This window comes from Albidovulum inexpectatum, from assembly GCF_002927635.1.
Classification (GTDB): domain Bacteria; phylum Pseudomonadota; class Alphaproteobacteria; order Rhodobacterales; family Rhodobacteraceae; genus Albidovulum; species Albidovulum inexpectatum.
Window position 1 is genome coordinate 113659 of the sequence record NZ_PRDS01000003.1, and the last position, 54403, is coordinate 168061.

Genomic DNA, 54403 nt, shown 5'->3' on the forward strand with positions numbered 1-54403 from the left:
TAAGCGCGGTGGATTGCAAGGACGCAACAAGGCCCAGGGGCAACAATGCGAACGCCAGCATCAAGGCCAGGCGCCCGCCCAGATGAGACAGGAAAGGGCTCATGCGGGTCAGGTCACGGTAAAGGTCGAATTGGAAAGGGCCGCGCGGGTGCCGGTTTCGGCCTCGATCACCGGGCTTTCCCCGTCATCCAGCCCCATCAGCTCGGCCAGGCGCTTGCGCGCGCGGTTCACGCGGCTCTTGATCGTACCGACCGCCACGCCAAGCATGTTCGCGACGTCTTCATAGGAAAAGCCTTCGGCGCCGACGAGAACAAGAACCTCGCGATGTTCGTCGGAAAGCTGCGCAAAGGCACGTTCGAAATCGGACATGGCCAGGTGGCCGTCATGTGACGGGCCCACGGCCATGCCACGGGTGTGAATGCTGTCCGGGTCCGAGACCTCGCGCCGGCGCTTGCGCCCGCGCGAGTAATAGGCGTTGCGCAGGATGGTGAACAGCCAGGCGCGCAGGTTGGTGCCCTGTTCGAACTTGTCGAAGTTGGACCAGGCCTTGACGATGGCCTCCTGGACCAGGTCGTCGGCATCGGCGGGGTTGCGCGACAGGCTGAGCGCAAAGGCCCGCAATGCCGGCACATGGTCCACTATGGCGTCACGCGGATCGACGTCGCTCATTTCGTCGCGCCCTTCCGTTTCAGTTGCTCGATCAACTGGGTAAACCGTTCGGGTACCTGCTCTTCCAGCATGCGGCTATAGACGCGACGAAGGTTTTCCTCGATCTCGTCATCCGTCCTGTCCTTGCGGGGCTGGTCCCGATGCTGGTTCTGGGCGCCCGACTTCGACCGGTCCGCCGCGAGCCGGGCGCCATTTGCCGAATGCGTATTCTTCTGCTGTTCCATGCCTTCTGCCTTGTCCTTGATGGGCTTTGGGACCGCGTCCGGTCCCGCCCCGATGCCATGAGCCGTCTGTTCCGTTCCCCGTCGTCGTCCCCGGCTGGCCGTGGGCGCACGCCGGGACATGTTATCCGCTTTGCGAAAAAATTTCTCTCGCACGCGGAACTCAACGCGCGGATCTGCGTTTGGTTCCCGCAGATGCAAAAATTTTTGAACGGAGCCGACACAGATGAACACGACCGATCAGGCCGATCTTGCACAAAGGGTGGCCGAGGCGCTGCCGTATCTGCGCCGTCACGCGCGCGCGCTGACCGGTAGTCAGGAAACCGGCGACCGCTATGCAGCCGCCGCGCTCGAGGCGATCCTGGCCGAAGAGTCGCTTCAGGAGGAACTGCAGCGTGAGTCCGACCCCCGCATTGGGCTGTTCAGGGTCTTCCATTCCGTCTGGGCGTCGGCCGGCGCACCGGTTGGGGTGCCCGACTCGCCGCTTTCGGAACGCGCCCAGCGACGGTTGTCGGCCCTGACGCCGCGTTCGCGCGAGGCCCTGTTGCTGCATTCGATCGAGGGTTTCACGCCCGAGGAAATCGGCCGCGTGATGGAGGTCGAGCCCGATCATGCCCGCGAACTGGTGCAGATCGCCCGCTCCGAGATGAAAAAGGCCGTATCCGGCAAGGTCATGGTGATCGAGGATGAACCCGTCATCGCCATGGACATCTGCGCCATTGTCGAGGAGATGGGCCACGCCGTGACGGGCGTGGCGCGAACGCATGCGCAGGCGCTGGATCTTGCCGGGCGGGAAAAGCCCGACCTGATCCTGGCCGACATCCAGCTGGCGGACAATTCCTCGGGGATCGATGCCGTCAATGACATCCTGGCGCAGTTCGACGACCTGCCGGTGATCTTCATCACGGCCTTCCCCGAAAGGCTATTGACCGGGGCGCGGCCCGAACCGGCCTTCCTGATTTCGAAACCCTACCAGGAAGACCAGGTTCGCTCGGCTGTCAGCCAGGCGATGTTCTTTTCCTCGACCGAGACGCTGTTTTCATAAGGCCCGGGACCGCGGGGTCTTGCCCCGCGGAACCATGGCGCCGCGTGAACCTTTCGTGTTCCCGTGCGTTGAGGTCTTGACGGGGCAGGACACAGGAATGTGGCCCGGGTGTCAGGCCCCGCAGTCAACGCATGGGAAGGCAGGATGAAGCGGCAACGTCGGCATAGACGGCAAAATGGTTGCGAAGCATCATTCGGACAGCGCAGCCTGCAAGACCTGTTCCAGCGTGTTGGCGGTGAACGGACGTTCAAGGACGACAAAGCCGCGCTCGCGCCCCCGCTGTTCGGCAGCTTCGCCCACAAGGATGACCCGCGTTCCCCAGTTTCGAAACGCTTCGCCCAGCGGGCCGCATTCAAGCTGATCGGGGTCGGCCTCGACGATTGCCAGATCGATACGCCTGGGGTTTCCGATGGTCTCGATGGCCTCTTGAAGGCATCGCGCGTGAATGACGTCACATTGCATCCCGCCGACGGCGCGCAGCGTTTCGCAGATGTCGGTCGCGACGATGATGTTCTTCATGATGACCAGCGCGACGTGCCGGCCATGATCCTGCGCACCGATCATGTATCGTCCCCCTTTCGGGAGTGTCTAACACGGGCCGCGCGAAAGGGAATTAAACTGTGACAAGTCCGATGAGGAAAGTTTCACGATGGCCGACATAAGATGCACAGACTGTCCGTTGCGCAAATGCGACCTCTTCGTGCCCTTCTCGGATACCGAGATCATCGCGCAGCAAAGGTTCAAGTCGGGCGAACTGACCGCCGATCGCGGGACCGTCCTGCTGATGGAGGGGTCGTCCTCTCCCCAGCTCTTTACCGTGCTGGAAGGGATGGGCCTTCGTTACAAGACTCTTGAAGATGGCAGCCGGCAGGTTCTGAACTTTGTCTTTCCTGGCGACTTCATTGGTCTTCAGGCCGGCGTGATGGGAGAGATGCGCCATTCGGTGGAAGCCGTCACGCGCATGCGGCTGTGCGTGTTTCGTCGTCAGGACATATGGCAATTGTTTCGCGAAACACCTGAACGCGCCTATGACCTGACCTGGGTCGCGGCGGTCGAGGAACATTTCCTGGGTGAGGCCGTCGCCACCTTGGGACAGCGCAGCGCGATGGAGCGGATTGCCTGGGCTTTCCTGCGCATCTTCCGCCGGCTGGAGGCGCTTGGCCTGTCCACCGGCACATCCGTGCCTCTGCCCTTTCGGCAGCAGGATCTGGCGGATGCGCTGGGCCTGTCGGTGGTTCATGCCAACAAGACGCTCAAGCGGCTCGAGGAGCGGCAGCTTGCATCATGGCGCGGAGGGCGGCTGAGCATCGGCGATTTCAAGGAACTTGCGCGGATCGGTCTGACCGATGACGAGCCCCCGGCGAAGCGGCCGCTGATGTAGAATGGCGCGCCCAAGCGAGCGCCGAGAACTGGATCGCGCCGGCATATCGTCATGTCTGCCTGTCGTGCCCTGCCGCCCGAACGCTCGTCTGTTTTCGTCGCATGGATCTTGCCCTCGGTGCTTGAAGCGGTGCCGGGCGGGTTCCCATATCGATAAACGACAGGACGGGCGGCCGGTTCCGCCGGAACCGGCCGCGCCCCGGGACGTTGGAAACCAGACATGATGCCGGGATCTTCCCGGCCTGACGGAGAGGGAGACAGGTTTCATGACCAGAACCAGGCTGAAGGATGGTGACTGGATCGTCGTTGCCGATGGCGAAAAGGCGCTGTTCCTGCGCAATCTGACCGATCACGAGAACCCGCATTTCCAGGTCGTGCGCGTGAAGGAGCAGGACAACCCGCCGAACCGCGACCAGGCGACGGATCGTCCCGGCCGGATGCCCGATGCGGGTCCGGGCCAGCGTTCGGCCCTGGACGAAGCCGACTTCCATCGCCTGGCCAAGGAACGCTTTGCCGAGGATCTGGCCGAGATCCTGTACAAGCGGGCGGTGGCGGGCGCCTATGACCGGCTGATCGTGGTCGCCAGCCCGATGGTTCTGGGCGTCCTGCGCGAGAACTGGCACGACGAGGTCAGAAAGCGCCTGGTCGCCGAGATCCCCAAGACCCTGACCAATCACCCGATCGACGAGATCGAGCGCATGGTCAAGGAAAGCCTCGACGAAGCCTGAACCATGGGGCCGATCGAAACAGACGCGTTTGTCTGGCGGCTTGGCGCGGCGATCCTGTGCGGGCTGATCCTTGGGATCGACCGCGAGCTGCGCAACAAGCCTTTGGGGCTGCGTTCCTACGTCATCGTCTGTGCCGCATCGGCGGCCTGGGCGATGACCGCGATCGACTTCGCCTTTCAGATGGCCCGCGCCCAGCCGGACCTTGCCGCCGACCCGACCCGGGTGATTCAGGGGCTGGTCGGCGCGATCGGCTTTCTTGGCGCGGGCGCGATCCTTTCGCGCAAGCAGGACGGCCATTTGAAGGGAGTCGCGTCGGGCGCCACGATATGGGCGTCGGGTGCGGTCGGCATGGCGTGCGGCACGGGCCAGATCGTCCATGCGCTGATCGTGTCGGTGGCATTGGCGCTGGTTCTGAACCTGTATGAATTCGCCGTCCGGCGTCTTGGTCCAGCAAATGCGTCGATGCCGAGGGACGACCGATGAGCGACGCGAAGACGCAAGCCCCCATGCAGGAGCCCGGTCATGACCGCGCTCTGATCCGCGCCCGCAGGCTGGCCCGGCTGCTGGACGCGCGACTGGGCATCCCCGGGACAAGGCTGCGGTTCGGGCTGGATTCGATCCTGGGGCTTGTCCCCGGCTTGGGCGACGTCGCAACCCTGGCTGCGGGGGCTTATATCCTGCATGCAGGCTGGAGGCTGGGCGTGCCATGGCCCGGTCTTGCCCGGATGGCGGGCAACCTCGCGCTGGACGCGGTGGTGGGCTCGGTTCCCCTGCTTGGGGACGTTTTCGATTTCGCGTTCAAGGCAAATCTGCGCAACGTCGCCGTGATCGAACGCCATCTGGCCCAGTGTTCCGGCCTCGACGCGCGCGGGCCGCGACCGGGCGCGATGGGCTATTCCTCGTCCGACTGACTGTTCAGAAGGTTGCCCTCTTCACCCGCCTGACGGCGCTCTTCCTGAGCAACCGCTCGGGTGGGGTCGGCGGCGGCCTCGGGATGTGCGGCCCTGGGCAGCCTGGTCGTGACGGTCATGCCCTTCTCGGCGCCCGATGACCTTGCGTCGTCTTCGCGCGCGGGCGCGGAGGAAGAGGTAAGCGTGCCCGATTGCGACTCGAGCTTGAGCCGATAGATCGGCTCGGGCAGGCCAAAGCCGTTTTCCTCCAACGCGACCTTGGCGGCCTCGATCGCGGCGCCGCGGGCCTTGTTGAAGTCGGTGCGGGTCTGATCCACCCAGCCGGTGAAGGTCAGGACAACATTGGAATCGCCCACGTCCTGTATCCAGGCCGCTACGGGCGGATCGTTCAGCACGAAGTCAAGCCTTTCGATGGCCGCAATGCCCGTGGCAAGCGCCGTGCTGTGATCGGCTTCTGCATCGACGCCCAGCTGGAACTCGAACCGGCGGTTCGGCGCGCGCGTGTAATTGACGATCCTGCCCTTGAAGACCGTCGTATTGGGTATGCGGATATGGTTTCCGTCGGGTGAGATCAGAATTGTCGCGCGCGATGTCAGCCGGGCGACACGGCCCAGATCACCTTCGATCTCGACCAGGTCATCCGGCCGAAAGGGCTGGCGCAGGCTCAGCAGCAGCGACGCGATGAAATTCTCGACCGTGTCGCGAACGGCAAAGCCGACCGCCAGGCCGACGAGACCCGCCGCCCCCAGGACCGCACCCAGCAGCGCGGTGGCGTTCAGGATCTCCAGCGCCACCACCACGCCCAGGATCACGAAGACAAGGCGACCGACCATGCGATAGACGTCGGCCACGAAGGAGTTGGGGGCAAGCCGTTGCCACGGAATGACACGGACGACCAGCCATCCTCCCGTCAGCGCAATGGCAAGCCCTGCGGCGGTGGCAACCAGCAGCACGGGCAGGCTGGCCAGGATGTCGCGCCCCCGCGCGGCAAGACGATCCCATGCAGGCGCCAGACGTTGCTCGATATCGCCGCCGATCTCGGTTGCGTTCTCGACGGCGACGACACCTTCGATACGCCCGGCCAGCTCTTCCAGCTGCGCCTTTGACGTGGCGTCCAGGACCGTTCCTTCCAGTCGTACGACACCATCGGACACGGTAACGGTGACCTCATCGTACTGGCCGAGAGCCTCCAGGATGTGACGCAGGCGCGTGGAAATCTGTTCGTCCAGCTTGCCATCGCCACCATCCAGCGCGATCGGCGCAGGCTCGGCCGGCGGCTGGTCCTGCGCCATGGCGCCGGATGTGCCAAGCCCGACCAGCGCCAAACCGGCGACAAGGATCAGGACGCGAAGTCGGGTCATGGGGTTTCCTCCGCTTTCAGTTGGTGCGCCAGGCGCGCGGCCGCCTTCGCGATTTCACCGCCCGCCTGATCTTGCAGACGCCGCAGGATGTCCGACAGGGCCGCGCGCGCGATCGCGTCCTGCCGCGCATAGGGCAGGCAGGCGCCCAGCGATCTTTCGACCAGATCCTCAGGGCGGGGAGCGGGCAGGACCAGCAGCGCGGGCGGAGTGTCGATCTGTCCGATTCCCTCGCGCGCGGCGCGCAGCAGGGCTGCCATCATCCAGTCCATGCAATAGACCGCCGTGTAGGGGTCGTTGATACCCGGCGACAACGCCCGAACCGCGACCTCGACCAGCTGATCGATCAGAAATCCGACATCCTGTTCCTCGGTCCGGTCGTCTCCAATGGCCAATGTCGCCTGCAGTCGCTGGATCAGGTCGTCCGACCTTTCTGCGCCGACGATCTCGAACGCGGGGTCGTCGGCCGATACGAATCGGCCCGGCGGCGGCAACAGGGTGATCCGCGCGCCCGCATCGACCGCGATCTGCGCCATGCCGTCGGGATCGTAGGCCTGGATATGGCCGCTTGTGCCTGCGGGGGCGTGCCAGATGGGCGCATCACGTACCGGAGACAACCCCTGGGCGCATTCGGGGATCTGGGGAACGATCTCGGTCACGCGCCGGCACAATCGGCGTCCCAATGCCGAGATGATATGCGAGACGTTGATCGTTTCGGGCACGTGGTGGACGAAGAAGATCATCGTGCCCACCGACAGAAACGCCATCACGATGGCAATCAGCAAGGAAATGCGCGGCACATAGGCCCCCGTGCCGTCCGGGCCGCGCGCCTCGACCCCGCGCAGGACAAGCATCGCAAAGACGAAGGTGGCGATGAGAATCCCCAGGCTCCACTGGCTGCCCCGATCGCGCATGAAGTTCCCGATCAGGCGCGGGCCGTATTGGCCCGATGCAAAGGTCACCGCGACCATCGTGATCGAAAACATCATGCCCGCAACGCCGATGCTGCTGGATGCGATCAGGCTGAGCGTGTTGCGCGCATCCTCGGGCGCCGAGACCAGCCTGTCGCCCAGAAAATCCTCGACCCAGGGCAGGGCATCGATCCATGCTAGCCCTTCGGCGGCGATCCCCGCAACAAGCGCAAGGCCCGCCGGCACGGCCCAGTAGCTGGCGCGGATCTCATAGATGATCTTGCGCAGCCGAGCGCTGGAAAGCTTCATGTCCCTTGCCCCTTTGCACCGCAATCTTGCGTGATTCCGCGCAGCATCCCGTCAGGTAACGTACGCCGAACGGTTTGGTTCCCCAAAAAAATATTGCGATCCGAGCGGAACTGCCGCGCAGGGCGGCACGTTTTCCTTGTGCAAATTGTCGGGTCGGATCGCCGCGCGAATATCGGTCAGCCGATATGAGCATTCGCAGTCACGCGACCGGGCCGGCCTGGATCCAACGCGCGAACGGGCGCAACATCAAGGAGACGTTCCATGTTTGAATATGCCGGTATCGGAGGCTTCATCCTGCTGGTTCTGGATGTCTGGGCGATCGTTTCGATCCTGTCGTCCTCTTCCAGCACGGGCAACAAGGTCCTGTGGACATTGCTGGTGATCCTGCTGCCCCTTGTCGGCTTCATCATCTGGCTGATTGCCGGGCCACGTTCTGCGCGCGCGGGCGCGTGAGTTGGCGGCATCGACCGGGATGAGCAGGCCACGGGAAATCTGGGCGTTCACCCGCGCGGTGATCGATACGATGTCCGCCAAGCGGATCCCGTTGATCGCGTCGGGTGTCGCCTTCCACGCGATGTTCGCGTTGTTTCCTGCCCTTACGGCCCTGATCACATTGTGGGGGATTTTCGCCGATCCCGCGATCGTGCGGGCTCAGATCGAAGCCTTTGACGCAGTCATGCCCCCTGACATCCGGAATCTGGTAACAGATCAGCTGACTTCGATCGCGGCGTCGCGGCCCCAGACCTTGGGATGGGCCGGGCTTGCGTCGGTTCTGCTGTCGATCTGGTCGGCCAGGGCCGGGACTGCCGCGCTGATCCAAGGGCTGAATGCCATTCACGAAGTGCCGGACCGGTCGATGCTGAACCATTATCGGGCGACGATCGGCCTGACGGCGGCGCTGGTCGCCATTGCGATCGTGGTTCTGGCCGCCGTCGTCGCGCTTCCGGTCGTGCTGGCTTTCCTTCCGCTTGGGCCGCTTGCCGAAATCGTGCTGCAAACCCTGCGTTGGGTCGTGCTGGCCGCGATCATGATCGGTGGGGCAGGGATCGTCTATCGCATCGGCCCGAACCGTGATGACCAGGACATGTCCTGGCTGAGCCCCGGCGCGATCATCGCGGTTCTGGCCTGGCTGGTCGTGTCGGCGGCGTTCTCGATCTATCTGGGTCGGTTTGGATCCTACAACCAGACTTATGGAACGCTGGGCGCGGTCATCGCGTTGATGATGTGGCTGTACCTGTCGGCGCTGCTGCTGCTTCTGGGCGCGGCGATCAACATGCAGATCCGTGCCAACCGGCGAACCGGGGCCGGTACGCCAACCACAACCGGAAAGGAGATACAGACATGAGTGACAAGCTGGACATCACACCGTCGAACGAAAAGGTCGATACGGGGGTCGAAAAGGCGTCCGCCATCGCCAGCGAACTGGCCAAGGTGCTGGCCGATACCTATAGGCTGGTCTTCAAGACCCATGCCTATCACTGGAATGTCGAGGGTCCGCTGTTCTACTCGATCCATAACCTGACCGAGGCGCAGTACGAGGACATGTTTACCGCCGCCGATGAGCTGGCCGAACGTATCCGGGCCCTGGGCAAACTTGCCCCGGCGCGGTTGGCGGATGTCACCAAGGCCTCCGTCATCAAGGATGCCGACGATCTGCCGTCGGCGATCGCGATGTGCGAGGAACTGGCCAGGGATCATGAGCGCGTGGCCAAGCGATTCCATGACGTGATCAAGGTTGCCGAGGACAACAACGATCCGGTCACGGCCGATCTGGCCACGGCGCGCTCGGCCTTTCACGAACAGGCGGCGTGGATGCTGCGCGCGATCGCCAAAAGCTGAACAATATCAAATGTATGCAAAAAGGCCGGGCGGCGATGCCCGGCCTTTTTCTTGCGCGGATCGGTGCGCGATGACCCGATGAATCGGCCGGCGACAGGAACCCTTGCTCGGCTGGGGCGTTGTCCTTGTGAACGGCGCGACGAACGGCGCCTTTGCCCGAAATGGCCCAGCCAAGGAGGAACCCCATCATGACCGATCGCAGGAACAAGACGATTCACGACAAAGAGGACGATCTGACGACCGAAGGCGTGGCTGAAAAGGTCGCCAGTGAAGCGGCCAAGGCGCGCGAGGCCGTCAAGGACAAGGCCCAGCAAGCCGCCGAGATGGCGCGAACGAAGGCCCGCGAGGTCGCCGACACAGCCCGCGACACCGCCGCGGACCGGGTGGAAACGGCCGCCGAGGCCGCCGAAGCCGCGAGCGAACGCCTGCCCGCGGGTTCGCTAGAGGAGCGGGCGATGGAGAGGGTGGCCTCGAGCATTCGGGACGCCGCGCAAGCGATCTCGCAGACCCGCCTTGACGCCGTGCTGGGCGATGTCGAACGCATCGCGCGCCGCAACCCGGTTGCCTTTGCCGCAACCGCCGCGGTCCTGGGCTTTGCCGTGGCGCGCATGGTCAAGGCCAGCGAGCGCCGCGCACATGATCCCGACCATTCTGGCGGGCCGGACTGGAAGCGCCCGTTGCCGACGGCGACCAGCCCCGCGGCCTATCGCGGCAGCCAGTTGCCGCGGAGGGTGGGGCAATGAACCACGATCCGCGCGAGGCACCGAGTTTCGGCATGCTGGCCGCTCGGGTCATCGATCATGTGACCGGATTGGTCCGCAAGGAAATCCGGCTGGCGCGGGCCGAAGCGGCCGAGAAGCTGAGGGTCGCGCGGCGTGGGATCGTGAACCTTGTCGCCGCTGCGATCATGGCCCTGGTCGGGCTGATCGTTCTGTCCGATGCGGCCGTGGCGGCCCTGGTGATCGAAGGGGGCATTGCGCCCCATTGGGCTGCCCTGATCGTTGCGGGTGCGATCCTGATCATCGCGATTGTACTGGGTCTGAACGCGCGCGCCGCACTTTCGCCCGACACCCTGAAACCTCAACGCACGCTAAGGCAGCTTGGCCTTGGCGACAAGACCAAGGAGACAAGACATGGCTGAAGCCACCCTTACCCCTGACCAGATTGAACGTGAAATCGAAGCCGAGCGCGGAGCCTTGCGTCGCACGCTCCAGGATGCAGCCCAGCTTGTACCGGGATCGGCAATGGCCGGCGATGTCCAGAAAGCGCTTGGCCGTTTGGCCGAAGACGCGGCCGAGCGCCTTCCGCGCACGATCCGTGACAACCCTTTGCCCGCGGCACTGATCGCCGCCGGTGTGGGCTGGCTGACATGGTCGCTGCTGCGCGGTGATCGCGACGGCGCGACCGGTGAAGGCACGGGTGGAGCTTATGGCTTTGTCGGCGAAGGCCAGGCAGCGCGCCCGCGCGTCGCCAGCGCTTCGGGCGCGGTTGCCGCGCCCTTGGATGACAGTGACGACCGGTTCTCTGAAAGCGCCCGCGCCGACACCAGCATCGCAACGCGCGCCCAGCAGATTGCCGAAGACTGGGGTGAGCGGCTGTCCGGGAATGCCGAGGCCCTGTCCCAATGGCTGAGCGAGGGGACCGAGAAGATGTCGGAAGCCGCTCGGGCGCGTGTCATCGCTGCGCGGCAAAAGGCCTTGGACGCCCAGGTTCAAATGGAGCGCGCAGCCCGCAATGCGCGCCGGCAGATCTCGCGCACGGTCGAACAACAGCCGCTGCTGCCGGGCGTCGTTGGCTTCGTTGCCGGCCTTGTCCTTGGCGCCGTGATGCCCTCGACCCGGCGTGAGGATGAAATGTTGGGCCCATGGCGGGATCGTGCCTTTGACGAGGCGGAACGGATTTTCCGCGAGGAGTCGCAAAAACTGGCCCGCGTCGCCGAAGCGACGGTCGAGGAGGGGCGCAAGATCCTGGACGAGACTCTGGAAACCGCGCGCGAGTCTGTCCCCGAAGGCGACAAGGCCGTCGAAGGCGCGCTCGACAAGACGAAATCGGCCGCCGAACGCCTGGCCGAGACAGCACGACACGAGGCCGAGCGCCAGAACCTCGGCAAGATCGGCTGATCGCGCGTCCAGACGGACATGTGGGAAGGCCGCCGGTCTCGGGCCGGCGGCCTTCGTGTGCGTTGACGATTTGCGTTGTCGGGCCGTGCCGCGTTGCGCGGTCTGAGAGCGCCGTTCGACCGGATCGGGGACCGGCCATGAGAAACACCCGCCGGTTGTCCCGAAGGGGGAACGGCCTCATGGTAAACCGCTGCCGACGTGCTGGCCGGAAAGGCGATCAAGATCGACAGCCTGACGGAGTGCGCCTGACCCGTCTTCAACGTGACAGCAGTCCGCGGCGGTGGGCAGCAGGTGCAGACGCGCGGCATGTGGGCGACGGAACCTTGTGACGTTCGTCTCGGCCATGGGTACGTGCACCGGATTGGTCAGGACCAGGACGGGCAGCAATTCGGCCGCGTCGGCCTGCGCGGTCAGTTTGCCGTGCGCCGTCTTGTCCCAGAAGAACGGGCGCGTGATCCATTCGTACAGGGCCTTGTAGGACGACAAGGCCGCCAGCGGGAAATAAAGATGAAGCGTCGGCACCCATGGCATCAGGTGACGATGCGGGCTGCCGCGCGTGGCCCACAGGCCCGCAGAGATGTTCGCGGCCTCGGCCAGCAGGAACAAGCCGGTCAGCGCGACCACGATCCAGCCCGGCATGTAGGGCGAAAGGGGATGAGGCAAACCCAGTGCCAGCATCCAGAAGGACCAGAGCACCGGCGCAAGCGCCGCCTGGGACAACGACCCAAGGAACAGGATCTGGACCCCCATGAACTTCCAGGCCCCAAGTTCGCGCCAAAGCCGCAGGGGCGAGCGCATATGCGTGGCCCAGGTCACCGCGTATCCCTTTTGCCAGCGCGACCGCTGCCGTATCCAGGGCCAGGGGCGTGCATTCGGTTCTTCCTGCGTGACGGTATCGATCAGCTCGGTCCGGTATCCATGACGTGCGAGCCGGATGCCGAGATCCGCATCCTCGGTGACGTTGTGCGCATCCCATGCGCCGATCCGCTCCAGCACCGAGCGGCGAAAGAACAGGGTCGTTCCGCCAAGGGGCACGACGAGGCCAAGCCGTGCCAACCCCGGCAGGACGGCACGAAACCAGGCGGCATATTCGATGGCAAAACAGCGCGTCAGCCAGTTGTGGCCCGCGTTGTAGAAGTCCAGTATGCCCTGCAGGCATGCGACCTCGGGTGCGGCGGTGGCGAAATGCCGTACGACCTTGCGGATCTGGTCCGGGGCGGGCGCGTCCTCGGCGTCCCAGACGCCGATGATCGACCCGCGGCACAGGTTCAGGGCATAGTTCAACGCCCTCGGCTTGGTCCGCAATGCGCCGCGGGGCACCGTCACCACCCGCATCCAGCCGGGCAAGGGGCGTCGCCCAAGCACCGCGCGGGTTTCGCAATCGTCTTCCTCCACGACCAGGAGGATGTCCAGCAGCTCCTTCGGATAGTCTATCCGTCCCAACCGTCTGACCAGCCGGGGGGCGATGTCATCCTCGCGAAACAGCGGTACCATGACCGACACCACCGGCAGGCGCGTTGGCTGATCGGCGGAACTGTCACGCTGGGGGCGCCGCCCCGCGGCGGCGACAAGACAGGCCAGTTTCAGACCCGTCGTTGCGATAAGCGTGATCACGGCCCAGACTGCAAGCAGCCCGATCGTGGCGGCAGGCGCCACCGCCAACCCAGCCGCCAGCGCCAGAATTGCCGCAACACCGGCCGGGCGGGCACTTTGGCCTTCGTGACCGCGACAGCTCTCGGGCTCGGGCACACAGGTTTCGGCAATCCGCACCAGCGCATTGCCGCGCAGGTCAATCACGGCATTTTCAAGCTGGTCGCGCCGGCACAGGGCCATGACAACGCGTCCGAAACGTTTGCCAAGTTCCGGCTGAACGGAAGCAAATCCGTCCGGTCTGAAGGTCAGGACGACGGTCACGGCCCCGGCACGACGCCATGGCAGAATGCCAAGCCGCAGGCACCGGTCGGCGCCGATTTCATCGACCAGCCGCGGGTCGGGTGGTTGGCTGACCGGATCGATCGCGCGGCATCCCCATTGGCGACAGCGCGCCTCCAGAAGCGCGTGCTCATCGATCCAACCACGTGCCAGCAGGATGTCGTCCAGGGGGGCTTCGGATCGTTCCCTGATCGCGATGGCGCGCAGCAGATGCATCGGATCGACGGCCCGCATTTCGAGCAGGATCTGGCCAAGCGGCGGAACGGCATGCCGTTCCGTTCGCCCCCCGCCCAGCGGCGGCAACCTGGGCAGCGGGTCGTCATTCGATGCATGGTCAGACGAGATCCCGGCCCATGACGCCGCATGTGATGACAAAGGTTCAACCGCCGACATGTTTCCTCAAGCACTGATCCGCGGTCAGCCTTGCGCGAACAGGGTTAATGGGCGGTTAAGCGGTTCGGGCCAATGCAAGACGCCGCCCGAAATCGGGCGGCGCCGGATGTCAGGTGGTTGTCAGTCAGCGTTCAGGCGCGGCGTTCGCGTATCGCCTGTGCGAAGCGTTCGAAAAGGTAATAGCTGTCCTGCGGGCCGGGGCTGGCTTCGGGGTGATGCTGGACCGAAAAGATCGGCGCATCTTCCACCCGGATACCGCAATTCGACCCGTCGAACAGGCTGACATGGGTTTCGCGCACGCCCTTGGGCAGGGTCTGGCTGTCGACGGTAAAGCCGTGGTTCATCGAGGTGATCTCGACCTTGCCCGTCTCGAGATCCTTCACGGGGTGGTTCGCGCCATGGTGGCCGTGGTTCATCTTGATCGTGCGCGCGCCCAAGGCCAGCGCCAGCATCTGGTGGCCAAGGCAGATCCCGAAAACCGGCAAGCCGCGATCGATGATCTTGCGGATCATCGGCACGGCATATTCGCCCGTTGCGGCCGGGTCGCCCGGTCCGTTCGACAGGAAAACGCCTTCGGGTTCGCGCGCCAGAACGTCCTCGGCCGTCGCGGTGGCGGGCAGGACGGTCACGTCGCAGCCCGCGCTTGCCAGACAGCGCAGGATATTGCGTTTGGCGCCGTAATCGATTGCGACGACACGCAGGCCTTCGCCTTCACGCTTGCCATAGCCTTCGGGCCAGTGCCAACGGGTTTCATTCCAGGTGTAGCTCTGCCGGCAGGTCACCTCGCGGGCCAGGTCCAGCCCCACGAGTCCCGGCCATTCCCGCGCCTTCGCGACCATGGCGGCGATGTCGAAATTTCCTTCGGGGTCATGGGCGATCGTGACATGCGGCGCGCCCTGTTGACGGATGGCCCGGGTCAGGCGGCGGGTATCGACACCGCCCACGCCGATCCGCCCGCGCGACTTCAGCCACATGTCCAGACGATCCGCCGCGCGCCAGTTCGAAGGGTCGGTCGGATCCCAGCGTACGACCATGCCGGCGGCGACCGGGGCATCGGCCTCGTCATCCTCGGCATTCACGCCGACATTGCCGATATGGGGAAAGGTAAAGGTGACGACCTGACCGGCATAAGATGGATCGGTCATGATCTCCTGATAGCCGGTCATCGCGGTGTTGAAGCACAGTTCGGCCACTGTCTGGCCGGTCGCTCCGAACCCCTTGCCGTAAAAGATCGTGCCGTCGGCAAGGGCAAGGCAGGCGGTCGGTTTGTCGTTGCTGGCAGACGAAATGGGCATGGCGCGACTCCCCGGCAGTCAAATCCTGCGGAACCTACGGGGACACGCGCCTGCGGTCAAGGGGGTGGGCACGATCGTGATATCAATTAAATCAATGCGTTATCTGTTTTCCCATGTGGTTGTTTCCCGCCGCCGGTAACGGTATTGTAACGGCCTTGTCAAACTGGGGATGAAGGCGAATGACCATTCGCGAGAGAATATCCGAGGCACTGAAGGACGCGATGAAGTCCAAGGATGCCGACCGGCTGTCCACGCTTCGCCTGATCACGGCGGCAATCCGCGATCGCGAGATCGCGCGCCGGGGCGAGAGTGGCGAAGGCGAACTGGACGAAACCGAAGTCCTGTCGATTCTGGACCGCATGGTGAAACAGCGCCAGGAATCGGCCCGTGCCTATGAGGAAGGCGGGCGTCTGGAGCTGGCCGAAAAGGAACGCGCCGAGATCCGCGTGATCGAGGAGTTCCTGCCCAAGCGTCTGACAGAAGAGGAAGTCGAATCCGCCATCGACGCCGCGATTGCCGAAACCGGGGCAACGGGCATCCGCGACATGGGCCGCGTCATGGCGGCGTTGAAGGCAAAATACGCAGGCCGGATGGATTTCGGCGCAGCCGGACCAAAGGTGAAGGCGCGGCTTGCCTGACCGTTCAGCGGTGGGCGGCAAACGCCGCCCGCAGCTCCTCGGCCAATGCCTTGCGTTCGTCCTCGGACAGGAATGCACCGATCTCGACCTCGCGGCCCTGGCCTTTCAGCGTGACATAATGTTCGACCGGCCCGCCCGTAGGGTAGATCTGGACGCGAACCCAATAGGGGTTGGCCTGCCAGCGGTGTTCGCGACCGTCAGGATCGCGCCGGATCAGCTCGGCCCGATCGTCATCGATGCGCAGCACCTCGATCACCTCGCCGCTGCGATAACTGCGCGAGATGGCATGCCACAGCCCCCAGATCGCGGCCAGAAGAAACGGCAGCAAACCCCAGAACACCAGCGTTCCCAGCGCGGCGATCAGCGGCAAGGCCAGCAGGCCGGCCGTCAGCGCGATGAAGGCCGCAAATCCCTTGCGTGGCAGCGAGCGATAGGGCCAAAGATGCAACTCGGCGGGCTTGCCGCGCTCGGGTTGTCCGGTGACCCATTCATACGGCATCAGTCGAACACCCTTGCGAATGTCTGCTTCAGTGCCAGATCCAGATCGTCCATCGTGACCGGCAAGCCAAGATCCACCAGGCTTGTCACCCCGTGATCGCGGATTCCGCAGGGGACGATGCCGTCGAAATGGCTCAGATCGGGTTCGACGTTGATCGAAATTCCATGAAAGCTGATCCAGCGGCGCAGCTTGACTCCGATCGCGGCGATCTTGTCCTCGCGCATCGAGCCGTCGGGCAATGGCGGCTTGTCGGGACGTGCGACCCAGACGCCGACGCGCCCTTCGCGGATTTCGCCGCGCACGTTGAATTCGGCCAGCGCCGCGATCACCCAGTCCTCCAGCTTGCGAACAAAGGCGCGAACGTCGCGGCCCCGCCGGTTCAGATCCAGCATCACATAGGCGATGCGCTGGCCCGGCCCGTGATAGGTGAACTGCCCGCCGCGCCCCGTGCGGTAAACGGGGAAACGGTCCGGATCGCGCAGATCCTCGTCGCGCGCCGACGTCCCGGCGGTATAGATGGGCGGGTGTTCCAGCAGCCAGATCGCTTCGCCGGCCTTGCCCAAGGCCATGTCGGCCACGCGCGATTCCATCTCGGCCACGGCCTGTTCATAGGGCACAAGCGCGTCGGAACTGATCCATTCGACCATCGGATTTCCCCTGGCTGGGTCGGGCCATCAATTTCGGACTTTGTCCATGCCGCCGGAAGTGGCATGATTCCATCATTAACTGGTCGGGCGACGCCCGGAATATTTCAAGTCATGCATTGGAGGCAACAATGTCCGCATTTCACATCGCATTTGGATCGGTTTGCATCATGTCGCTATTGCTCAGCGTCTCGGCGGTTCTGGCGCAGCTGGGAGAAGGATCGGCCGTCGCGCCCAGGGCGGCGGAGGGCAGCGCCGCACCACGCTGACGCCTGCGTGCGGTCCCGTGGGCCGATTGTCAATTTTTTCCGCCTCTTGCGCTTTCCCCCCTTCACAACGGCGGATGCTTTGGATAAACAGCGCGCACCTCATCCGGGCGTGGCCCGGAACAGTGCGGTCGTGGCGGAATTGGTAGACGCGCAGCGTTGAGGTCGCTGTGGGGTAACTCCCGTGGAAGTTCGAGTCTTCTCGACCGCACCATCAACGCCCAGGCTGAACTGAGGCCGGGTCTGGTTGCCCCAATACCTTCGAATTCCTGACCGGTTGTTTCGGGCGTCGCCTCGCCTCAGGCTGTATGGCGCTTGTCGCGACGACACGCGCCAAACGCGACACGCGAAGCAGGGTTTTGGCCCTCTGTCCTGCATGCAGGGCTGGCCCCCGGAACCGCATGCGCGGACGAAACGGCCGCCCGGATGACTGGGCGGCCGCTTGCCACGGGTTCGGTCAGCCCTCGGGGAAGAAGCAGGCGGCCTGATGCGCGCCGCCATCCAGCTCCGGGCGTTCGGCCCGGCACTTGTCGCTAGCCTTCCAGCAACGCGGTGCAAAGGCGCAGCCCGGCGGGACATTCAGCGGCGAAGGCAACTCGCCCTGCAGCTTGATGCGCTGCTTCCTCGCACGGGGATCGGCCACCGGCGTCGCCGACAGCAGGGCACGCGTATAGGGATGGCGCGGATTGGCAAAGACCTGATCCTTGGGGCCAATCTCGACCGGGCGGCCCAGATACATCACGATGATGTCGTCGGCCATGTGCTTGACCACCGACAGGTCGTGGCTGATGAACAGATAGGCCAGCCCCATCCGTTCCTGCAGATCGACCAGCAGGTTCAGGATCTGGCTCTGGATCGACAGGTCCAGCGCGGATACCGGCTCGTCCAGCACCAGGACCCTCGGCTCGAGCATCAGCGCGCGGGCGACCGCGATCCTCTGGCGCTGACCGCCCGAGAACATGTGCGGATAGCGGTCGTAATGTTCGGGCCGCAATCCGACCAGCTGCAGCATCTCCCGCGCGCGGGATTCGCGCTCCGCCGCGCTCATCTGCGGGCGGTTGATCTTCAGCGGCTCTTCCAGCGCCGCGCCGATGCGCTGGCGCGGATTGAGCGACCCATAGGGGTTCTGGAAGACGATCTGTACATCGGCGCGATGCCGTGCCCAGTTTGCGGGCGTGATCTCTTCGCCATCAATGTAGAAGCGACCGGATGAGGGCTCCTCGATCATGGTGATCAGGCGCGCAAGGGTCGATTTTCCGCAGCCGGATTCGCCCACCACGGCCAGCGTGCGGCCCGCCTCCAGGCGAAAGCTTGTCTCGGATACCGCGCGGACCACGCCGCTCTTTGAAAACAGGCCGCCCTTGACCTCGTAATGACGGCTGAGCTTTTCGGCAACGACGACAGGTTGGCTCATGCCTCGGCCTCCGCGGACAGGTTCAGGGGATAGTGACAGCGCGCAAGTCCCGCCTGCGGACCCTGGGGCAGGGGCGCCACGGTCCGGCAGCGTTCGTCGGCGAACTGGCAACGCGGGCTGAACAGGCACCCTTGCGGTCGGTCGAACTGACCCGGCACCACGCCCGGGATCGTGGGCAGGTGCTTCGACGTCGCGCGCTCGGGCAGGGCGGCCAGAAGCGCAGCCGTGTAGGGATGATGGGGCCGCTCGAAGAGGTCGATCACCGGCTGTTCCTCGACCTTCTGCCCGGCATACTGCACCTGAACGCGCCGGGCCGTTTCCGCCACCACGCCCATGTCATGGGTGATCAGGATCAGCGCCATGCCCGTGTCGCGCTGCAGCCCGGTCAACAGGTCCAGGATCTGCGCCTGGATCGTCACGTCCAGCGCGGTCGTCGGTTCATCCGCGATCAGCAGTTTGGGGTTGCAGGCGATCGCCATGGCGATCATCACGCGCTGGTTCATCCCGCCTGACAGCTGGTGCGGATAGGCTTTCAGACGCTCTTCGGGGGCAGGGATGCCGACCATCTCGAACAGTTCCACCGCGCGGCGATGACGGGCGCGCGAATCCAGACCCAAATGGATTCTCAACGCCTCCTTGATCTGGAAGCCGACGGTAAAGCACGGGTTCAGCGAGGAAATCGGTTCCTGAAAGATCATCGCCATGTCCTTGCCGATGATCCGGCGTCGCTGGCGCGGCGACAGGGCCCGCAGGTCCTGGCCATCGAACAGCATCGCATCGGCCGTGACGGTCGCCGTCCAGGGCAAGAGTCCCATCATCGCCAGCATCGACACCGACTTGCCCGAGCCGGATTCGCCCACGATGGCAAGGATGTCGCCCTTGTCCACGGTGACATCGACGCTGTCCACGGCGCGGAACTGGCCCGAGGACGTCGCGAAATCGACCGACAGGTTGCGGATTTCCAGAAGTGCCATCGTCAGCTCCGCTTCAGTTTCGGGTCGAGCGCATCGCGCAGGCCATCGCCCATCAGGTTGATCGCTAGAACGGTGATCAGGATGGCCACGCCGGGCCAGGTCACCACCCACCAGGCGCGCAGGATGAATTCGCGCGCCTCGGCCAGCATCGTGCCCCATTCCGGTGTCGGCGGCTGGGCGCCCATGCCCAGGAAGCCCAGAGCCGCCGCGTCAAGGATCGCGGTCGAAAACGACAAGGCCGCCTGCACGATGATCGGCGACAGGCAGTTGGGCAGCACCGTGACGAACATCAGCCGCAGCTTGCCCGCGCCGGCCACGCGCGCGGCGGTCACGTATTCCTTGGATCGTTCGGACATCACGCTGGCACGCGTAAGGCGCACGTAATGCGGTTGCAGCACGATCGCGATCGCGATCATTGCATTGGTCAGAGACGGACCCAGGATCGCCACGAGAACAAGCGCCAGCAGCAGCGACGGAAAGGCCAGGATGATGTCCATGACCCGCATGATGATCGTGTCCAGCCATTTCGGTGCAAATCCTGAAATGAGCCCGATCACGATCCCGCCTGTCGCGGCCACGGCGACGACCACGATTCCCACATAGAAGGAATAGCGCGCCCCATGCAGCAGGCGCGAGAGCATGTCACGCCCGACCGCATCGGTTCCAAGCGCGAACTCGATGCGTCCGCCCTCCTGCCAGAAGGGCGGCAGCAGCAGCGCGTCGCGGTATTGTTGCGTGGGGTCGTGGGGCGCCAGCACGGGCGCGAAGATCGCCACCAGAACAAAGGCTGCAAAGATCCACAGCCCTATCACCGCGCCCCGGTTTTCGCGGAAATAGTACCAGAATTCCTTCAGCCAGCTGGGCCGGGCGGGAGCTGTCGTCACGGTGTCTGTCATCTCAGCGCTTCCGGATCTTGGGGTTGATCAGGCCGTAGAGCACATCCACGGTCAGGTTGACGATCATCACCATCACGGCGATCAGCAGCAGCCCACCCTGCACCACGGGATAGTCGCGGCGAAAGATCGAATCGACCATCCACTTGCCGATTCCGGGCCAGGAAAAGATCGTCTCGGTCAGGATCGCGCCAGCCAGAAGCGTGCCGACCATCAGGCCGATCACGGTGATCACGGGGATCAGGGCGTTGCGCAGGGCATGCAGGCCGTTGATGCGCAGGGGGGACAGGCCCTTGGCGCGGGCAGTGCGGATATAATCCTCGGACAGGACTTCGAGCATGGCCGACCGGGTCTGGCGGGCGATTACCGCCAGCGGGATCGTGCCCAGCACGATCGTCGGCAGGATCAGGTGCTGAATGGCCGAGCCCAGCGCGCCCTTCTGCCCCGACATCAGCGCATCCCACAGCATGAAGCCGGTGGGATTCTCGAAATAGTACATCAGGCTGATCCGCCCCGAGACGGGCGTCCAGCCCAGCCAGCCGGAAAAGACGATGATCAGCAGAAGCGCCCACCAGAAGATCGGCATCGAATAGCCCACCAGGGCCGACGACATCAGTGCCCGGTCGAACAGCTTGCCGCGATTGACGGCGGCAATCACGCCCGCAGGCAGGCCCAGAAGGACGGCAAAGACCATCGCGCAGATCGACAATTCCAGCGTCGCTGGAAAGAGCGCGAAGAATTCGTCCCAGACCGGCTTCTTCGTCACGAAGCTTTGCCCCAGATCACCCTGGATGACGCCGCCCAGGTAATCCAGATACTGCTTCCAGATCGGCTGATCGAAGCCGAATTGCCGGACCAGCTCCTGGTACCGCTCGGGGCTGACGCCGCGTTCGCCCGCCATCACCACGATGGGGTCGCCGGGCAGAAGCCGGATGAAGGAAAACGAGATGAGCGTCACGCCAAAGAAGGTCGGCAGAAACGTCATCAGGCGGGAAAGCAGGTAACGCAGCATGGGCCGGCGCTCCTCGTTTCTTGCAGATGCATCTAGGGCCGCGCGGGGCGGTCACTCCGGGTCGGGATCGATCGGGCCGCATCAGATGCCGCATGACCCATCCCTGAGGTCTGGCGCGATATAGACCCTGGCAGACCGGATTGACCAGACCCAATGCGCCAACGATCCACGGGACCGGATGACACGCATGGGTCCCGCGAATTGCGCAAGCGGGGCCCGAAGGCCCCGCCCGTTCGCAAGGACGCTGCCGGCTTATTCGGCCAGATCAACGCCATAGAAGATGTGGCCGCCCAGCGGGTGGACCTTGTAGCCCTGCACCTCGTTGCGCACGGGCATGAAGACCACCGAATGGGCGATCGTGGCCCAGGGCGCCTCGCGCTTGAAGACGACCTGCGCCTCCTTGTACAGCCTGGTGCGCTCTTCGATGTCCGAAACGACCTTGGCCTTCTGGATCAGGGCCTCGAACTCGTCGTTGCACCACTGGGCGCGGTTCGAGCCGCCGACACCGTCGCAGCCCAGCAGAACGGCCAGGAAGTTGTCCGGGTCACCATTGTCGCCCGTCCAGCCCAGCAACACGGCACCGTCGCGGTCTACCGCCTTCGAGCGTTCCAGATACTCGCCCCATTCATAGGACACGATCTCGACATCGACGCCGATCTTGGCCATGTCCTCCTGGATCAGTTCGGCCATGCGGCGCGCATTCGGGTTGTAGGGCCGCTGGACCGGCATCGCCCAGACCTTCATCGACAGATCCGTGACGCCCGCTTCCCCCAGCATCTTCTTCGCGGCTTCGGGATCATAGGGATCGTCCTGGATCTCGTCGTTGTAGGACCACATGGTCGGCGGGATCGGGTTCTTGGCGATCTGGCCCGAGCCCTGGAACACGACGTCGATGATGGCCTGCTTGTCGATGGCCATGTTCAGCGCCTTGCGCACCTTCGGGTTGTCGAACGGCGCTTGCTGGGTGTTGTAGGCAAGATAGCCCACGTTCAGGCCTTCCTGTTCCAGAACGGTGATGTCGGGATCGGCCTTCATCGCCGCGACATCGGCCGGGTTCGGATAGGGCATCACGTGGCACTCGCCGGCCTTCAGCTTCTGATAGCGGACCGAGGCGTCCGGCGTGATCGCAAAGACCAGATCGTCGATCGCGGCCTTGCCCTTCCAGTAGTCGGGATTGGCCTTGTAGCGGATGACCGCGTCCTTCTGATAGGCGACGAACTGGAACGGGCCGGTGCCGATGGGTTTCTGGTTGATCATCTCGGGCGTGCCGGCGGCCAGCATGGCATCGGCATATTCCTTCGAGACGATCGAGGCGAAGTCCATCGCAAGGTTCGCGATCATCGGCGCTTCGGGCCGGTTCAGCACGAACTTGACGGTGTAGTCGTCAACCTTGACGATTTCCTTCAGCAGGTCGGGCATCGACATGCCGTTGAAGTATTCCCACGTCCCGCCCGAGACGGTGTAATACGGATTGTCCTGCTTCCACTGGCGTTCGAAGCTGAAGATCACGTCGTCGGCGTTCAGGTCGCGCGACGGCGTGAAGACATCGTTCGAATGGAACTTGACGCCCTTGCGCAGGTGGAAGGTGTATTCCAGCCCGTCCTCGGACACTTCCCAGCTTTCGGCCAGGCCCGGCTCGACCTGCGTCGTGCCGGTCACGAATTCGACCAGACGGTTGTAGATCGGATGCGAGGAGGCATCGAAGGTGGTGCCCGACGTGTAGAGCGCGGGGTCAAAGCCCTCGGGCGAGCCCTCCGAGCAATAGACCAGCGTCTTGGCCTGCGCGGCGCCACCCAGCAATGCGGCAAGCACCGCGCCGGTGGCCAATGTATGGCGAATGTTCATGTACAACTCCCTTGTTGTCTGTTCGTGATTTGCCTGTGCAGTCCGGGCTCGCCATGGCGTGCGCCGGGCATTCCCGCCCCGAGACGGGACAGGGAATTGGATTGCGGGTCGCGCGCGTGCGGCAAGGCCGTCATTTGCGGGCGTCCCGCGCAATGGTGACAACCGTGCCCGCGCCAGTCGGGCCGTGGAAAAGCTCCAGCGTTCCCGTCCACAGCAGGCGCGCGGGCCGGTCGCTGTCGTTGTACCACCCGTGCGGGCGGTTTCCACGATAGTGCAGGCTGTCGCCCGCATGCATCCGGATCTCTTCGCCTTCCAGAACCTGCACCACGCTGCCTTCAAGGACATGAACGATTTCCTCGCCCGCGTGGCTCATGGTTTCCGACCGGAAACCGGGTGGCACGTGCAGGATGAAGGCCGACATCTGGCTGCCGGGAAATTCGGCGCTCAGCCGTTCGTAGATGATCGAGGACCCGTCGATCGAGAACCGCGGGCGGGTCGCGGCGCGCGTGACCGCATCGGCCGGGCGCGGGGCGGCTACGAAATAGTCCACGCCAACATCCAGTGCGCGGGCGATCTGGGCCAGCGTGCCAAGCGTCGGCGTGGCGTTCCCGCGTTCGACCTGGCTCAGATACCCGACCGAGACGCCAGACCGGTCGGCCAGGGTCTGCAACGTCAGCCCCAACCGGCGACGGCGCGCGCGGATCAGCGGCCCGATCCTGGGCGATGACTGTAGCGCGGCGTCAGACACGGATCTCCCTGCTTTTGTTCGAATCATTGTTGAAGCGTATGCTATGACAAAAAAATTTTTTGTCACAGATGAATTTGACCGAACGGTTCGGCGAAGACCGCCGCGCCCAGGTCAGTCCGCCGGGCAGGGGGCGATGCGCAGCGGCTGACCGGGTTGCGCGCCCAGCTCGCGGCAGCCCGCCATGTCGCACAGCTTCCAACCCGCGCCGGTCGCGCCCGAAGCCGCCAGCAAGAGTTCCTCTTGCGGCGGCAGATCAACCTGCCACACCCACCATCCATCCCGCAGTTTCGCGCCCTCTCCCGGGTCCATGCCGGCACCCGATCCCTTGACCGCCGCGCGTATCAGGCGCAGCGCGCGCCCTTCGACCTGCCATGTTTCCCACCATTCGGTATGTTCGACCGAATGGGTCCAGCGCAGATCGAATTCGGTCGCGCCCAGCATCAGAACCGATGCGCCGACCAGAAGGCAGGCGCCGCTCATGCCTGCGCGGCGCGGCGACTGCGCCAATGCAGAACGGCAAACGTGGCCGCAAGCGCAAGGCCGATTTCGTCGGTTACGGGCAGGGCCGCGATCAGGGTCACGGCCGCGCCTGCTGCCAGAACCCGCATGGGCCAGCCCAGGGGATGGCCCAGCCAACCGATCACGGCGACACCCCACAGACCGATGGCGATTGCCGTCTTGAACAGCACATAGGCAACTGCCGGCCAGAACCCGATCGCCTGAGCCAGCGGGCCGCCATCCTGCAGCATCAGCACCGGCGTATAGACCGCCATGTAAGGGATGACGAATCCTGCCGCTGCGACCTTCACGGCCTCGATCGAAATCTTCAGCCCGTTTTCGCGCGCGATCGGCGCGGCCGCAAAGCAGGCAAGCGCGACGGGTGGCGTCAGGTCGGCCAGGATGCCGAAGTAGAAGACGAACATGTGGCTGACGATCAGCGGCACCCCCAGCTCCAGCAAGGCCGGCCCCGCGATCGAGGACGTGATGATGTAGTTTGGGATCGTCGGTATCCCCATGCCCAGCACGATGCAGGTGATCATCGTCAGCACAAGAGACAGGATCAGGCTGTCGCGACCGACATGGACGATGAACTGGCCAAAGGTATTGGCGGCGCCCGTCAGGGTCATCGTGCCGATGATGATGCCGACCAGCGCACAGGCGACGCCCACGGGCAGCGCGGTCTTGGCGCCCTCGGCAAGGCTGTCGCGGCACATGACAAGCGTCTGGCGCCCGCCGCGGGAAAGTGCGTTCCATGCCACAAGCGCGATGATCGCCAGCGCCACGGGCAGGATTCCATATTCGAAGAAGGCCGCGGCCATCAGGCCCAGCGCGATCCAGAACACGATACGCATCACGCCGTCGGGCAGGCCCAGCGCGACCGATCCGCCAAGGATCAGCATCACCGTCAGTGCCAGCCCGATCGTGCCCGCAAACAGCGGCGTGTAGCCCGAGAACAGCAGCCAGACCAGAACCGCCAGCGGCAACAGCAGATACCAGCGCGCACGTATCGCGGCCAGGGGCGAGGGAAGTTCGTCGGCGGCCAGGCCGCGCAGGCCGTGGCGCCCGGCCTCGAGATGCACCATCCAGAAGGCCGAGGCGAAATACAGGATCGCCGGGATCAGCGCGGCCCGGACGACCTCGACATATTCGACGCCCAGCGTTTCGGCCATGATGAAGGCGACTGCCCCCATGACCGGCGGCATCAGCTGTCCGCCCATCGAGGATGTCGCCTCGACCCCGCCGGCAAAGGCCGGTCGATAGCCAAAGCGCTTCATCAGCGGGATCGTGAACTGGCCCGTGGTGACGACATTGGCGACGCCGGAACCGGATATCGTGCCCATCAATCCCGATGAAATGACGGCGACCTTGGCCGCGCCGCCCTGGCGGTGCCCGACAAGGCCCAGCGCGATGTCGGTGAACAGCGTCACCATTCCGGCGCGTTCAAGGAATGCCCCGAACAGGATGAACAGGAAGATATAGGTCGAGGAGACATAGGTCGGGATGCCATAGATGCCCTCGGTTCCAAAGGCCATGTGGTCGATGACCTGCGCGAAGTCATAGCCGCGATGATTGAGCGGCGAGGGCAGGTATTCCCCCCACAGGCAATATGCGAGAAACGCGCCCGCGATGATCGGCAGCGCGGGCCCCATCAGGACCCATGCCGCGGCAAAGACCGTAAGCAGGGCGATCACGCCGACCACGATGTCGCGCGGCAGGGGGTCGCCCGCGCGCAGGATCAGGGGCGTATATTCCCACCATTGGTAGGCGGCGACTGCCGCTCCGGCCAGCCCCATGGCCCATGCCAGCGCCCGCAGGCTGGTGCCGCGCCGTCTCAGTGCGGCCATCAGCGGAAAGACCAGAAGCATCAGGAAGCCGACATGAACCGCCCGCACGATCTGGCTGGGCAGGTCGATCAGATGAGCGGCTGTCGCGACCTGGAACACCGAGAAGACGACAGCGATCCAGAACAGGATCCGCCCTTCGGGCGAATCCGGAAAGCCGCCGGCAAGCGGGTCGTGAATGACGGCTTGCGCGTCATCGGTCGATGCGTCGGTCCTGTGTGTTGTCACCGCGCGTTCTCCCTTGTCCGTCCGCAGGAAAGAGTCAGCCCGGGCGGTGCCGCCCGGGCCGGTTTGGACCTACATCAGGCCAGCCTCGCGATAAAAGCGCTCGGCGCCCGGATGCAGCGGGATCGGCATTCCGTTCAGCGCGTTTTCCAGCTTGATCTGGGCCGCCGCCTTGTGTGCCGCTTCAAGCTCGCCCAGGTTTTCGAACAGAAGCTTCGTCATCTGATAGGCGGTTTCGTCGGACACGTCCTGGTGCGTGACAAGGAAGTTGACGATGGCCACGGTCGGCACGTCTTCGTCCTGCCCCTGGTAGGTACCTGCGGGGATGGTTGCGGCAATGTAGGGCGCGCCCAGCTTCTCGACGACCTCGGGCGGGATCGACACCATCTGGATGTCGATCGAGGTCGAGAGATCCTTGATCGAGGCCACGCCCAGACCCGCCGATTGCAGCGTCGCGTCCAGCTGGCGGTTCTTGATCAGCTCGACCGACTCGGCGAAGGGCAGGTATTCGACCTTGCCCAGATCCTCATAGCTCATGCCCGCGGCGGCAAAGATCTTTCTTGCGTTGAGTTCCGTCCCCGACTTGGCCGCACCGACGGAAAGGCTCTTGCCCTTCAGGTCTGCCAGCGTGCGGATGCCGGAATCGGCCGAAGCCACGATCTGCACATAGTTGGGATAGATCGCCGCGATTCCGCGCAGCTTGTCCAGCGGCGCCTTGAAGCCCGCCTCGGCGTCGCCCTCCCAGGCCAGCTTGACCGAGTCGCCAAGCGCGAAGGCAAGCTCTCCCTTGCCCTGCTGCAGCAGGTTCAGGTTCTCGACCGACGCCTTGGTGGACTGGACCTGGACGCGTGCGCCCTCGATCTTTTCGCCATAGACCTTCGACAGGGCGACGCCCAGCGGATAATAGACGCCCGACGTGCCGCCGGTAAGGATGTTGATGAACTCCTCGGCGCGCGCCGCGCCGGGAAGCGTCAGGACGGCGGCCGTGGCCAAGGCGACCAGCCGCGATTTCAGATGGATCATTGTTTCCTCCCTGGATCGATCCTTTCGACCGTGCAATCCAAGCACCGTGTCGGCCCTCAGGGCAAGCCCCGTCGTCCGCCTCTGGCATTCGCCGCATACTGCTGGCAGATTGCCGGAAAAAGGAGAGGCGAATGCTGCGCCGGCTTCTGGCCCCATTGATGTTGTTCCTGTTGTTCGCGGCCGTGACGGGCGGCGTGTGGTGGAACGCGCTTGCCCACGCGCTGGACAGGCTGGAGGAGCGTGGCCGGGCCGATCTTGCGCTGTCGGGCGATCGCCTGATCGGGCAATTGCAGCGCTATCGCGAGATGACGGTCCTGATCGCGGGGCATCCGCAAATCCGGCAGCTTGCCGAGCGTCCCGACAGCGACCCCGTTCAGGCGCATCTGGTCCTGCAGAAGGCGGCCGACATCACCGGATCGGACGAACTTGTCGTCGTCGGTGTCGCGGGGCAGGTTCTGGCGTCCTCGGACGATGCCGCGCGGGCGGGGCGAGACCTGTCGGACGCGCCATCGGTCCGCCGCGCATTGCAGGGGGCGCTGGGCTTTCACCACGAGGTGGAGCCCGGCACGGGGCGTCGCCTGTTCGTCTATGCCGCGCCGGTCTTTTCCGACGATGGGCCCGTTCTGGGCGCGGTCGTGGCCCGGATCGACACCGAAGCGGTCGAGGTCGTCTGGCGCGGCGAACCGATGATCGTCTTCTTCAGCGACCGGCAGGGAACGGTGTTCGTTTCGAACCGGGACGAGCTGATCCTGGTCGATCTGGTGCGCCGCGACGGCGGGCGGAACTATCTGGGGCAGGATGCGCGCCGCCTTGGAGGGCACGAGATCTGGGTCCTCAATGGCGGGCCATATCTTCCACGGCGCGCATTGCACCTGACGCGCCCCCTGCCGGTAATCGGCATGACCGGCGAGGCGCTGGTGGACATCGCGCCGGCCGAGCGCCAGGCGATCCTGCAATCCATGCTGGCGGCGGCGGCCTTTGTCGTGGTTGGCGCGGCATTGTATGCCCTGTGGGAGCGTCGGCGCGCATTGGCGACCAGGCTGGCGGCCGAGGCCGAGGCCAATGCGCGGCTGGAGACGCGCGTGGCCGAGCGCACGCGGGAATTGTCACAGGCCAACGAATTGTTGCGCCGCACGCAGGCCGAGCTTGTGCAGGCGGGCAAGCTGTCTGCTCTGGGCCAGATGTCGGCGGGGATCAGTCACGAGCTGAACCAGCCGTTGATGGCGATCCAGTCCTATGCCGAGAATGCCGCGCAATTCCTGCAGCGGGGCGAGCCCGGCCGCGCCGCCGACAACCTGTCGCGTATCGCCGATCTTGCACGGCGGATGGGGCGGATCATACGCAACCTGCGGACTTTCGCGCGGCAGGAAAGCGACGGGATGGGCGATGTCGATCTGGTCGCGGTGGTTCAGGCCGCACTGGAGCTGGTCGAGCCACGCCTGTCCAGGGCGGCCATCACGGTGGACTGGTCCGTTCCCGATGCTCCGGTAATGGTGCGCGGCGGAGAGGTCCGCCTGCAGCAGGTCGTGGTGAACCTGCTGTCCAACGCAGCCGATGCGATCGGTCAGGGCGGCCGTATCGGCATTGCGTTCGACCGGCATGGCACCCGCGTTTCCCTGCGCATACGCGACACGGGCCCCGGTATCCGCGAGCCGGAGCGCATCTTCGACCCGTTCTATTCCACCAAGGAGGTCGGCGCATCCGAAGGCATGGGGCTGGGGCTGTCGATCTCGTATTCCATCGTCAAGAGCTTTGGCGGTTCGATCAGCGCGCGCAACCCGGCCGAGGGGGGTGCGGAATTCACCGTCGAGCTGGATGCCGCGCAAGGAGCAAGAGCAGCATGAGCGACCGCGTTCTACTGGTCGATGACGATCGCGCCGTGCGAGAGGCCTTGGGCCAGACGCTGGAGCTGGCCGGCCTGCGCCCGGTGCTGGCGGGCAGCTTCATCGAGGCCAAGGACCATATCGGCCGCGACTTTGCCGGTATCGTCGTATCCGACATCAGAATGCCGGGTCGCGATGGCTTCCATCTGCTGGAGCACGCCAGAAAGACCGACCCCGAGCTGCCGGTGATCCTGCTGACCGGCCATGGCGACGTGCCGATGGCGGTCCGGGGCATGTCCGCGGGGGCATTCGACTTTCTGGAAAAGCCCTGCAACCCTTCGGATTTCGTTGCGGTGGTGCAGAAGGCGCTCAAGACCCGGGCGCTGGTTCTGGAAAACCGAGCCTTGCGGCGCGAGATCCGGCGCGGGGATGCGGCGGCGCGGATGCTGGTCGGGACGTCAGCCCTGTCCGAGCAGATGCGCGAGGCGGCGCGGGCCGCGGCGCGCAGTTCGGCCGAGGTTCTGATCTCCGGCCCGCCGGGTTCGGGAACCGCGAAGATGGCCGAGGTCATTCATCTGCTCTCGGCCGCGGCGACCCGTCCCCTTCTGAAACTCTCCGCCGCCACGGCGGATGCGCCCATGCTGGCCGATACATTTTCACGCGCCGAAGGGGGCACGATCTTTCTCGACGAGATCGCCGCCATGGCGGCCGGGGCGCAGTTCGCCCTGATTGACCTGATCGACTCCAATCCGGGCATCCGCGTGATCGCCGGGACCTATCGCGACCTTGAGGGCGAGGTGCAGCAGGGGCGGTTCAATCCGGACCTGTTCTACAAGCTGGACGTGATCCGGGTGCGCATTCCCGCCCTGAAGGAGCGCCCAGAGGACATCCCCGTCCTGTTCCGTCATTACGTGGCCATTGCCTGCGAACAATCCGACCTGCCGATGCCCGAGATCACGCCCGAGGTGATCGCCGAACTCATGGCGCAGGACTGGCCGGGCAATGCGCGATCGCTGATGAACGCGGCCATGCGCTTTGCCATGGGGCTGGACGCGATCGGCCCCGAACGGTCACGCTTGCAAGGCGCGGCACCGCTGGGGCTGGTCGAGCAGATGGCGCGGGTCGAGCGGTCGCTGCTGATCGAGGCGTTGCAGCGTCACGGCGGAAACGCGACCGAGGCCGCCGCCACGCTGAAGCTGCCGCGCAAGACATTCTATGACAAGCTAGCGCGGCACGGAATCCGGCCCGAAACCTATCGTCGTTGAGCCCGATTTGTGCGGAATTTCGCACAGTTAACGGTAACGGCTGTGTGATCCTTCGCACGCCGGATCGGGGTCTTGCCCGGACGTGGTAGAGAAAATGAAATGAAAACAACAATTTGAGGATCGTTTCTTGACCGCCTGCAAGGACGCTTGATCGCGCGCGACTGGCGTGGCTCATCAAGAAGCGTCCGCCGTCAGCGCGATGCTGGCGGCGCAGAATGCTGCTAGGGAGGAATCCGGAATGAAGAAACTGACCGCGACGATGACCGCCGTCGCGCTGGCCCTGTCCGCCGGCGCCGCGATCGCAAGCCCCGGCTGCGACGAAGGCGAGATCGTCATCAAGTTCAGCCATGTCACCAATGCCGACAAGCACCCCAAGGGCATTGCCGCCAACCTGTTCGCCGAGCGGGTGAACACCGAGATGGACGGCAAGGCCTGCATGGAGGTCTATCCGAACTCGACCCTGTACAATGACGACCAGGTGCTCGAGGCGATGCTGCAGGGCGATGTGCAGTTCGCCGCGCCTTCGCTGTCGAAGTTCGAGGCCTTTACCAAGCAGTTCCAGATCTTCGACCTGCCGTTCATGTTCAAGGACATCAACGCGGTCGACGCCTTCCAGAATTCGGAAGTCGGTCAGAAGATGAAGAACTCGATGGTTCGCCGCGGTCTGCAGGGGCTGGAATTCTGGCACAACGGCATGAAGCAGATGTCGGCCAATCGCCCGCTGCTGATGCCCGAGGACATGAAGGGGCTGAAGTTCCGCGTCCAGCCTTCGGACGTGATCATCGCCTATATCGAACAGCTGGGCGCCTCGGCGCAGCCGATGGCCTTCTCGGAGGTCTATGGCGCGCTGCAGACGGGCGTCGTGGACGGGCAGGAGAACACCTGGTCGAACATCTATGGCCAGAAGTTCTACGAAGTTCAGGACGGCATCACCGAGACCAACCATGGCGTGCTGGATTACCTGGTCGTGGCCTCGGTGGACTGGCTGGAAAGCCTCGATCCCGAAATCCGCGAACAGCTGCTGACGATCCTGCATGAAGTCACTGTCGAGCGGAACGCCGCCGTCAATGAGGTCGATCAGCAGGCCCGCCAGGCGATCCTGGATGCCGGTGGCGTGATCCGCGAACTGACGCCCGAACAGCGCCAGGCCTGGGTCGATGCGATGAAGCCCGTCTGGGCCAAGTTCGCCGATGGCATCGGCCAGGAAAACATCGACGCGGCGCAGAGCTTCAATTCGGGAAGCTGAGCGTTTCGGATGAAATGACTTGCCCGGGCCCGGCGGAGGATCGCCGGGCCCGGCGCACAGAAGGGGGGGGGCTGGCATGAGCGGTCATCATCGCCCGACGACGACGTTGGGCCGTATCGTCAACGAACTCGAGGAAACCTTCATCGCCCTGATCCTGGGTGCGATGACGGTGATCACCTTTGTCAATGTCGTGCTGCGATATCTCTTCAATTCCTCGCTGATCTGGGGACTCGAGGTCACGCTGGCGCTGTTTGCGTGGCTGGTGCTGTTCGGGATGTCCTACGCGGTCAAGGTCACGGCCCATCTTGGGGTGGATGCGGTGATCAACGTGCTGCCGTCACGTGGGCGCCGGATCCTGGCCCTGATCGCCGCGCTGTGCTGCCTTGCCTATGCCTTTCTGCTGATGAAGGGTGCGTGGGATTACTGGGCGCCCTTCGCGGGCTTCCAGCAGACCGGGGGGCGGTGGTTCCCGGACGGGTTCATCCCCACCCGCGACCGGGCCTGGTACGAGACCGACCAGATCCCAATGCCCGAATGGCTGCGCTTCATCGAGCCGATCTTCAACCAGGGCGAGCACTACGAGAAGCTGCCGCGCTTCATTCCATACGCGATGTTGCCCATCGGCGCGGCGCTTCTGCTGTTCCGCGTCGCCCAGGCAACCTGGCAGATCATCACCGGGCAGCGCGACAGCCTGATCGTCAGCCACGAGGCCGAAGATGCCGTGGCCGATGTGCGCCATCTGAACGAAGGGGAATAAGGCATGGAAGTCGTTCTTCTTTTCGCGATGGTCATCGGCTTCATGCTGATCGGTGTGCCGATCGCGATTTCGCTGGGCCTGTCCTCGACGCTCTTCCTGCTCTGGTTCTCGGAAACCTCGCTGGCCTCGATCGCGCAATCGCTCTATCAGGCGATGGAGGGGCATGCGACGCTGCTGGCCATTCCGTTCTTCATCCTTGCCTCGACCTTCATGTCCACGGGTGGCGTGGCGCGGCGGATCATCCGGTTCTCGATCGCCTGCGTGGGGCATCTGCCGGGCGGTCTGGCGATCGCGGGCGTCTTTGCCTGCATGCTGTTCGCGGCCCTGTCCGGCTCGAGCCCCGCGACCGTGGTCGCGATCGGCTCGATCGTGATCGCAGCGATGCGCCAGGTGGGCTATTCCAAGGATTTCGCGGCGGGCGTCATCTGCAATGCGGGCACGCTGGGAATCCTGATTCCGCCGTCGATCGTCATGGTCGTCTATGCCTCGGCCACCGATGTGTCCGTCGGGCGCATGTTCCTTGCCGGCGTATTCCCCGGCCTGCTGGCGGGCGGCATGCTGATGACGACGATCCTGATCTGGGCGATCTGGAAGAAGATGCCGCGCGAGGAATGGAAGGGCTGGGGCGAAATCTTCGACAGTTTCTCGGAAGCCTTCTGGGGCCTGATGCTGATCGTCATCATCATGGTCGGTCTGTACGGAATCCCTGGCGTGACCTCGGCCATCTTCACCCCGACCGAGGCGGCGGCGGTGGCCTCGGTCTGGGCCTTCATCGTGGCCTGCTTCATCTATCGCGACATGGGACCGCTGGCGCGCGAGGGGCAGAACCTGACCCTGCTGCAAAAGCCGATCGCGCTGGTCACGGCCTTCTTCCACCGCGATACGCGCGACACGCTGTTCGAGGCGGGAAAGCTGACGATCACGCTGATGTTCATCATCGCCAACGCGCTGATCCTGAAGCATGTGCTGACGGACGAGCAGATCCCGCAGAAGGTGGCGGGCGCGATGCTGGACGCGGGCTTTGGCAAGATCATGTTCCTTGTCATCGTCAACGTGATCCTGCTGATCGGTGGCCAGTTCATGGAACCGTCCGGCCTGATCCTGATCGTGGCGCCGCTGGTCTTCCCGATCGCGATTTCGCTGGGTGTGGACCCGATCCATCTGGGCATCATCATGGTGGTGAACATGGAGATCGGCATGATCACGCCCCCGGTCGGGCTGAACCTGTTCGTGACGTCGGGCGTGGCCGGCATGTCGATGATGCGGGTGGTGCGCGCTGCCGCGCCCTTCCTGGCGGTGCTGTTCGTGTTCCTGATTATCGTCACCTATGTGCCGGTCCTCTCCACCTGGCTGCCGACCCGGGTGATGGGCCCCGAAACGATCATCAAGTGACGTCCGACAATGCGGCCGCTCCGTCTCGGCCCGCTCCGTCTCGGCCCGCTCCGTCTCGGCCCGTCGTGACCGGGACCCCGGGGCCAGCCCTTCGGTGGCTGGCCCCGGCTGCCAGCCAATCAGCCCGTCTGGCGGCTTAGCCGGCTCGACAGCAGATCGCCCGTCTCAGACAGGATCGGATAGGCGATCATCGCAAATGCCGCGTTGACCTGTTTCAGGGCGCGCAGCGTCTCCTGGTGGATGTTCGATGTCTCGATGCTTTCGACGCGGCCCTGTTTCAGCCGCTCCAGATGCGAGCGCTGAAGCTGCTGTTCAATATCGCGAATCCGGTCCTTCTCGACGACCAGCGCGCGGGCGGCGTCCGGGTCCATCGTCACCAAAAGGTTGAGCCCGGCCTGAGCATTGGCCAGAACGCGGTCGTGGAAGTCGCACAACTCGGCCCAGCCCTCGTCCGAGAAGGCCAGCCCAAGCCGCTCGCGCCGCTGCGCGAGATTCAGCATCGTGTCGCTGATCGTGTTGCCGGCGCCCTCGAGGTTCACCGCGATATCGGCCAGGGCAAGGATCCGCCGGGCAATCGTGTCGTCATCGCCCACGCTGCGGGTCAGCCGCGCCAGGTACAGCTTGATCGCGATATGCATCCGGTCGATTTCGGCATCGCGGTCGCGGATTGCCTGCGCGGTCGCTTCGTCCCACTGGCGGTACAGGCCCATCACCGGGCGCAGCATGGCTTCGACCGATTCGCCCATCGCCAGGATCTCGCGCCGGGCGCAGGTCAGGGCCCGGTCGGGATTCGTCAGTGCCTCGGGGTCCAGTGCCGAGATTCGCGCAATCCGCGCCTGGGCGACCGGCGAGGCCACCATGCGTTCGGCCAGAGCCATGACAGGGCTGGCAAGGACAAGCCCCACGAGCATCAGAACGAGATTGAAGACGATGTGCAGCACGATAAGTTGCGTTGCCGGCGTCGCGCCCAGAAGATCCAGCGGCGGAGCCATCAGCGAGAGGACAAACAGCACCGTCACGGCCGCGCCACCGCGCAGCACAAGATTTGCCCGAATGACCCGACGCGCCGAAATCTCGGCGTTCAACGTCAGCACATGGGCGATCATCGCGCCCCCCAGATTGGCCCCCAGCACCATCGCGGCCCCGACCGGGGCCGGCAGCAGCCCCTCGGCCGCCAGGGTCACGAAGACAAGAACCGCGGCGACCGAGGATTGCACCCCCCATGCAAACAGACCTCCGATGAGGAAGGCCGTGAACAGGTCGTTGCCAAGATAGGAAATCGCGATCCCGACGCCGGGGCTGGAGACAAGCGGCCCTGTTGCCGCGCGCAGCATGGACAGGGCGACGAAGATCAGCGCCAGTCCGATCAGAACGCGCCCGGCCATGCGCAGCTCCAGCCGCGATGTGCGCAGGAACAGCGTCACGCCGGCAAGCAGGAGCAACGGAACCACCCAGTCCATCCGCACCAGAAGGATGCGCGCCACGATCGCCGAGCCAAGATCGGCGCCAAGAACGATCGACAGTGCCGCAATCCCGGGCAAAGCACCCGAGGCGACGAAGCCCGCAACCAGAATGGCGACCGCCGTCGAGCTTTGCAGCAAGACCGCCGCGCCCGTTCCGGCCAGTGCCGCCCGAAGGCGATATTCGGCGCTGCCCCGCAGCAGCTTGCGCAGGTCGGCCGACCATCCGCGCTCGACCCCCGTGCGAACCAGGCGCACCGCCCACAGCAACAGCGCGGCTGCGCCGGCGACATGCAGCAGGAACAGGCTGGGTGACAGGCTTGGCATCGATCGTTCCCTGATATCAGGCAGAGGGGAACCACCGTGTCACGGAATGGTCAGGCTGTGCAATCCCACACGGCCTGCCGCGCGGCATGCGCTAGTATTTCCGGAATGCGTGGATGCAGACCAATGGGATCAAGCAGGTGACCGGCGAAACCCGCCTGCGACAGGGCGTCGGGGACATCGTCGCGCACATGGCCCCAGCGCGCCACGAAAAGCGGCAGGCACAGGGCCTTGTGATCGGTATTGCGCGCGGCATCGACAAGCCGGGGGCTCTCTTCGATGAAGCCCGTCGCAATCGATCTCAGGGGCAGTGCGGTCCGTAGCGCCGTTTCGATCGCCCGTGCGGCTGCGGCCGGCGCCCTGCTGCGCCCCGAGCCATGGGCGGCCAGAAGCAGCGTGCTGTCCTGCGCGCGCCATCCTAGCGCATCCAGCGATTGCGCGACGATGTCGCGCGCCAGTTCGGTCAGCTCGGGCATCAGGCCCAAGGGCGTCAGGATGCGCAGTCCGGGCCGACCTGCCTTGGCAAGGCGGCGGGGCAGGGCCGTTTGCGTGAACCAGCCATCGGCCATGAACAGGGGCAGGACGAATGGATCGTCAAGCCCGTCCAGCGCGCGCGGCAGGGCAGTCGGGTCCGCCAGCGTCGCCGCGCCGACGCGCCAGCCGGGCAGACGTCGCGCGACCCGGGCCGCCAAGGCGTTCATTTCGGCCTCGGCGGGGTGCGGGTCAGAGGGCTGGCCATGGGCCACGATCAGAAGTTCCGACGACATGTCCGGAACATAGTCCGCCGCGCGCGCCTGGCAATGCACGATTGCGCGCATCGCCGCTTGCCCTTGCAGGCCCCCGAACGGCTGACTAAGACATGGGTAACGCCCTGTCGCTATGGCAGGGAACGGGTATCACGTGAGACAAGAGGCGGACCGAGCATGAAAGACCCCATTGACCTGTACATGAACACCCTCGTGCCGATGGTGGTCGAGCAAACCTCGCGCGGCGAGCGGGCCTACGACATCTATTCGCGCCTGCTGAAGGAGCGGATCATCTTCCTGTCCGGCCCCGTGCATGACGCGATGGCGACGCTGATCTGTGCGCAGCTTCTGTTCCTCGAGGCAGAGAACCCGAACAAGGAAATCGCGATGTACATCAACAGCCCCGGTGGCGTCGTGACCTCGGGCCTGTCGATCTACGACACGATGCAGTATATCCGTCCAAAGGTTTCGACCCTGGTGATCGGCCAGGCGGCCTCGATGGGATCGCTGCTCTTGACCGCGGGCGAAAAGGGCATGCGCTTCTCGCTGCCCAACAGCCGGGTGATGGTGCACCAGCCCTCGGGCGGCTATCAGGGCCAGGCGACCGACATCTGGATCCATGCGCAGGAGACGCTCAAACTCAAGCGCCGCCTGAACGAGATCTATGTCAAACATACGGGCCAGACCTATGAGGACGTCGAGGCCGTGCTTGAGCGCGACAAGTTCATGTCGGCCGAGGAGGCCAAGGAATGGGGCCTGATCGACGAGATCCTGACCGCGCGCGAGGGCAAGGACGACAAGAAGTAAGCCCCGTGGGGCACTTTTTGGCATTGTGAAGGCCGATAGGCTGCCCTAATCTTGATGACAGTCGCGGCCATCAGGCCGCGCCATGACAGAAGGCCGCAGAGGATTACGATGGCGAACACTTCCGGCAGCGACAGCAAGAACACCCTCTACTGCTCTTTCTGCGGAAAGTCGCAGCATGAGGTGCGCAAGCTGATTGCAGGCCCCACGGTCTTCATCTGCGACGAATGCGTCGAATTGTGCATGGACATCATCCGCGAGGAAACCAAGTCCTCGGGGTTCAAGGCCAAGGATGGTGTTCCCACGCCGCGCGAGATCTGCAAGGTTCTTGACGACTATGTTATCGGTCAGGACCACGCCAAGCGCGTGTTGTCGGTGGCCGTGCACAACCATTACAAGCGCCTGAACCATGCTGCCAAGTCGAATGACATCGAGCTGGCGAAATCCAACATCCTGCTGATCGGTCCGACCGGCTGCGGCAAGACGCTGCTGGCGCAGACGTTGGCACGTATCCTTGATGTGCCGTTCACCATGGCCGATGCGACCACGCTGACCGAGGCCGGCTATGTCGGCGAGGATGTCGAAAACATCATCCTGAAGCTGCTGCAGGCCGCCGAATACAATGTGGAACGCGCGCAGCGCGGCATCGTCTATATCGACGAGGTCGACAAGATCACGCGCAAGTCCGACAACCCCTCGATCACCCGCGACGTCTCGGGCGAGGGCGTTCAGCAGGCGCTGCTGAAGATCATGGAAGGCACCGTTGCCAGCGTTCCGCCGCAGGGCGGGCGCAAGCATCCGCAGCAGGAATTCCTGCAGGTGGACACGACCAACATCCTGTTCATCTGCGGTGGCGCCTTCGCCGGGCTGGAGCGGATCATCGCCCAGCGCAACAAGGGCTCGGCCATGGGCTTTGGTGCCGAAGTCAAGAGCCCGGACGAGCGCAATGTCGGCGAGCTGTTCAAGGACTTGCAGCCTGAAGACCTGCTGAAATTCGGCCTGATTCCCGAATTCGTCGGCCGCCTGCCGGTCATCGCGACGCTGGAGGATCTGGACGAAGACGCCCTGGTGCGCATCCTGACCGAGCCGAAGAACGCCCTGGTCAAGCAGTATCAGCGCCTGTTCGAGATGGAAGGCGTCAAGCTGACCTTCACGCCCGACGCGCTGAAGGCGATTGCCCGCCGGGCGATCGAACGCAAGACCGGCGCGCGCGGATTGCGCTCGATTCTCGAGGATATCTTGCTGGAGACGATGTTCGAACTGCCTGGCATGTCTTCGGTCGAGGAAGTCGTGGTCAACGAAGAGGCCGTCGAGGCCGGTGCCAAGCCGCTGTTGATCCACACCGACAGCAAGACCGAAAAGGCCGCGACGGCGGGTTGATCCGCCGGGCCGGAAACTTTGCCGAACGGGCGGTGCCGATGGCGCCGCCCGTTTGCATTTCGGGCCGCAAGAGGCGGCGGCATTCGCGCAACCTCTGGACCTTCGGCGCGCCATCGTTATAACGGGGCAGGACACGGCCTGGAGGGTATCTTGATGAATTTCCTGCTTCGCCTTCTGACCTGGTGGAATGGCCAGACGATCGGGACGCAGCTCTTCACCGCGCGGCGGGGCGTGAAGGTCGGCGAAGACGACCAGGGCAACGTCTATTACCAGACGCGCGACGGCAAGCGCCGCTGGGTCATCTATAACGGCGAATCCGAAGCGTCGCGCATCAGTCCCGACTGGCACGGCTGGCTGCACCACACCTGGGACGAGCCGCCCACCACGAAGCCGCTGAAGCACAAGCCTTGGGAAAAGCCGCATCACGAGAACTACACGGGCACGCCGCTGGCCTATGCGCCTGCCGGTTCGCTGCGCCGCCCTGTGCCTGTCGAGCGTCGTGACTACGAGGCGTGGAGCCCCGAATAGTGTCCTACAGCGTCTCTGAAGTCCTGACCGGGGCAGCCGTTCTCGCCGTTGCAGCGGGCTTTGTCCTGTATGCTTCTGGCGAAGGGCCGGTCAGCCGTGGGGGGCAGGAATACGAGCTGATGGCCAGTTTCCGCTCGGCCGAGGGGATCACGGTCGGCACCGATGTGCGTATGGCGGGGGTGAAGATCGGTCGGGTGATCGACCTGCGCCTGAACCCGCAGACCTATCGCGCCGACGCGACCTTTACCGTGGACGGTGCAATTGCCGTTCCCGACGATTCGACCGCCATCATCGCGTCAGAGGGATTGCTGGGCGGGTCCTATCTGGAGATCCAGCCGGGCGGCAGCCCCATGAATCTTGAACCCGGCACCGAGATCGAGAACACGCAGGGCGCGGTCAGCCTGATCTCGCTGATGATGAAATTCGCCGACAGCAAGAGTTCTTCCGACACGGTCGCGCCATGAGAACGCTGGCCCTGATCCTTGGTCTTGCCGGGCTGGGCACGGTGGCCATGGCCCAGGAGGTCGCAAGCGCGCCCGGCGCGATGCTGCGCGGTCTGGATAAGGTGGCCACAGATACGACGGATCTGGATCTGGCCGTCGGCCAGAGTGCAACCTATGGTCGGCTGGACGTGCGTCTTGGCGACTGCCGCTATCCCGTGGACGACCCCGATTCGGATGCCTATGCCTATCTGACGATCCGGGATCGGAGCTCTGGCGAAGTCCTGTTCGACGGATGGATGATCGCCTCGAGCCCGGCGCTGTCGGCGCTTGACCATCCGCGCTATGACGTCTGGGTCATCCGCTGCAACAGCTCGGACGCCGAGGGCACCGGGGGCACACAATAATCGGCATCGATCGCAAGCGCCGAGTGCAGCCTGCGATGGTATTCGGCGCGCGGAATTTCCACGGCACCCAGTGAGGCCAGATGCGGCGTCAGGAATTGCGTGTCGAACAGGGTGAATCCCGCCTGGCGCAACCTGTCCACCAGATAGGCCAGCGCGATCTTTGACGCGTTGGTTCGGGCCGAGAACATGCTTTCCCCGAAAAATGCCCCGCCCAGCGTGATCCCGAAAACGCCGCCGGCAAGCGCGCCGTCCTGCCAGACTTCAAGCGAATGCGCATGGCCGCAGGCATGAAGCTCGGCATAGACCCTCTCGAGCGCGGCATTGATCCAGGTTTCGGGCCGCGCCGCGCAGGCGCGCACCACCGCGTCAAAGGACGCATCCGTGCGGATCTGGTAATCGCCCCGCCGAATCGCGCGGCGCAGCGACCGCGAGAGGTGAAATCCGTCCAGGGGAAATATGCCGCGCCGACGCGGGTCGATCCAGTGAAGCCCCGCGTCATCACGGCTTCCAGCCATTGGAAAGATGCCGCTGGCATAGGCGGCCAGCATCATCTCTGCACTCAGCATGGCCGCCCCTGACCGCCGTTCAGGCGAACTTCTTTTCCAGCCACTTTTCCAGCCAGTGGATGGAATAATTGCCCGACTGGATGTCCGGCTCTTCCAGAAGATCGTGGAACAGCGGAATCGTCGTGTCGATACCGTCCACGATCAGCTCTGACAGGGCGCGCTTCAGCCGTGCCAGGGCCTCTTTCCGGTCGCGTCCATGGACGATCAGCTTGCCGATCAGGCTGTCGTAGTAGGGCGGGATCGTATAGCCGTCATAGATCGCCGAATCCATGCGAACCCCAAGGCCGCCGGGGGCGTGGAAATGCGTGATCTTGCCGGGGCAGGGGGTGAAGTTGGGCAGCTTCTCGGCGTTGATGCGAACTTCAATCGCATGGCCGTTGATCTCCAGCTCGTCCTGGGTGAACGACAGCGGATAGCCCTCGGCGACGCGGATCTGTTCGCGCACCAGGTCCACGCCAAAGATGGATTCGGTGACGGGATGTTCGACCTGCAGGCGGGTATTCATCTCGATGAAGTAGAAATTCCCGTCCTCGTACAGGAATTCGATCGTGCCCGCCCCGGAATAGCCCAGCTTGGCGACCGCGTTGGCGCAGATCTCGCCAATGCGGGTGCGCTCGGCTTCGCTGATCGCGGGCGAAGGGGCTTCCTCGAACACCTTCTGGTGGCGGCGCTGCAGCGAGCAGTCGCGTTCGCCCAGGTGGACGGCATTGCCCTTGCCATCGCCGAAGATCTGGATCTCGATATGGCGCGGGCGCTGCAGGTATTTCTCGATATAGACTTCGTCATTGCCGAAGGCCGCCTTGGCTTCGGCTCGCGCGGTCCGAAAGGCTGACTCCAGTTCATCGGCATCGCGCGCGACCTTCATGCCTCGGCCGCCGCCACCGGCGGTTGCCTTGATGATGACGGGATAGCCGATCTGTTCCGCGATGCGGCGCGCATCCGCGACATCGGCCACGCCACCATCGGACCCCGGGACCACGGGGATGCCCAGGCTTTTCGCCGTTTCCTTGGCGGTGATCTTGTCACCCATGATGCGGATATGTTCCGCCGAAGGGCCGATGAAGGCGATCCCGTGATCCTCCAGCGCCTGCACGAAGGTGGCGTTTTCGGACAGGAAGCCATAGCCGGGATGGATCGCGTCCGCCCCCGTGATCTCGCAGGCCGAGATGATGGCCGGTATCGACAGGTAGCTTTGCGATGACGGCGCCGGCCCGATGCAGACTGATTCATCCGCCATGCGCACATGCATGGCATCGGCGTCGGCGGTGGAATGCACGGCGACGCTGCGGATGCCCATTTCCCGGCAGGCGCGGATCACGCGAAGCGCGATTTCGCCCCGGTTTGCGACGAGGATCTTCTGGAACATCTCGCCCTCACTCGATGATGAGAAGGGGAGCGCCGTATTCGACCGGGGTGCCGTCCTCGACCAGGATGCGCTTGACGGTGCCGGCCCGCGGCGCGGGGATGTGGTTCATCGTCTTCATGGCCTCGATGATCATGACGGTCTGGCCTTCCTTGACCTGGCTGCCGACCGTCACGAAGGGCTCGGCGCCGGGTTCGGGCGCCAGATAGGCGGTGCCCACCATGGGCGAAGTCACCGCGCCCGGATGGTTCGCAGGATCCGACGGGATCTCCGGCTTCTCTGCCGGGGCCGCGGCTGGCGCGGGGGCTGGCGCGGGTGCCGCCGGGGCGGGTGCGGCCAAAGGCGCCGCTGCGACTGGGGATGCGACCTGCGGCGCATATTTCGACACGGTCACGTTCAGCCGGTCGTTTTCGCCATATTCGCGCTTGACGCTGATCTCGGCCAGGTCGTGCTGGTTCAGCAGGTCGGCCAGTGCCTGAATGAAGGCGACGTCATTTTCGTGGGATGATTTGGTCATCGCTGTCCTCGATCGGTCCTGTCGGCGGCCCGTCTTTCGTCGCGGGCCCGCTTTATCTGGCCGCTTATACGCCGTCATGCTTGCGGTGGAAAGTCACACTTTCCCCTTCGTCACGAAGGCAAGGGGCACACGCAAAGTACCACGCCCCACGATCGGCGCGGGCCGCCCGGCTGGACGCCCAATGCGATTGGTCATAATGGCTGTGGCCATGCAGCGCGCCCGCCGTGGCGTGGTGGCTGGCAAGGATGCAGGCGACATGACCGACTGGCTGATTTCCCTGGAAGGTACCGAGGCGGGCCGACAGGTCGCGATCGCACTGGCGCTACTGGCGGCCTTCCTGCACGCGCTGTTTGGCGCGTTGCAGAAGGGGCGGCACGATCCATGGCTGTCGCGTGCGGCAATCGATGCCAGCTATGGCATCATGGCCGCACCCGTTGCCCTGTTCGTCGTTCCCTGGCCCGAGCCGCATATGTGGCCGATCTTCGGAATCGTCGCGCTGATTCATGTGGGCTACAAGCTGGCACAGGCGATGACCTATGCGCGCGGGGCCTATTCTGTCGTCTATCCCGTCGTGCGCGGGACGGGCCCCTTCTTTGCCGTGATCGGCGCGGGCCTTCTGTTCGGCGAACGGTTCACGTCCGGGCAATGGATGGGGGTGCTGGTGCTGATGACAGGCATCTTTGGCCTGGCGCTGTACAACCTGCGCCATGTGACGGTCGATCGCGCGACGATGATCCCGGCGCTGGGCTGGGCGGTCGTGACCGGAGCCTTCGTTGCGGCCTATACGACCTATGACGCCTATGGAATCCGGGCCACCGCCGATCCGTTCACCTTTCTGGCCTGGTTCTTCATGATCGACGGCATTTTCATGCCGCTGTGGACATGGCGTCGCTGGCGGGCCCTTCCGTCGTCCGAGGTTCTGCCGCTCATGAAGCGGGGCATCGCCGGCGCCTTCGTCGCCTTTTTCAGCTTTGGCGCGATCCTTCTGGCGACCCGCATCGGCAATGTCGGCGAGGCAGCGGTGCTGCGCGAAACCTCGGTCGTCTTTTCGGCGCTTGTGGCCTGGCTCATCCTGGGGGAAAAGGTGGGACCGCGACGGCTGGGCCTGATGGCGTTGATCGCCGCGGGCGCGATGATGGTGAAACTGGCGGGATAGGGCCATGAACGACAAGCACAAGCGGATCAATCCCTGGCTGAAGATCGGGCTGGAACTGGGCCCGGTCATCGCCTTCTTCGTGGTCTTTTCACGGTTGCGCGACCAGACGGTGACGATCGGGGGCGCGGAATATGGCGGCTTCGTCGTCGCTACGGCGGTGCTGGTGGTGCTGGTGGCCATCTCGACAGGAATCCTGTGGCGTATGACCGGGCGTCTGGCGCCGATGCAGATGGTCACGCTGGTGCTGGTGGTCGTCTTCGGCGGGCTTTCGGTCTGGCTGAACGATGGACGCTTCATCAAGATGAAGCCCACGCTGCTGTATCTTCTGTTCGCGGGAATCCTGGCCTTTGGTCTGATGCGCGGCCGGTCCTATCTGGCGCTGGTCCTGGACGAGGCGATGCCGCTTCGGCACGAAGGATGGATGATCCTGACGCGCCGCCTGGCCCTGTTCTTTGCCGCGCTGGCCGTGGCGAACGAAATCGTCTGGCGCACGATGTCCGACGCGGCATGGGTGAACTTCAAGACCTTCGGGCTGACGGCGGCGCTGTTTGCATTTTTCATTGCCCAGGGCGGCCTGCTGAAGAAATACGGGCCCGAGGAAGACGACCGCGCCTAGCGCCACAGCCAGGCCTGGCTGGCAAGAAGGCCCTGCACGCGCGACAGGGTGCGGTTGGCCGCGCCCGGAACAGGGATCTGCCTTTGCACGAGGCGGTCCACGACGACTTCGGGCGGGCAGGGCAGGCCGCTGACCGGATCCAGATAGCGCGGATAGGCAATCAGTACCGCGTGGGCCAGCGCGGCAAGACTCGGGCGTGCCTTGCGGCGGGCCGGGGCGGGGAACAGGTCCCGCGTCAGCCCCCATCCCGCGTAGAAGGGCGCACCAAGACAGACCACGCGCTTGCCACGCAAAAGGGCCTCGAAACCAAGGGTCGAGGTCATCGTCCAGATCTCGTCCGCGGCCTCGATCGCCGCCGCGGGGCTGACATCGCGCAGGATGACGTCGGCATGGCGCAAGGCATCTTCCTCGGCCACATGGCCGATGCGCAGGCCCGCCTCGACATCCGGGTGCGGCTTGTAAAGGATCACGGCATCGGGATTTTCGGCCCGGACCTGCGCCAGAAGGTCGATATTGCGCCGTACATCGCCCGCGCCAAGACGGATCGAGGCATCGTCCTCGACCTGTCCGGGAACGAGTATCCGCCGCCCATGGGGAAGATCCGGCAGCGCGCCGGACTCGGGGCTGTATTTCGACAGGCCAAAGCGGATGAGCCGTCCGACAAGACGTTCGGCGCGCGCCTCGCCGCCCGGTGGGGGACCCTTGGCGATCAGGCGCTCCAGTTCGCTCATGCGCAGAGGGTCGTAGTAGATGCCCCAGCGATCGACGACCAGCGACATGGGCGGGACCAGTTCCGCCCCCAGCCCGCGCGAACGGATGAAACCGTCCTCGACCCGCGTGACATTCAGTCCGCGCGCAAGCGCCGTCAGGCTTTCGGGTTCGCGGCTTGCCCAGACCATCACGCCCCGGCCTTCGCGCCGGGCGCGCGCGACGGCGCGGCCGGGATCGGATTCGAAACGCAAGGGGCGATGGCGGCCAAAGAACCGTTGCAGATGCGGCCGTTTCCAAAGACGCATGCCCAGCGCGACATGGCCGCCATGATCCTCGCGCCAGGCGCGCACGCTGGCTTCGAGCTGGTCCACCGCTTCCTCGAAGCTGCAAAGCCGGTCGCGGCAGGGATCGTACCAGGTTGGCGCCAGGATCATGGCCGCGGCGAAAAGCTGCGCCCGCGTCAGCCGCTTTTCCCGCCGGGCGACCGGATTTTCATCCTGCGTCAGGCCCCAGCCAGCATAGAATGGCTGTCCGAAGACGCGCGGCTTGTGCCCGGCCAGGATGGCCTCGAAGCCCATATGCGATGAAACGGTATAGACCGCGACCGCGCCATCCAGCAGCTCCCATGGCGAAACGGGGTCGGTCAGCAGGCTGATCCGCCCCTTGGCATGGCCCATGTTGTAATGGCCCATGCGCCGGCCGGCGACGGTTTCGGGATGCGGTTTGATGATGATCCGGGCGCCGGGGTTTTCTTCCTGCGCGAACACCAGCATTTCCCGAAAGGTCGAGGCCGAGGCGCCGCCATGACGGATCGAAGCGTCGTCGCGCACCTGGTCGATCACCAGGACATAGCCCGGATCGGGCGCCCGAATCCGGGGGTCGAAGGCGTTGTATTTCGACAGGTGCAGCGCTTTCAGCCGCGCGATCCCGTCGCGGGCGCGATCAAGAATCGCCGTGTCGTCCATCGCGTTCGTGCGGATGATATGCTCGATCAACGAGGGACGCGCGCTGTCGAAATGTACGCCATGCGGATCGATCAGCAGACCCAGCGGCGGCTCGTGCCCTTCGCGCGCCGGATGGATCGAACGCAGGAAGGCATCCTCGATCCGCAACAGGCCGGCCCCGCTGCGTTGGGCGATCTTCTCGGCCCGCTGCGATGTCGGACTGCGTCCCCAGGCGGCGACCATCGCGCCCTGTCCGCGCGGCCAGCCCAGCCGCATGCGATACCCGGCAAGGGTCAGGATGCGGCGGATGGTGCGATCGGTCAGGAACGTCGTCGAATAGGCATAAAGGGGGGTGGCATCGGGGCTGCCGGTGCCATCGCCCGCCCTTTCGGCCATCAGTTCCCCACGGTGGACAGCGTGTCAGCCGACCGGACGGTGCCCGTTATGGCCGACAGCAGCTTCTGCCACTGCACATAGGGGGCCTCGGTCACATAGACCATGTCCTTGTCGCGGATCATGAATTCCTGCGCATTGAACATCGCCTGCGGTTGGGTCAGGTCGATGACATAGACGATGCGCTGGGGCGTCGTGATGTCGGACCGCTTCAGGACGGCACGCGCGACTTCGGGTTCCTCGATGCGAAGGATGAAGATTCCGGTCGGATCGGCGCGGTTCGAGGACAAGCCGCCGACCTGGGCCAGGGCCTCGATCGCGGACAGTTCCTGGGTCTCGAAATCGACAAGCGTCTGCGCGCCGGTTGCGCCCATGGCCGTGAATTTCCGCTGGTCCTTTTCGACCAGGATGATGTCGCCCGGCCGCAGCGCGATGTCATAGCGTGAGTCGGTGTACAGGTCCTTCAGCCAGACACGTTCGGTCATGCCGTTGCGCTTGACCACGACCTGCGCGATTTCCGGTTCGATCGCGACGCCGCCGGCCTTGGCCAGCATCGCGGCCAGGGTGCGCGTTGGCCGCTCCAGAGGATAGACGCCCTGCGCGCCGACATTGCCCACGACCGAAACGGTCGCGCCATCGCCGGCCACGCGGGTGACCAGGACTTGCGGGTCGGGGGTCTGCTCGGCCAGCTTGGCCGTGATCACGCGGCGAAGCGACTCGGGCGTGTTCCCGGCCGCCTTGATGCGGCCCGCGTACGGCACAAAGATATAACCGTCGCCATCCACCTGCATTTCCTGCAGATGCGTGGCGTTCATCCCCGGGCCGGCCAGCAGGCCATTGTCGACGTTTTCCCAGACCGTCAGGCCCAGGACGTCGCCGGGCATGATGACGTCGGAGCCGATCGTGCCCGCCTTGATGAATTTCGACGAAAATCCCAGCGGCGGGCGCACGTTGGTGATGCGCGCGACCTCGGCAGTGACGGGCACGACATGGGCCGGGACTGCGTTTTCCTCGGATGTGCCGACCAGCTCGCCCCGCGTCGGGCCCGAGCGCGGCAGACCGCATCCGGCAAGTCCCAGGGCCACCGCAAGCAGCGCCGTGCCCAGCGCCATGCGTGAAACCGGGGTTTTCGACGAAATGACCTTCACGGGCATCCTCCACTCATGTCCCTTGGCCCGCGACTTGTCGGGCTTCATTTGCGGTGAACCGTAAAGAACCATCCGCGTCAATGCCAGAGCCGGGCATCGAGGGCGGGAACATGAATCCGCGGTTGTGCCCGTCCGGCCACCAATGCGTCATAGGGATCTTCGGCCGACAGCATCATGTCCACGACCTGGCGCAGCAATTGCCGCCGCCCGCGGGCCGAGTAGAATCCGCCCGCGACCTGCGACGTTTCCAGCAGGAACTGGCGATAGTCGCGATAGGCGCGTGTATCCGGGCGTTTCGGCGCGGCAAAGAACAGATCCAGCGGCTGGCTCGATACGAATTCGGGAAAGTTGTAGACCGCGCGGCCGAAACTGCGCAATGGCAGGCCGCGCCACAGCGCCTGCTGGCCCGCCGTCGAGTTGACCGTCACGGCGCTGCGGGCGGAATCCAGCAGCGGCGCCAGTTTCCCGCCCCGGATGAAATGCACGCGCCCTGCAATACCCAGCTCGCGCGCCCTGTGCCGCAGATGGCGCGCGATCGCGGCGCGGTCGTCTTCCAGCGGGTGGGCCTTGAAGACGATATGGTGATGCCCGGCCGCGCCACGGGCAAAGGCCTCGAGGCACAGATCGACGAATTCCGTCATGCTGCGCAGGTCCGAATGGGCCTGAAAGCTGGAATCGTGTTCAAGCTGCAGCAGGACAAGGTGATAGGGAAACCCGCCCCGCTTGACGCGCCAGGTTGCCGCGCGGCGCTCGATCGCGTGCAGCGGGGCCAGAAGCAGCCTGCGCAGATACAGCCGGAATTCGCGCGTCACGCTGATTCCGCGATGGGGGCGGAAATTGCGATAGCGGCGGTTCAGCGCCATCACCGCGAAGTGATACAGCGCGCCATAGAACATGTGCTGCCGCATGTCGCCCCAGCGCGCCGGCGGACGTGGCTGTTCGCGGTCGCACAGCTCGACCGCACGCCGCATCTGGTCCAACCCGATCCGGGTCAGGCGCGAATTGCCATTCGACCCGCCGCGTTCATATGTAACCCAATAGGGGCGCAGGTAGCCCTCTTCGAAGACATGCACGGTGATGCCGCGCGCCCGCGCGACGGCGATTGCCTGGGCGTGAATCGGGCGCGCATCGCCATAGACGACCAGATCGGTGATCCCAAGCTCGCGCACCAGGCGTTCGGCCTCGGCGGGCCAGTCCTCGGGCCGGCCCAGCCAGGGAATGTAACCGGGCCCACGCCAGAAGAGCTCGTCGCCACGGTTGAATCCCACGCGCCAGACCTGCGCGCCCGCCTCGCGCAGCATTCTTCCCAGCTGCGAGAAGAACGGCCCATGCGGCCCTTGCAGCATCAGGAAACGTCGCTCGATTCGTGTGGTCATGCCGGTCTGGCCATCCCCGGATTCCTCATCCTCATCCCGCGCGGTATTCTTCACATCCCTGCGGTCCTGTCACGCGGCAATTGCGGGGCCGGTATGGGGCAGGGTTGCGGCAGTGGCGCGGCGGGGCTAGACATGAGCCGCGCCAGATTGATGACGGCGCAAAGTCTGTCTGGGTCGAAAGGGTCGCAGCCATGTTCACCGGCATCATCACCGACATTGGGGAGGTTCTGGACCTTGCTCGGCGCGACGATCTGCGCGCGCGCATCGGCTGTTCCTATGACCCGCAGGGGATCGATATCGGGGCCTCCATCGCGTGCGATGGCGTCTGCCTGACGGTGGTCGAACGCGGGCCGGGTGCCGACGGGCGTGGCTGGTTCGACGTGGACATCTCGGCCGAAAGCGTGGCGCGCACCAATATCGGCGACTGGACGATCGGCCGCCGCATCAACCTGGAACGGGCCCTGCGCGTGGGGGACGAGCTGGGCGGGCATATCGTCTCGGGCCATGTGGACGGCGTGGCGCGAATCCTGTCGATCCGTCCCGAAGGCGGTTCGATGCGCTTCACATTCGAGGCGCCCGAGGATCTGGCCCCGTTCATCGCGCCCAAGGGGTCGGTCGCGCTCAATGGCACGTCGCTGACCGTGAACGAGGTCGAGGGCGCCCGCTTTGGCGTCAACATCATTCCCCATACCGCGCAGGCGACGACGTGGGGCGCGGCGCGCGAAGGCGACCGGGTGAATCTCGAGGTCGATACGCTGGCCCGATACGTCGCGCGCCTGCGCGACTGGGATGCGGCCCGCAAGGACGAGCGCGCAGCGTAATGACGTCGCCCGAGCCGGCCCGGTCGCAACCGGACTGGCCAATCGGGGTTTCATCGTCTATCGCACAGGCCAGACACACATGATACGCGCGGCCCGCATGGGGCCCGAGACGAGGCGATTGCCATGACAGAAGACCTGATGTCCGCCATCTCTCCGACCGAAGAGATAATCGAAGAGGCCCGCAATGGGCGCATGGTGATCCTGGTCGATCACGAGGACCGCGAGAACGAAGGCGATCTGGTCATCCCGGCACAGATGTGCACGCCCGAGGCCATCAACTTCATGGCCACGCATGGGCGCGGGCTGATCTGCCTTGCCCTTACCTCGGACCGGGTCGAGGCACTGGGCCTGCCGCTGATGGCCTCGACCAATTCCTCGCGCCACGGGACGGCCTTCACCGTTTCCATCGAGGCGCGCGAGGGTATCTCGACCGGCATTTCGGCCCACGACCGGGCCCGCACCGTGGCCGTGGCGATCGACCCGACCAAGGGGCCGGCGGATATCGCCACGCCCGGCCACATCTTTCCCCTGCGCGCGCGCGACGGAGGTGTTCTGGTCCGGGCGGGCCATACCGAGGCCGCCGTGGACATCGCGCGCCTTGCGGGGCTGATCCCCGCGGGTGTGATCTGCGAGGTGATGAAGGATGACGGCACCATGGCGCGCCTGCCGGACCTGGTGGAATTCGCGCGCCGTCACGGGCTGAAGATCGGGACGATATCGGATCTGATTGCCTATCGCCGCCGGCACGACAATCTTGTGCGGGAAACCGCCGCGCGGCCGGTTGTCTCGGCGCATGGTGGCGAATGGATGATGCGCATCTTCACCGACCAGATCGACGGGACCGAACATGTCGTGCTGACCAAGGGCGACATCACCACGCCCGAACCCGTTCTGGTGCGGGCGCATTCGCTGAACGTGCTGGAAGACGTGCTGGCGCTGGGCCCCGCGCCCGAGGGAGAGCTGGCCCGCGCCATGCGCATCATCGCGCGCGAGGGGCGCGGCGTCGTCTGCCTGTTCCGCGACCCACAGGCCAAGCTTCTGACCGAGGAAGAGGACGAAGGCAGCCCGCGCATCGTCAAGCAGACCGGTCTTGGCGCACAGATCCTTTCGTCGCTGGGGCTGAAGGATCTTGTGCTGCTGACCAATTCACCGCTGACGCGCTATGTGGGTCTGGACGCCTATGACCTGCATATCGTCGGCACGCGACCCATCACCGAGGACTGAGCAATGGCCGGATACGAAACGCACGATCAGCTTCCCCTTCCGAAAATCGACGGCCGGGTCAGGCTTCTGTTCGTGGTGGCACCCTATTACCGGGATATCGCGGACAATCTTGTTGCCGGCGCGCGCGCGGTTGCCGAAGAGGCCGGCGCGCAGGTTGATGTTGTCGAGGTTCCCGGCGCCCTGGAGATCCCGCCCGCGATCGCCATGGCCAGCCGGATGGCCGATTACGACGGTTTCGTCGCCCTGGGCTGCGTCATCCGGGGCGAGACGACGCATTACGACACGGTCTGCAACGATTCTTCGCGCGGGCTGACGCTGCTGGGCCTGAACGGCGTGTGCATCGGCAATGGTATCCTGACGGTGGAAAACCGCGCCCAGGCCGAGGTGCGCGCCGATCCCAAGGGGCAGAACAAGGGCGGCGGCGCGGCCGCGGCGGCCTTGCATCTGGTCGCGCTTTCGCGCAAATGGGCGCGCCGGACGCATGGTATCGGATTCCGCCCCGAAGGAGGCGAATTCCGCATCGCCGGCGACAGCGAAGGATCACAGACTGCATGACCGAACGCGCCAATAGCAGGCCCGGCAACCGCAAGGGCAACGAGGAACGACGCCGCCTTCGTTCGGCGGCGCGTCTCTTTGCCGTTCAGGCCCTGTTCCAGATGGAGGCTTCTGACCACACGCTCGATCGCGTGCGCCGGGAATTCGAATCCTATCGGTTCGGCGCCGATATCGAGGGTATCGAGATGCCCGAGGCCGATCCCGAGCTGTTCCGCCAGATCCTTGAGGATGCCGTGAACTGGCAGGCCAGGATCGACCAGATGACCGACCGTGCGCTGGTTGCGCGCTGGCCGATCGACCGCATCGACCCGGTGTTGCGGGCGCTGTTCCGCGCGGCGGGCGCCGAGCTGCTGAACCCCGCGACCCCGCCCAAGGTGGTGATCAGCGAATTCGTGGACGTCGCGCGCGCCTTCTTCCCAGAGGGGCGCGAGCCGAAATTCGTGAACGCGGTCCTCGACCACATGGCCCGAGAGGCGCGGCCCGAAGCGTTCTGACGCGCATTTGTGGCGGAATGCGGCCGTTGGTCGCGTACGAATCACGCGATCTGCCCTATATTGGTATATGGAACCATGTCGGAGGGCAGATCATGCCGCATCTGGTGCGCGTCTATATCCGAAACGTCGTGATCGGTTTCGTCTTGTCCGCGGTCTTCGTGGCTGCGCTGCTTTGGACGAATGTCGGGAACCTGTGGCATCTTGTCTCGACCTCTCCGCAGGGATGGATCGCGGTCGTGATGCTGGTCTTTTTCAACGGGATCGTATTTGCCGGTGTGCAGTTCGCCATCGCGATCATGCGCATGGCCGACGATGACGGCAATTCCGGTGGCCGCAGGCAGCGGACCAACCCGGTCCCGGCTGTCGTGCCGGCCACGGTTCCGGTGACGTCCGAGCCTCGCGGCTGACGACTTTCCGACTTTCGGACGGTGCGGCGGGAACCACGGCAACCGTGGCAGCGTGTTTTTCCCGAGAGCCTGGATATACCAGGTGGGCGCCAGTTACCGAGACCACGATCCCGGCAGAGCCAGCTCCCTCGGAGATGATTATCGGCCACTGGAAAAATGCCGCTCACGAGAGGCGCAGAACCCGCCACGCCCTAGATAGGGTGTGCCCCGGGGCGGGGCAAGGGGTGGCCGGGAAAATGATCCTTGACTGACTGGACAGATGTTCCGGTTATGTTCATAACGTGACCATGACCCAGGATCTTGCCCCCGGACAGCTTCTTGCGCGCGGCGTGTGTCGCCACCTGCTGCAGCACGGCTTTGTCGGCATCGAGGAGGTGGTCCCCGCGCCGGGTCTTCGCGTCGATGTCATGGCGCTGGGCCCGAAGGGCGAAATCTGGATCGTCGAGTGCAAGTCCAGCCGCGACGATTACGTGTCGGATCGCAAGTGGCAGAACTATCTGGAATGGGCCGACCGGTTCTTCTGGGCCGTTGGCCCCGATTTCCCGACCGACCTGCTGCCACCCGATACCGGCCTGATCATCGCCGATGGCTATGGGGCAGAAATCCTGCGCATGGGCCCCGAATCGAAACTGGCCGGTGCGCGGCGCAAGGTGATCACCCAGAAATTCGCCCGTCATGCCGCCCTGCGGTTGCGGGCATTTCGCGATCCGGGCGTCACCGCTTCGGGGATTTGTCCTTGACCGACCGGGATCTGGAGGCGCCCATCTCGCGCGCGGCTTCGGCCGCGGCGCGCAACTCCTCGGCGATTTCCTCGGCTTCCTCGGGGTCGAAATCCAGCGGCAGTTCGACGCCCTCGGCCTCGACATAGATGCGAACCATGCCAAGCGTCGTGGGGCCGATCTGAAGATTCGCGGCGATGTCGCTTTCCTTGTCGATACCCATGAGCTGTCTCCATCCTGAGGTTGGCATGGCTATAGTCGATTGGCCATGCGACGCAAGCAGATCGGGCCGGCGCCACCGGGATTTTCACACAACCCGGTGCAAACTGGGCCTTGCATTCCGTCTTTGGGGCCGCTAAATCGCCGCCAAGTGCCGCCTTAGCTCAGTTGGTTAGAGCACCAGATTGTGGATCTGGGGGTCCCCCGTTCGAGCCGGGGAGGCGGTACCATCCCCACCGTATCATCATCGGGCCGCACTGCATCATCACGGCAAATGCAACCATGAACGTATGGTTCGTGGGTCAGACGCGTTCACCGACCGCGCTGCTTGCCAGTTTCGTCGTTGTCGTAACACGTGGTAGGCCCGGAGGGACTCGAACCCCCAACCAAGGCGTTATGAGCGCCCTGCTCTAACCAATTGAGCTACAGGCCCGACCTGTCCGCTTGGTTAGAACGTGCCCACGGCAAGGTCAACGGGGTAGGCCGCGGATCATTGCTCCGTCGCGCGCTTTGGGCTATCGCATCGCCAACCAGGCCGGAGGATGCGCGATGACCAAGAAGACGGGACTGACCTATGCCGATGCGGGCGTCGATATCGATGCGGGCAATGCGCTGGTCGATCGAATCAAGCCTGCCGCCGCGCGCACGCGCCGGGCGGGGACGATGTCGGCGCTGGGGGGCTTCGGTGCGTTGTTCGACCTGAAGGCCGCGGGCTATTCCGACCCGATTCTTGTGGCGGCGACCGACGGCGTGGGCACCAAGCTGCGCATCGCCATCGACACGGGCCATGTCGATACGATCGGCATCGACCTTGTGGCGATGTGCGTGAACGACCTGATCTGCCAGGGGGCCGAGCCGCTGTTCTTCCTGGACTATTTCGCCACGGGCAAGCTGGACGTCGACCAGGCCGCGCGCATCGTCGAGGGCATCGCCGAAGGCTGTGCCCGGTCGGGCTGCGCGCTGATCGG

General features: G+C 64.7%; 59 protein-coding genes, 3 tRNA genes and 1 other RNA gene (2 of these 63 running past the window's edge). 33 read left to right on the forward strand and 30 right to left on the reverse strand.

Annotated features, from left to right (window positions below; all coding sequences use genetic code 11):
• The 3 genes in view from LV82_RS05990 to LV82_RS06000 are tightly spaced (at most 5 nt apart) and all read right to left on the reverse strand, a layout consistent with a single transcriptional unit that may run on beyond the window.
• Positions 1–103 carry the start of a sensor histidine kinase gene (locus tag LV82_RS05990; protein ID WP_104069973.1) on the reverse strand. It extends 1646 nt beyond the left edge of the window, so 103 of the gene's 1749 nt are visible here — the first part of the coding sequence; it begins with the start codon at positions 101–103; its stop codon lies off the left edge, out of view.
• 5 nt (positions 104–108) lie between these two features.
• Complete coding sequence (locus LV82_RS05995; RefSeq protein WP_104069974.1) at positions 109–669, reverse strand: RNA polymerase sigma factor; 561 nt, start codon at positions 667–669, stop codon at positions 109–111.
• Positions 666–893, reverse strand: a complete 228-nt coding sequence (locus LV82_RS06000) for a NepR family anti-sigma factor (protein WP_146065131.1) — start codon at positions 891–893, stop codon at positions 666–668. The genes LV82_RS05995 and LV82_RS06000 overlap by 4 nt, the downstream gene beginning before the upstream one ends.
• Before the next feature lie 223 nt (positions 894–1116).
• On the opposite strand from LV82_RS06000, the gene LV82_RS06005 reads away from it, so the two are divergent.
• A complete protein-coding gene (locus LV82_RS06005; RefSeq protein WP_104069978.1) occupies positions 1117–1935 on the forward strand; it encodes a response regulator in 819 nt (272 codons plus the stop codon).
• 189 nt (positions 1936–2124) lie between these two features.
• On the opposite strand, the gene LV82_RS06010 is transcribed toward LV82_RS06005, so the two are convergent.
• Positions 2125–2499: a hypothetical protein gene (locus tag LV82_RS06010; RefSeq protein ID WP_104069980.1), complete on the reverse strand. Its 375-nt coding sequence runs from the start codon at positions 2497–2499 to the stop codon at positions 2125–2127.
• Positions 2500–2584: 85 nt separating this feature from the next.
• Here LV82_RS06010 and LV82_RS06015 point away from each other — a divergent pair, with 85 nt between their 5' ends.
• The 4 genes from LV82_RS06015 (at position 2585) to LV82_RS06030 (ending at position 4954) form a co-directional block, all read left to right on the forward strand.
• A complete protein-coding gene (locus LV82_RS06015; RefSeq protein ID WP_104069982.1) occupies positions 2585–3316 on the forward strand; it encodes a Crp/Fnr family transcriptional regulator in 732 nt (243 codons plus the stop codon).
• Positions 3317–3581: 265 nt separating this feature from the next.
• Positions 3582–4043, forward strand: a complete 462-nt coding sequence (locus LV82_RS06020) for a host attachment family protein (RefSeq protein ID WP_104069984.1) — start codon at positions 3582–3584, stop codon at positions 4041–4043.
• 3 nt (positions 4044–4046) lie between these two features.
• Positions 4047–4526, forward strand: coding sequence for an MgtC/SapB family protein (locus LV82_RS06025; protein WP_104069986.1), 480 nt, complete (start codon positions 4047–4049; stop codon positions 4524–4526).
• Positions 4523–4954, forward strand: a complete 432-nt coding sequence (locus tag LV82_RS06030; protein WP_104069988.1) for a DUF4112 domain-containing protein — start codon at positions 4523–4525, stop codon at positions 4952–4954. Before LV82_RS06025 ends, LV82_RS06030 begins: the two co-directional genes overlap by 4 nt.
• On the opposite strand, the gene LV82_RS06035 is transcribed toward LV82_RS06030, so the two are convergent.
• A complete protein-coding gene (locus LV82_RS06035; protein ID WP_104069989.1) occupies positions 4936–6315 on the reverse strand; it encodes a mechanosensitive ion channel family protein in 1380 nt (459 codons plus the stop codon). The genes LV82_RS06030 and LV82_RS06035 overlap by 19 nt on opposite strands.
• Positions 6312–7532, reverse strand: coding sequence for a DUF2254 domain-containing protein (locus LV82_RS06040; protein WP_104069991.1), 1221 nt, complete (start codon positions 7530–7532; stop codon positions 6312–6314). The genes LV82_RS06035 and LV82_RS06040 overlap by 4 nt, the downstream gene beginning before the upstream one ends.
• Before the next feature lie 261 nt (positions 7533–7793).
• Here LV82_RS06040 and LV82_RS06045 point away from each other — a divergent pair, with 261 nt between their 5' ends.
• The 6 genes from LV82_RS06045 (at position 7794) to LV82_RS06070 (ending at position 11491) form a co-directional block, all read left to right on the forward strand.
• Positions 7794–7985 (forward strand): PLDc N-terminal domain-containing protein, encoded by a 192-nt coding sequence (locus LV82_RS06045; RefSeq protein ID WP_104069993.1) that lies wholly within the window; start codon positions 7794–7796, stop codon positions 7983–7985.
• A 19-nt stretch (positions 7986–8004) separates the two neighbouring features.
• Positions 8005–8877: a YihY/virulence factor BrkB family protein gene (locus tag LV82_RS06050; RefSeq protein ID WP_146065132.1), complete on the forward strand. Its 873-nt coding sequence runs from the start codon at positions 8005–8007 to the stop codon at positions 8875–8877.
• The gene (locus LV82_RS06055; RefSeq protein WP_104069996.1) at positions 8874–9371 is read left to right on the forward strand and encodes a Dps family protein; all 498 of its coding nucleotides are present in this window, start codon (positions 8874–8876) and stop codon (positions 9369–9371) included. Before LV82_RS06050 ends, LV82_RS06055 begins: the two co-directional genes overlap by 4 nt.
• Before the next feature lie 188 nt (positions 9372–9559).
• Complete coding sequence (locus LV82_RS06060) at positions 9560–10114, forward strand: hypothetical protein (protein ID WP_104069998.1); 555 nt, start codon at positions 9560–9562, stop codon at positions 10112–10114.
• A complete protein-coding gene (locus tag LV82_RS06065) occupies positions 10111–10512 on the forward strand; it encodes a phage holin family protein (protein WP_104070000.1) in 402 nt (133 codons plus the stop codon). The genes LV82_RS06060 and LV82_RS06065 overlap by 4 nt, the downstream gene beginning before the upstream one ends.
• Positions 10505–11491 carry a hypothetical protein gene (locus LV82_RS06070; RefSeq protein ID WP_146065133.1) on the forward strand — a complete coding sequence of 329 codons (987 nt, stop codon included), beginning with the start codon at positions 10505–10507 and terminating at the stop codon, positions 11489–11491. The genes LV82_RS06065 and LV82_RS06070 overlap by 8 nt, the downstream gene beginning before the upstream one ends.
• 177 nt (positions 11492–11668) lie before the next feature.
• Here the strand turns inward: LV82_RS06070 and LV82_RS06075 are convergent, their stop codons facing one another.
• Together LV82_RS06075 and carA are read right to left on the reverse strand one after the other, a co-directional pair.
• The gene (locus LV82_RS06075; RefSeq protein ID WP_245873085.1) at positions 11669–13816 is read right to left on the reverse strand and encodes a glycosyltransferase; all 2148 of its coding nucleotides are present in this window, start codon (positions 13814–13816) and stop codon (positions 11669–11671) included.
• Between the two features lie 131 nt (positions 13817–13947).
• Positions 13948–15111, reverse strand: a complete 1164-nt coding sequence (gene carA, locus LV82_RS06080) for a glutamine-hydrolyzing carbamoyl-phosphate synthase small subunit (protein ID WP_425427731.1) — start codon at positions 15109–15111, stop codon at positions 13948–13950.
• Positions 15112–15290: 179 nt separating this feature from the next.
• Between carA and LV82_RS06085 the strand changes: the two genes are divergently transcribed.
• On the forward strand, positions 15291–15749 hold the full coding sequence (locus LV82_RS06085) for a GatB/YqeY domain-containing protein (protein ID WP_104070004.1): 459 nt from the start codon (positions 15291–15293) through the stop codon (positions 15747–15749).
• Positions 15750–15753: 4 nt separating this feature from the next.
• On the opposite strand, the gene LV82_RS06090 is transcribed toward LV82_RS06085, so the two are convergent.
• Together LV82_RS06090 and lipB are read right to left on the reverse strand one after the other, a co-directional pair.
• Positions 15754–16248, reverse strand: a complete 495-nt coding sequence (locus tag LV82_RS06090) for a DUF2244 domain-containing protein (RefSeq protein ID WP_104070005.1) — start codon at positions 16246–16248, stop codon at positions 15754–15756.
• The gene (lipB, locus tag LV82_RS06095; protein WP_104070007.1) at positions 16248–16895 is read right to left on the reverse strand and encodes a lipoyl(octanoyl) transferase LipB; all 648 of its coding nucleotides are present in this window, start codon (positions 16893–16895) and stop codon (positions 16248–16250) included. Before lipB ends, LV82_RS06090 begins: the two co-directional genes overlap by 1 nt.
• A gap of 390 nt (positions 16896–17285) precedes the next feature.
• Here lipB and LV82_RS06100 point away from each other — a divergent pair.
• Positions 17286–17372 (forward strand) — tRNA-Leu (locus LV82_RS06100).
• A gap of 243 nt (positions 17373–17615) precedes the next feature.
• Here LV82_RS06100 and LV82_RS06105 read toward each other — a convergent pair.
• The 9 genes from LV82_RS06105 to LV82_RS06145 form a co-directional block, all read right to left on the reverse strand.
• Entirely contained in the window at positions 17616–18572 is a 957-nt protein-coding gene (locus LV82_RS06105) for an ABC transporter ATP-binding protein (protein WP_104070009.1), read from the reverse strand.
• Positions 18569–19546, reverse strand: a complete 978-nt coding sequence (locus tag LV82_RS06110; RefSeq protein WP_104070011.1) for an ABC transporter ATP-binding protein — start codon at positions 19544–19546, stop codon at positions 18569–18571. The genes LV82_RS06105 and LV82_RS06110 overlap by 4 nt, the downstream gene beginning before the upstream one ends.
• A gap of 2 nt (positions 19547–19548) precedes the next feature.
• Positions 19549–20442, reverse strand: a complete 894-nt coding sequence (locus LV82_RS06115) for an ABC transporter permease subunit (protein WP_104070013.1) — start codon at positions 20440–20442, stop codon at positions 19549–19551.
• Position 20443: 1 nt separating this feature from the next.
• Positions 20444–21451, reverse strand: coding sequence for an ABC transporter permease subunit (locus tag LV82_RS06120; protein WP_104070015.1), 1008 nt, complete (start codon positions 21449–21451; stop codon positions 20444–20446).
• Positions 21452–21703: 252 nt separating this feature from the next.
• Positions 21704–23296, reverse strand: a complete 1593-nt coding sequence (locus LV82_RS06125) for an ABC transporter substrate-binding protein (RefSeq protein ID WP_104070016.1) — start codon at positions 23294–23296, stop codon at positions 21704–21706.
• Between the two features lie 130 nt (positions 23297–23426).
• The gene (locus LV82_RS06130) at positions 23427–24044 is read right to left on the reverse strand and encodes a helix-turn-helix domain-containing protein (protein ID WP_245873086.1); all 618 of its coding nucleotides are present in this window, start codon (positions 24042–24044) and stop codon (positions 23427–23429) included.
• A gap of 111 nt (positions 24045–24155) precedes the next feature.
• Positions 24156–24524, reverse strand: coding sequence for a DUF1850 domain-containing protein (locus tag LV82_RS06135; RefSeq protein WP_104070019.1), 369 nt, complete (start codon positions 24522–24524; stop codon positions 24156–24158).
• Positions 24521–26614: a TRAP transporter permease gene (locus LV82_RS06140; RefSeq protein WP_104070021.1), complete on the reverse strand. Its 2094-nt coding sequence runs from the start codon at positions 26612–26614 to the stop codon at positions 24521–24523. Before LV82_RS06140 ends, LV82_RS06135 begins: the two co-directional genes overlap by 4 nt.
• Positions 26615–26683: 69 nt before the next feature.
• On the reverse strand, positions 26684–27634 hold the full coding sequence (locus tag LV82_RS06145; protein WP_104070022.1) for a TAXI family TRAP transporter solute-binding subunit: 951 nt from the start codon (positions 27632–27634) through the stop codon (positions 26684–26686).
• A gap of 131 nt (positions 27635–27765) precedes the next feature.
• On the opposite strand from LV82_RS06145, the gene LV82_RS06150 reads away from it, so the two are divergent.
• The 5 genes from LV82_RS06150 (at position 27766) to LV82_RS06170 (ending at position 34117) form a co-directional block, all read left to right on the forward strand.
• Positions 27766–29478: an ATP-binding protein gene (locus tag LV82_RS06150; protein ID WP_104070024.1), complete on the forward strand. Its 1713-nt coding sequence runs from the start codon at positions 27766–27768 to the stop codon at positions 29476–29478.
• Positions 29475–30722 carry a sigma-54-dependent transcriptional regulator gene (locus LV82_RS06155; RefSeq protein WP_104070025.1) on the forward strand — a complete coding sequence of 416 codons (1248 nt, stop codon included), beginning with the start codon at positions 29475–29477 and terminating at the stop codon, positions 30720–30722. The genes LV82_RS06150 and LV82_RS06155 overlap by 4 nt, the downstream gene beginning before the upstream one ends.
• 238 nt (positions 30723–30960) lie before the next feature.
• Positions 30961–31968 (forward strand): TRAP transporter substrate-binding protein, encoded by a 1008-nt coding sequence (locus tag LV82_RS06160; RefSeq protein ID WP_104070027.1) that lies wholly within the window; start codon positions 30961–30963, stop codon positions 31966–31968.
• Positions 31969–32044: 76 nt separating this feature from the next.
• Positions 32045–32725, forward strand: a complete 681-nt coding sequence (locus LV82_RS06165; protein WP_104070028.1) for a TRAP transporter small permease — start codon at positions 32045–32047, stop codon at positions 32723–32725.
• 3 nt (positions 32726–32728) lie between these two features.
• Positions 32729–34117 carry a TRAP transporter large permease gene (locus LV82_RS06170; protein ID WP_104070030.1) on the forward strand — a complete coding sequence of 463 codons (1389 nt, stop codon included), beginning with the start codon at positions 32729–32731 and terminating at the stop codon, positions 34115–34117.
• Positions 34118–34236: 119 nt separating this feature from the next.
• Here the strand turns inward: LV82_RS06170 and LV82_RS06175 are convergent, their stop codons facing one another.
• Together LV82_RS06175 and LV82_RS06180 are read right to left on the reverse strand one after the other, a co-directional pair.
• Positions 34237–35904, reverse strand: a complete 1668-nt coding sequence (locus tag LV82_RS06175; protein WP_104070032.1) for a Na/Pi cotransporter family protein — start codon at positions 35902–35904, stop codon at positions 34237–34239.
• Positions 35905–35954: 50 nt separating this feature from the next.
• Positions 35955–36719, reverse strand: a complete 765-nt coding sequence (locus LV82_RS06180; protein WP_245873087.1) for a sirohydrochlorin chelatase — start codon at positions 36717–36719, stop codon at positions 35955–35957.
• A 105-nt stretch (positions 36720–36824) separates the two neighbouring features.
• Between LV82_RS06180 and clpP the strand changes: the two genes are divergently transcribed.
• The 5 genes from clpP (at position 36825) to LV82_RS06205 (ending at position 40206) form a co-directional block, all read left to right on the forward strand.
• A complete protein-coding gene (gene clpP / locus LV82_RS06185) occupies positions 36825–37454 on the forward strand; it encodes an ATP-dependent Clp endopeptidase proteolytic subunit ClpP (RefSeq protein WP_104070034.1) in 630 nt (209 codons plus the stop codon).
• 108 nt (positions 37455–37562) lie between these two features.
• On the forward strand, positions 37563–38831 hold the full coding sequence (clpX, locus tag LV82_RS06190) for an ATP-dependent Clp protease ATP-binding subunit ClpX (protein ID WP_104070035.1): 1269 nt from the start codon (positions 37563–37565) through the stop codon (positions 38829–38831).
• Between the two features lie 153 nt (positions 38832–38984).
• Entirely contained in the window at positions 38985–39359 is a 375-nt protein-coding gene (locus LV82_RS06195) for an NADH:ubiquinone oxidoreductase subunit NDUFA12 (RefSeq protein WP_104070037.1), read from the forward strand.
• Positions 39359–39823, forward strand: coding sequence for an outer membrane lipid asymmetry maintenance protein MlaD (gene mlaD, locus LV82_RS06200; protein WP_104070038.1), 465 nt, complete (start codon positions 39359–39361; stop codon positions 39821–39823). The genes LV82_RS06195 and mlaD overlap by 1 nt, the downstream gene beginning before the upstream one ends.
• Positions 39820–40206: a DUF2155 domain-containing protein gene (locus LV82_RS06205; RefSeq protein ID WP_104070040.1), complete on the forward strand. Its 387-nt coding sequence runs from the start codon at positions 39820–39822 to the stop codon at positions 40204–40206. The genes mlaD and LV82_RS06205 overlap by 4 nt, the downstream gene beginning before the upstream one ends.
• On the opposite strand, the gene aat is transcribed toward LV82_RS06205, so the two are convergent.
• From aat to accB, 3 genes are read right to left on the reverse strand one after another with little or no spacing between them, the layout of a single operon-like run.
• Positions 40143–40772: a leucyl/phenylalanyl-tRNA--protein transferase gene (gene aat / locus LV82_RS06210; RefSeq protein ID WP_104070041.1), complete on the reverse strand. Its 630-nt coding sequence runs from the start codon at positions 40770–40772 to the stop codon at positions 40143–40145. The genes LV82_RS06205 and aat overlap by 64 nt on opposite strands.
• 19 nt (positions 40773–40791) lie before the next feature.
• Positions 40792–42138, reverse strand: coding sequence for an acetyl-CoA carboxylase biotin carboxylase subunit (gene accC / locus LV82_RS06215; RefSeq protein WP_104070043.1), 1347 nt, complete (start codon positions 42136–42138; stop codon positions 40792–40794).
• Positions 42139–42145: 7 nt separating this feature from the next.
• Complete coding sequence (accB, locus tag LV82_RS06220; protein WP_104070044.1) at positions 42146–42652, reverse strand: acetyl-CoA carboxylase biotin carboxyl carrier protein; 507 nt, start codon at positions 42650–42652, stop codon at positions 42146–42148.
• A 256-nt stretch (positions 42653–42908) separates the two neighbouring features.
• Here accB and LV82_RS06225 point away from each other — a divergent pair, with 256 nt between their 5' ends.
• Complete coding sequence (locus LV82_RS06225) at positions 42909–43808, forward strand: EamA family transporter (protein ID WP_104070268.1); 900 nt, start codon at positions 42909–42911, stop codon at positions 43806–43808.
• Positions 43809–43812: 4 nt separating this feature from the next.
• The gene (locus LV82_RS06230) at positions 43813–44424 is read left to right on the forward strand and encodes an inner membrane-spanning protein YciB (RefSeq protein ID WP_104070046.1); all 612 of its coding nucleotides are present in this window, start codon (positions 43813–43815) and stop codon (positions 44422–44424) included.
• Here LV82_RS06230 and LV82_RS06235 read toward each other — a convergent pair.
• The 3 genes from LV82_RS06235 to LV82_RS06245 all read right to left on the reverse strand — a co-directional run bounded on the left by LV82_RS06235 (position 44421) and on the right by LV82_RS06245 (position 48996).
• Positions 44421–46475, reverse strand: coding sequence for a capsular polysaccharide biosynthesis protein (locus LV82_RS06235; protein WP_104070047.1), 2055 nt, complete (start codon positions 46473–46475; stop codon positions 44421–44423). The genes LV82_RS06230 and LV82_RS06235 overlap by 4 nt on opposite strands.
• A complete protein-coding gene (locus LV82_RS06240; RefSeq protein ID WP_245873088.1) occupies positions 46475–47626 on the reverse strand; it encodes a polysaccharide biosynthesis/export family protein in 1152 nt (383 codons plus the stop codon). Before LV82_RS06240 ends, LV82_RS06235 begins: the two co-directional genes overlap by 1 nt.
• A gap of 71 nt (positions 47627–47697) precedes the next feature.
• Positions 47698–48996 (reverse strand): capsule biosynthesis protein, encoded by a 1299-nt coding sequence (locus LV82_RS06245; RefSeq protein WP_104070271.1) that lies wholly within the window; start codon positions 48994–48996, stop codon positions 47698–47700.
• Positions 48997–49187: 191 nt separating this feature from the next.
• On the opposite strand from LV82_RS06245, the gene LV82_RS06250 reads away from it, so the two are divergent.
• The 5 genes from LV82_RS06250 to LV82_RS06270 all read left to right on the forward strand — a co-directional run bounded on the left by LV82_RS06250 (position 49188) and on the right by LV82_RS06270 (position 52497).
• Positions 49188–49817, forward strand: coding sequence for a riboflavin synthase (locus LV82_RS06250; RefSeq protein WP_104070049.1), 630 nt, complete (start codon positions 49188–49190; stop codon positions 49815–49817).
• Positions 49818–49940: 123 nt separating this feature from the next.
• The gene (gene ribB / locus LV82_RS06255) at positions 49941–51041 is read left to right on the forward strand and encodes a 3,4-dihydroxy-2-butanone-4-phosphate synthase (RefSeq protein ID WP_104070050.1); all 1101 of its coding nucleotides are present in this window, start codon (positions 49941–49943) and stop codon (positions 51039–51041) included.
• 3 nt (positions 51042–51044) lie between these two features.
• The gene (locus tag LV82_RS06260; protein WP_104070052.1) at positions 51045–51596 is read left to right on the forward strand and encodes a 6,7-dimethyl-8-ribityllumazine synthase; all 552 of its coding nucleotides are present in this window, start codon (positions 51045–51047) and stop codon (positions 51594–51596) included.
• The gene (nusB, locus tag LV82_RS06265; RefSeq protein WP_104070053.1) at positions 51593–52090 is read left to right on the forward strand and encodes a transcription antitermination factor NusB; all 498 of its coding nucleotides are present in this window, start codon (positions 51593–51595) and stop codon (positions 52088–52090) included. The genes LV82_RS06260 and nusB overlap by 4 nt, the downstream gene beginning before the upstream one ends.
• A 92-nt stretch (positions 52091–52182) precedes the next feature.
• Positions 52183–52497: a hypothetical protein gene (locus LV82_RS06270; RefSeq protein WP_104070272.1), complete on the forward strand. Its 315-nt coding sequence runs from the start codon at positions 52183–52185 to the stop codon at positions 52495–52497.
• Positions 52498–52523: 26 nt separating this feature from the next.
• Here LV82_RS06270 and ssrS read toward each other — a convergent pair.
• Positions 52524–52681, reverse strand: a non-coding RNA gene (gene ssrS, locus LV82_RS06275) — 6S RNA.
• A gap of 103 nt (positions 52682–52784) precedes the next feature.
• Here ssrS and LV82_RS06280 point away from each other — a divergent pair.
• The gene (locus LV82_RS06280; RefSeq protein WP_104070055.1) at positions 52785–53237 is read left to right on the forward strand and encodes an MmcB family DNA repair protein; all 453 of its coding nucleotides are present in this window, start codon (positions 52785–52787) and stop codon (positions 53235–53237) included.
• Here LV82_RS06280 and LV82_RS06285 read toward each other — a convergent pair.
• Positions 53212–53439 carry a DUF6324 family protein gene (locus LV82_RS06285; protein ID WP_104070056.1) on the reverse strand — a complete coding sequence of 76 codons (228 nt, stop codon included), beginning with the start codon at positions 53437–53439 and terminating at the stop codon, positions 53212–53214. The genes LV82_RS06280 and LV82_RS06285 overlap by 26 nt on opposite strands.
• A 149-nt stretch (positions 53440–53588) precedes the next feature.
• Here LV82_RS06285 and LV82_RS06290 point away from each other — a divergent pair.
• Positions 53589–53665 (forward strand) — tRNA-His (locus tag LV82_RS06290).
• Between the two features lie 126 nt (positions 53666–53791).
• On the opposite strand, the gene LV82_RS06295 is transcribed toward LV82_RS06290, so the two are convergent.
• Positions 53792–53868, reverse strand: a tRNA-Ile gene (locus LV82_RS06295).
• Between the two features lie 116 nt (positions 53869–53984).
• Here LV82_RS06295 and purM point away from each other — a divergent pair.
• On the forward strand, positions 53985–54403 hold the 5' portion of the coding sequence (gene purM / locus LV82_RS06300; RefSeq protein ID WP_104070274.1) for a phosphoribosylformylglycinamidine cyclo-ligase. 625 nt of this gene lie beyond the right edge of the window; 419 of the gene's 1044 nt are visible here — the first part of the coding sequence; it begins with the start codon at positions 53985–53987; its stop codon lies off the right edge, out of view.

Bases quoted from the DNA above. Each gene is read 5' to 3' on its own strand.
- LV82_RS06165 (WP_104070028.1), top strand. From the start codon at position 32,045: ATGAGCGGTCATCATCGCCCGACGACGACGTTGGGCCGTATCGTCAAC.
- LV82_RS06055 (WP_104069996.1), top strand. From the start codon at position 8,874: ATGAGTGACAAGCTGGACATCACACCGTCGAACGAAAAGGTCGATACG.
- LV82_RS06025 (WP_104069986.1), top strand. From the start codon at position 4,047: ATGGGGCCGATCGAAACAGACGCGTTTGTCTGGCGGCTTGGCGCGGCG.
- LV82_RS06105 (WP_104070009.1), bottom strand. From the start codon at position 18,572: ATGAGCCAACCTGTCGTCGTTGCCGAAAAGCTCAGCCGTCATTACGAG.
- LV82_RS05995 (WP_104069974.1), bottom strand. From the start codon at position 669: ATGAGCGACGTCGATCCGCGTGACGCCATAGTGGACCATGTGCCGGCA.
- LV82_RS06030 (WP_104069988.1), top strand. From the start codon at position 4,523: ATGAGCGACGCGAAGACGCAAGCCCCCATGCAGGAGCCCGGTCATGAC.
- carA (WP_425427731.1), bottom strand. From the start codon at position 15,111: ATGCCCATTTCGTCTGCCAGCAACGACAAACCGACCGCCTGCCTTGCC.
- LV82_RS06175 (WP_104070032.1), bottom strand. From the start codon at position 35,904: ATGCCAAGCCTGTCACCCAGCCTGTTCCTGCTGCATGTCGCCGGCGCA.
- LV82_RS06050 (WP_146065132.1), top strand. From the start codon at position 8,005: ATGAGCAGGCCACGGGAAATCTGGGCGTTCACCCGCGCGGTGATCGAT.
- LV82_RS06090 (WP_104070005.1), bottom strand. From the start codon at position 16,248: ATGCCGTATGAATGGGTCACCGGACAACCCGAGCGCGGCAAGCCCGCC.
- accC (WP_104070043.1), bottom strand. From the start codon at position 42,138: ATGTTCCAGAAGATCCTCGTCGCAAACCGGGGCGAAATCGCGCTTCGC.
- LV82_RS06135 (WP_104070019.1), bottom strand. From the start codon at position 24,524: ATGAGCGGCGCCTGCCTTCTGGTCGGCGCATCGGTTCTGATGCTGGGC.
- LV82_RS06120 (WP_104070015.1), bottom strand. From the start codon at position 21,451: ATGCTGCGTTACCTGCTTTCCCGCCTGATGACGTTTCTGCCGACCTTC.
- LV82_RS06125 (WP_104070016.1), bottom strand. From the start codon at position 23,296: ATGAACATTCGCCATACATTGGCCACCGGCGCGGTGCTTGCCGCATTG.
- nusB (WP_104070053.1), top strand. From the start codon at position 51,593: ATGACCGAACGCGCCAATAGCAGGCCCGGCAACCGCAAGGGCAACGAG.
- aat (WP_104070041.1), bottom strand. From the start codon at position 40,772: ATGCTGAGTGCAGAGATGATGCTGGCCGCCTATGCCAGCGGCATCTTT.
- LV82_RS06235 (WP_104070047.1), bottom strand. From the start codon at position 46,475: ATGGCCGAAAGGGCGGGCGATGGCACCGGCAGCCCCGATGCCACCCCC.
- LV82_RS06020 (WP_104069984.1), top strand. From the start codon at position 3,582: ATGACCAGAACCAGGCTGAAGGATGGTGACTGGATCGTCGTTGCCGAT.
- clpP (WP_104070034.1), top strand. From the start codon at position 36,825: ATGAAAGACCCCATTGACCTGTACATGAACACCCTCGTGCCGATGGTG.
- LV82_RS06260 (WP_104070052.1), top strand. From the start codon at position 51,045: ATGGCCGGATACGAAACGCACGATCAGCTTCCCCTTCCGAAAATCGAC.
- LV82_RS06285 (WP_104070056.1), bottom strand. From the start codon at position 53,439: ATGGGTATCGACAAGGAAAGCGACATCGCCGCGAATCTTCAGATCGGC.
- LV82_RS06035 (WP_104069989.1), bottom strand. From the start codon at position 6,315: ATGACCCGACTTCGCGTCCTGATCCTTGTCGCCGGTTTGGCGCTGGTC.
- LV82_RS06170 (WP_104070030.1), top strand. From the start codon at position 32,729: ATGGAAGTCGTTCTTCTTTTCGCGATGGTCATCGGCTTCATGCTGATC.
- clpX (WP_104070035.1), top strand. From the start codon at position 37,563: ATGGCGAACACTTCCGGCAGCGACAGCAAGAACACCCTCTACTGCTCT.
- LV82_RS06270 (WP_104070272.1), top strand. From the start codon at position 52,183: ATGCCGCATCTGGTGCGCGTCTATATCCGAAACGTCGTGATCGGTTTC.
- LV82_RS06065 (WP_104070000.1), top strand. From the start codon at position 10,111: ATGAACCACGATCCGCGCGAGGCACCGAGTTTCGGCATGCTGGCCGCT.
- LV82_RS06045 (WP_104069993.1), top strand. From the start codon at position 7,794: ATGTTTGAATATGCCGGTATCGGAGGCTTCATCCTGCTGGTTCTGGAT.
- LV82_RS06160 (WP_104070027.1), top strand. From the start codon at position 30,961: ATGAAGAAACTGACCGCGACGATGACCGCCGTCGCGCTGGCCCTGTCC.
- LV82_RS06155 (WP_104070025.1), top strand. From the start codon at position 29,475: ATGAGCGACCGCGTTCTACTGGTCGATGACGATCGCGCCGTGCGAGAG.
- LV82_RS06015 (WP_104069982.1), top strand. From the start codon at position 2,585: ATGGCCGACATAAGATGCACAGACTGTCCGTTGCGCAAATGCGACCTC.
- LV82_RS06060 (WP_104069998.1), top strand. From the start codon at position 9,560: ATGACCGATCGCAGGAACAAGACGATTCACGACAAAGAGGACGATCTG.
- LV82_RS06070 (WP_146065133.1), top strand. From the start codon at position 10,505: ATGGCTGAAGCCACCCTTACCCCTGACCAGATTGAACGTGAAATCGAA.
- LV82_RS06040 (WP_104069991.1), bottom strand. From the start codon at position 7,532: ATGAAGCTTTCCAGCGCTCGGCTGCGCAAGATCATCTATGAGATCCGC.
- LV82_RS06075 (WP_245873085.1), bottom strand. From the start codon at position 13,816: ATGTCGGCGGTTGAACCTTTGTCATCACATGCGGCGTCATGGGCCGGG.
- LV82_RS06180 (WP_245873087.1), bottom strand. From the start codon at position 36,719: ATGCGCGCAATCGTGCATTGCCAGGCGCGCGCGGCGGACTATGTTCCG.
- LV82_RS06000 (WP_146065131.1), bottom strand. From the start codon at position 893: ATGGAACAGCAGAAGAATACGCATTCGGCAAATGGCGCCCGGCTCGCG.
- LV82_RS06240 (WP_245873088.1), bottom strand. From the start codon at position 47,626: ATGCCCGTGAAGGTCATTTCGTCGAAAACCCCGGTTTCACGCATGGCG.
- LV82_RS06110 (WP_104070011.1), bottom strand. From the start codon at position 19,546: ATGGCACTTCTGGAAATCCGCAACCTGTCGGTCGATTTCGCGACGTCC.
- ribB (WP_104070050.1), top strand. From the start codon at position 49,941: ATGACAGAAGACCTGATGTCCGCCATCTCTCCGACCGAAGAGATAATC.
- LV82_RS06230 (WP_104070046.1), top strand. From the start codon at position 43,813: ATGAACGACAAGCACAAGCGGATCAATCCCTGGCTGAAGATCGGGCTG.
- LV82_RS06205 (WP_104070040.1), top strand. From the start codon at position 39,820: ATGAGAACGCTGGCCCTGATCCTTGGTCTTGCCGGGCTGGGCACGGTG.
- lipB (WP_104070007.1), bottom strand. From the start codon at position 16,895: ATGGTCGAATGGATCAGTTCCGACGCGCTTGTGCCCTATGAACAGGCC.
- LV82_RS06225 (WP_104070268.1), top strand. From the start codon at position 42,909: ATGACCGACTGGCTGATTTCCCTGGAAGGTACCGAGGCGGGCCGACAG.
- LV82_RS06145 (WP_104070022.1), bottom strand. From the start codon at position 27,634: ATGATCCATCTGAAATCGCGGCTGGTCGCCTTGGCCACGGCCGCCGTC.
- LV82_RS06245 (WP_104070271.1), bottom strand. From the start codon at position 48,996: ATGACCACACGAATCGAGCGACGTTTCCTGATGCTGCAAGGGCCGCAT.
- LV82_RS06250 (WP_104070049.1), top strand. From the start codon at position 49,188: ATGTTCACCGGCATCATCACCGACATTGGGGAGGTTCTGGACCTTGCT.
- LV82_RS06195 (WP_104070037.1), top strand. From the start codon at position 38,985: ATGAATTTCCTGCTTCGCCTTCTGACCTGGTGGAATGGCCAGACGATC.
- LV82_RS06010 (WP_104069980.1), bottom strand. From the start codon at position 2,499: ATGATCGGTGCGCAGGATCATGGCCGGCACGTCGCGCTGGTCATCATG.
- LV82_RS06005 (WP_104069978.1), top strand. From the start codon at position 1,117: ATGAACACGACCGATCAGGCCGATCTTGCACAAAGGGTGGCCGAGGCG.
- LV82_RS06150 (WP_104070024.1), top strand. From the start codon at position 27,766: ATGCTGCGCCGGCTTCTGGCCCCATTGATGTTGTTCCTGTTGTTCGCG.
- LV82_RS06280 (WP_104070055.1), top strand. From the start codon at position 52,785: ATGACCCAGGATCTTGCCCCCGGACAGCTTCTTGCGCGCGGCGTGTGT.
- accB (WP_104070044.1), bottom strand. From the start codon at position 42,652: ATGACCAAATCATCCCACGAAAATGACGTCGCCTTCATTCAGGCACTG.
- LV82_RS06085 (WP_104070004.1), top strand. From the start codon at position 15,291: ATGACCATTCGCGAGAGAATATCCGAGGCACTGAAGGACGCGATGAAG.
- LV82_RS06115 (WP_104070013.1), bottom strand. From the start codon at position 20,442: ATGACAGACACCGTGACGACAGCTCCCGCCCGGCCCAGCTGGCTGAAG.